This window comes from Jongsikchunia kroppenstedtii DSM 45133 (assembly GCF_000380485.1).
Taxonomy (GTDB): domain Bacteria; phylum Actinomycetota; class Actinomycetes; order Mycobacteriales; family Mycobacteriaceae; genus Jongsikchunia; species Jongsikchunia kroppenstedtii.
Genome location: NZ_AQYG01000040.1, coordinates 57,672 through 112,487, shown reverse-complemented (window position 1 = coordinate 112,487; position 54,816 = coordinate 57,672). Strand labels below are relative to the sequence as shown.

The following is a 54,816-nucleotide window of genomic DNA, read 5'->3' as shown; positions in this document are numbered from 1 at the left end:
ATCGGCGATGTTGACCGGCAGACCGCCCGCGCCCGACGTGGCGTCGATGGCGATCAGGGCGTCACCGGCGGCCGCGGGACGCTGCACCGGCACCGCGACACCGGTCGAGGTCTCGTTGTGCGCCCAGCCGACCAGGTCGGCGCCGCCGAAATCGGTGATCGAGGCGACGTCCGGGGCCATGCCCGGATCGGTCGAGATGACGGTCGGGTCACCGATGAAGGGCGCCTTCTTGGCGACCGTGGCGAACTTCGACGAGAACTCGCCGTAGGTCAGGTGCGCCGAACGCTCCTTGATCAGGCCGAACGCCGCGGCATCCCAGAACGCCGTGGTGCCGCCGTTGGACAGGATCACCTCGTACCCGTCAGGCAGCGAGAAGAGCTGCCGCAGGCCGTCGCGGACGCGGCCGACCACGTTCTTGACCGGGGCCTGCCGGTGGCTGGTGCCGAAGACGGAGGCGCCCACGTCGACCAGCGACTGCAACTGCTCGGGTCGCACCTTGGACGGGCCGCAGCCGAAACGGCCGTCGGCGGGCAACAGGTCGGCGGGGATCGTGATGCTGCTGGGGTCTGCGCTCATGCCGCTTAGTCTAGGGTGCTGGCCGATGTGATCCAGCCCGCCCCTGAGCTGGCCCTTTCCTCCGCCGGGTCGCGTGTCGGGCCACCGCAAACGACTTCCCCTGGTTTACGGTGGATCCAATGCGCAGCTGAATACGGTACAGACAAGATCGATACAGGCGAGATCGGTACAAGCGGAACCAGCGGGTCGAAGGAGAACCAGATGCGAGAGCTTAGCGTCGTGGGGCTCGGACCCGACGGTAAGCACGTCATCTGCGCCGATCCGGAGTCCGGCGACCAGTTCCGGATCCCTGCCGACGACCGGCTGCGCGCGGCGGCCCGAGGTGATCTGACGCGGATGGGACAGATCGAGATCGAGATGGAAAGCAGCCTGCGGCCGAAGGAGATCCAGTCCCGCATCCGGGCCGGCGCCTCCGTCGAGGAAGTCGCGAGCCTGGCGGGAGTCTCCGCCGACCGCGTCGCACGCTTCGCCCACCCCGTACTGCTGGAGCGGTCCCGCGCGGCGGAGATGGCCTCCCAGGCGCATCCGATCCGGCAGGACGGTCCGGCGAATTCGACGTTGAGCGAGATCGTCGCGGCGGCACTGGGCGCCCGCGGGGTCTCACCGGACGACACCAGCTGGGACGCGTTCAAATCCGACGCCGACGGCTGGGTCGTCGAGGTCACCTGGATCGGCGAGGCCGGCGACGGCCGCGCCCGCTGGTCGTACTCGCCGGGTTCGCACGGCGGCACCGTCCACAGCCTCGACGAGCTAGCCTTCGATCTGGTCGACCCGGACCTGTCCCGGCCGCTGTCGTTGCCGACGCCGCCCCGCACGCTCAAGGCCGTCCCGGCGATGCCGCCGGTCCCCGCTCCGGCACCCACCCGTGAGCATCATCCGCAGCTCGATTACGACTCCCCACTGCCGCATCGGCACGAGCGGGTCGAGGAGATCACCGTTCCGGCCGACCGCATCACCGCGGCCCAGACGGCGCGGCGGCGGGAGGAGCGCGACGAGGCGGTCGCCCGCGAGCAGGAGCAGCGCCCCACCGCGACGCCTGCGCCCGAGAAACCGGCCGCGCCGCCGCAGCAACCGGCCGCCCATGACGACAAGTCCGACCAGCCCGACCAGCCCGCCGAGAAGCGGCCGAAGCGGCGCGGTAAGGCGAAGCCGGCCGTCCCGGCCTGGGAAGACGTCCTGCTCGGGGTCCGCAGCAGCGGGGAGCAGTAATCATGGCCCAATCTGTCGGCCCGGTGACCGCGCCGGTGCCGGTGGCTGCCCGGACCGCCTGGTATGTCACCTCACCCGACCTGTTCGCCGAACTGCGTACCGGACCGCAGCTGGACCGGGCCGTGTCGACCGCCGTGGCCGCACGCCTGTTCCCGAACAATACGCTTGTGCCCCTTGCGGATTCGACGCTGGCCAAGGCATCGGCACCCGAGCCCGACCACATCTATGTCGGCGCCTTCTCCGGCGGCACGGTGGTGACCTGCACGGAGCTGAGCAACCCACTGGTGCTCGGCACCGAGAGCTGGCAGCCACCGGGATCGGCACCGCTGGTGATGGCCTTTGCTCTCGATACCGCTTCCGGCACAGGCGGTTTCGCCCGCTGGGAGTCGGCCGAACTGGTCCGCGGCTTCAATGCCGCACCCACCGCGATCCTCGATGACCAGGGCCTGCCATATCCGTTCGAGGGCCCGTTCTGGGGCGGCGAACATCCGCGCGTCCTGCCGCCCGGCGTGGCGCCCGACCCTTTCACCCTGCCGTTCGATGCCGCCCTGTTCGCCGACCGCGCGGTGGTCGAATGGCTGGGCTTCAGCTATCTCGACGGCGATCCCGATCGCCCGCAGCCGTCGTCGATTCCCGTGTGCGGCTTCGCTCTTCGTCCACCGGGCTATGAACCGACCGCCGCCGAGCTGCGGCAGGCGGCCAACTATTCCGGCGGCCGGGTGGCTCGCTGGTTCGGCTTCGCCAAGCCGCACGAGACCTGATCCGAACCGGATTCGGCATAGGTCGATTCGGCGATCAGATTGCCGAGATCCCGGCGATGATGACCCCGATCCCGCCGACCGCGGCGCCGATTGCCACGCCCGCGCACGCCCATCGCCAAACCGGCCTGCTGCGCAGCACCCAGACCGTCGGCGCGACGCCGGCGACTGCGACGAGCACGACGACGACGCCGACGCCGGCGTTGAACGACGCGATCACCGAGTAGAACGACAGCATCACCAGGATGGTGAAGATCCCGGACAGCACTGAAAGCACCACGCCGGTCATCCACGGCGTGGGCCCAGCCTGGTTCGACGGCGCAGCATGGCCCGACGGCGCCGAGTGGTTCGGCATGGTCGGATGCGGGCTGCTCACGCTCCCGACCGTACCCGTTCATAGAAGGCGACCGCGGCCGCCGTCGCGACGTTCAACGAGTCGGTGCCGCCCGACATCGGGATGCGCGCCCGCACATCGCCGGCTCGCATCGCAGACTCGGACAGACCCGGCCCCTCGGCGCCGACCATGAACGCGACCCGGGCCGCGCCCTCGATCGCCTCCGCCAGAATCGGGACGTCCGGGTCGGGCGTCAGCGAGACCACTCGAAAACCCTTGCCGTGCAGCAGATTCAGGTCGGACGGCCACTCGTCGAAATGGGCGAACGGCACCAGCAGGACGTGCCCCATGGAGACCCGGACGGCCCGGCGATACAGCGGATCGGCGGTCGCGGCACCGAAGAGGACGGCGTCCACGCCGAGGCCGGCGGCATTGCGGAAGATGCTGCCGATGTTCTCGTGGTCATTCACGCCCTCGAGGATCGCGACGGTACGGGCCGACTCCAACAGGTCCCGCGGGTCGAGGGGGTCGGGACGCCGCGCCACCGCCAGCACTCCTCGGTTCAGATGGAACCCGACGACCTGCGCCATGACCTCGGCGGTCGTGCGGTAGTACGGCACCGCGGCCAGCTCGGCGCCGGTCGGGGTCGCGGGATCGGCGCGCAGCTGTTCCAGCCGGCGATCCGTTCCGAACAAGGCATGCGCCCGAAACCGGGAGGCGAGCATCCGTTGGGCCACGATCACGCCCTCGGCGATGACCAATGCCTTACCCGGCCGATCGGCCGTCCCCACGCGATCCGGCCGACGATCGATGGAATTGAGATCCCGGAAATCGTCGACACGCGAATCTGACGGGTCATCGATGTCGATGACCTCGAACGGTGTGGTCAATCCGGTCCAGCCTGCAGATGCCGTCGACTAGTCAGTCGCTGTTGGCCACCATCTTGTCAAACGCATCGATCGCGGTCCGCACCGCGGCGACCGACGCCTCGTCGAGCTGTGACAGCTGGTTGCGCAGCCATGCCTCGCGCGCGTGCGTCTCGTCTTCGAGAATCGCCTCGCCCGCCGGTGATAGCGACACGACGACCTGACGGCCGTCGGTCGGATGCGGATCTCGGTTGATATAGCCCAGATCCACCAGCGAAGCGATCACGCGCGTCATCGACGGCGGCTGCACCCGCTCCTGTGCGGCCATCTGGCCCGGTGACATCGGGCCTTCCGAACGCAGAATCGACATCGCCGACAACTGTGTCAGCGAAACCGGTGCCCCCTGCCGACGCCCGCGAAGGTGTCGTGCCAACCGCACCACCGAGACCGCAAGGTCGCTGGCGAGTTGATCCCCTAGTTGTTCCACGTAGCTAAGAATAGGCCTGCACGGTACCCCCATCAGATACTCGCAGCCCGACTAAATCCCCCTATATACCGGCGAATCGGACATCGGATGAATGGATGACCGATCTTCGATGCAGGTCATCGGACCAAGTCAGACCGTAGACTCAGCGCCATGTCCGAGAGTCCGAGCCCCGAGGTACCCGATCTTCCGCGTGCATTGACCGCGCCCGAACCGGTGATCATCGCCGGCATGCTGGCGTTCCTCGTGGTCACCATCGTCACCGCGATCTGGGGTCGCGACTGGGGTCACGCCCTGCAGATCTCGCTGGTCGGATTGGGTGTCGGTGTCTTCGGCTGCGTCCTGGTCTACGTGCAGAAATGGGCGGTCCGCAAGGGGCGCAAGGGCGCGCAGCAGGGGCTCCGCGGATAGTCTTCGTCGCCACCGGAGAAATTCGCTATCGCGCCTGGTCCGGTCGTGAGACGGTTCGACGATGACAGTCGAACGGTGCATTGACAGTTCGCCCGCGGACTGGTTGGTCAATCAGGAGCGCGACTGGCGTTCGCTCGCCGGAAGCGGGCCGCTGGGCTATACCCGCTACGCGCGGCTGCGCTTCATTCCCGACCCGGAATTCCCGGGACAGCGAGAGGGCGACGTCCCGAGCGTCGACGGGCCGTCCGAATCGTGGCAGCTGGCCGTCGCCGTGTCCCGCCTCGCCGGACACACCGCCACCCCGAACGATTGCTACTACCTGTTCTGGGACGGCTGGCCCCAGTCGGCCTACAAGAGAGCCGGCGCTGCGACCGTCGATATCCGCGACGAACGCGGCTACGCGGTGCGCGGCTACTACCTGTTCCGCGGAACGACGGACATGTCGTCACTAATGCCGCTGGATCGGCCGACCACGCGCGCCGCACTGGATGCGGAGTGGCCCATTCCGGCGTTCATCTGGCCCGCCGACGGCGCCTGGTGCGTAACCAACGACGTCGACCCGCATTTCGCCACGATCGGCGGATCGTCCGAGGCGATCGCAGACCTGTTGCGGGAGAAACGGATTGATGTCGTCCCGGACGATCCGGCCGTCGATCCGCCGTTCTACAGTTAGGTTCGCGTCGCGGTCGTTCCGAGGTTGACCTCGATCACCGTCCCGGTGGTCAGCCCGGGGTCGTCGACGAGATACATCACCGCCCGCGTGACGTCTTCGGGTTCCAGCCACGGCACCCCGAGCGGGCCCAGTCCGGCGAAGATCGGGGCGGCGTCGTCGGGAGTGGGATCGTCGAGGTCGGGGCGGAAGCGTTGCAGGGTGGTCGGGTTCATGACCATCGGGGTCGCGACCGATGTCGGGCACACGACATTCGCGGTGATGCCGTCGACGCCGACCTCCAGGGCCACCGTCTTGATGAAGCCGATGATTCCCCACTTGCTGGCGGCGTAATGCCCGAGATTCGTCATCCCGCCGCGGCCGGCGCCGGACGACACCCCGACGATGCGGCCGAAGCGCCCCGCCCGCATCGCGGGGATCGCCGCGCGCACGCAGTTGAAGGTGCCGGTCAGGTTTGTATCGATGACATCGGACCATTGCGTGTCGGTCATGTCCTCGACTGCCGTGAACGCGCAGATACCCGCGTTCGCGATCAGGATGTCCAGCCGACCATGCGTGGAAACGATCTGCGTGACAAGCTCATCGACCACCTCCACATCCCGCACGTCGACGCGGGCGGCACTCGCCGCGCCGCCGTCCGCCTCGATCTGCGCGACCGTGTCCGCCAATTCCGCGGGCGTGGCCAGCGGATAGGTCGCGGTATCGATCTGCTCCGCGATATCACTCACGACGACGAAGGCGCCCGCCGCCGCCAGTGCGCGGGCATGCGCGCGCCCCTGTCCGCGGGCACCGCCGGTCACCCAGGCGACCTTGCCGGTCAAATCATTCATGTCGTCCCACCACCTTCGTCGCGACATCGTCGAAACACCCTTGCCATCAACATCACCCAGGCGATCCCGATCACCCAGCCCGCCAGCACGTCGCTGAGCCAGTGCGCCGCGAGATAGATGCGACTCAGCCCGATCAGCACGCTGGCCAGCGCGGCGATCCACAGCGCCCAGTGCCAGCCGGTGTTCCAGAACACCGTCACGGCGACGAGTCCCAGCACGATCGCCGACATCATGGCGTGCCCCGACGGGAACGACCACGACGATTCGTGCACCAGCGCGTCGGCGGCGGGCGGGCGCGCCCGCGCGGTGATGTCCTTGAGACCCACCATGATCCAGTAGCCGGCCAGCGAGCCGATGCCGACCATCGCCGCCTGGCCGGGCCTCCGAAACACGAGTAGCGGCACCACGACGATCAGCACGATCACCGCGAGCGGAATGGTGCGCCCGCAGTCGGTCACGGCCCGCATGATCGATGTCAGCGTCGATTCCCGATGGTCGACGACCCAGTCCAGCACGGACTGATCGGGGCTCATCGGGGCACCCGCCACCTGTCGGTGAGGTGCGAGATCCCGGCCTCGTCGACCCACCAGTCGACCTCGACGACCTGCGCGGAGTCGTTGTCCGCCCCCGACCGGCGAACCCGAACCGCCAACGAATCATGCAGCCGCAGTTCGCCGTCCGGCAGCGGTATTTGCAGCAGCACGGTGGCGGCCAACGCCCGCGGGTGATCGGACCACCGCGTCGGCGTCCCCGGGTCGACCGGCTCGGCATCGATGGCCTCGCTCGCCAGGTCGATATCCAGCAGACCGGCCAGCGCCATCGCATCGGCCGGCTCGTACGGCGGCGCCAGCAGCACCGCCCGCTCCGCCTCGACGACCGGCAGATACCACGGCTGGTCAATCACCACCGCGCGGTCGGCATCGCCGAGGCCGGCGAGCGTCCGGACGACGGCGGGCGGATCGATGTCCTCCGGCCCGATCACGCCGCGCCCCACCGCGGCCGCCAGCGCCGCATGCACCCCTGCCACCACCACCGCGCTCGGCGCGCGGTCACTGTCGACCAAGTGCGCCAACAGCATTCGAGCAGCGTCCGCATCGTCGACCTCCCGGGCCGCCAGTACGCCGGTGAGCTGCGGTGCCTGCGGATGGTCGAGCGGGTCGAGCACCCCGGCCAGCGACATATCGTCCCCGCGCCGGTAGTGACCCAGCGGCCGTCCGCCCACCGCGGCGAAATGCCGCAGCCACCAGGCCGTATAGCCCCGCCGATCGCCGAGCAACGGGGCGATCACCGGGTCTTCCGCCAGCAGGGTCAATGCCTGCCCCCAGCGAGCCGGGTCCACCAGATCCAGATCGCGGACGACTACCAGCTCCGCCGGATCATCGGCGAGTGTCGCCCACCAGGATTCCTCGTCGGGCAGATCGTGGTCGGGACCCGTCGGGTACTGCTCGCGGACGACGGTGAACCCCCAGCCGACGCCGATCGCCCGCATGGCATCGACGCCGAATCCGCGCACCCAGTCGGCGCTCGGCGCGGCGAACGGCGAATCGTCCACGAGCACACGGCCCAGCGGACCATCGGCGAGCAGCAGCTCGTCGGCGGGGACGAGCTCGCCGTCCGCATCGGGAATGAGCAGTCCGCCAAGCCATTCCGGCAGTTCGAGCGGACCGTCCGCCTGCGCGAGATACGACGCGATCACGTCCAGCACTTGTTCGGCGAGTTCGCTCGAATCCGAATCGGCGATCGCGGTGCGCAGCGCCGGATCCGACAGCGCCTCGACGACCGACATCGAGACGGCGCCGATGCGCAGAACCAGCGGATGCACGGCGGCCGGCTCGACGGTCTGCACCCACGGCACCGGCACGTCGATGCCATCGATGACGGCCAGTCCGCGGGCGCCCGGCATCACCCGGCCGTCGGCCCGCGGCACCGGCAGCGCACCCAGCTCGGCGAAGTCCTCCGGGGTCGTGGCGACCGCCGTCAGCGCCTCGTAGAGCCCGCGCCACCACGTCGGATCGCGGTCGATACCGGTGAGCCGTTCGGCGATGTCCGCCAGGCCTATTCGCTGCACGCCCAGTCGGGTCAGCGTCTGGATCGATTGACGGCCCGAGAAGTCCGGCGTCACCAGCTGGCCGATGACCGGCCCGATCACCGCCGCGAGATCGGGCGTCAGATCCGCGAGCACCACCGATCGCGACGGAACAAGCAGCAGCACTTCCGATTCCGGTCCTGCAGCACTGGGCAGCCAGGTACCGTCCGCCAGTTCGGCGATCAACGCATCGCGCAACTGCACGTCGTACGGATTCGCCCCGAAGCCGGCGTCGGGCACCGCGGCCAGCCGGTCCGTCTCCGGCAATGCCTCCACGAATTGCGCGTAACCCGCTGCCGCCGTGGCGATGTCGGCGTCCGGATCGAGCCCGCGACGGTCCGGGGTGGTCGGCAGATCGGTGATGCACCGGACCGGGATCGTCAGCTCGATGTCGGTCTCGGTCGGCGCCCGCAGTCGGTCACCGGTCGATCGAATGACACGGCCATCAGAATCGATCTCGGCCAGCCACCGGGCGTGCGGCGCGGCATAGCGCAACCATTGTCGATCGCCGATCTCGACCAGGGTCATTGCGCCGTGAGGGGTTTCGGTGCGCGTGAACCGCTGTCCGGTGACGGTGATAGTGCCCAGCGCGGGCAGTTCCAGTAGCAGGTCGACGGCTGCGTCGACGAACCCGGCGATCACCCGTTCCGGATCGGTATCCGCCTGCAGATGCAGAACCACCTCGGTGTCGAATCCGACCGCGGGCTCGGTGTCCGCCGGCCACGGCAAGCGCAACAACGGCGGATTCGCCGGCCGATCGATGCCGTCGTCGACGATCGCCTGCTCGGTCGCCCGACGGTCGAATGTTATTCCGCCACAACGCGACCGGATGTCCACCCGGTCCGCAACCGTCGCCGCGACGGTGAATCCGACCCCGAATCGGCCGACCGAGCCGCCGCCGGAACCGGCCTTCGCCGAGGCCCGCAACGATGACAGCGCCGCCACGCCGGCGGCGTCGAGCGGCGCGCCGGTATTGGCGACATGGATTTCGGCGCTCCCGGGCGCTGTTGCCGTCGTGAGCCACACCGCGACCTCGCCCACCGACCCGCCCGCGACGGCCGCATCGGCCGCGTTCGCCACCAGTTCGGTCGCCAGCCGGTCGCGATAGCCGATATGTACGAGGTCCTGTTCGGCGGCGGCATCCTCGATGTACCGCGACGGCGAACTCCGCCACGAATCCAGCGTGGACCGCCGAATGGCTTGCGTATCAAAAGGATCGGCGGAACGCTGATCGACTGACATGGTCGGCGCGTGACTAGCGCGGGTCGACGATCTCCACGGCGCCGTCGTCATAGGCGGGGTAGGCCGGCGACCCCTCGCCGGACGGTGCCTTCATATCCGAGTGCGCACCGCAGCCGTAGTCGATGTGCACCACGCGGCCGTCGGCCGAGTACTCGTTGGCGCACACGCCGAACAGGTCGCGCAGAGAACCGGTCAGCGGAATGAAGAAGCCACAGCTGGCGCAGTGCTGCCGAGTCGACTGCGCCATCTCGGCGTACGGGCCGTGGTCGCCGGCGGTCCAGCGTTCGGCGGCCTCGGCCCGGCCGAACCAGCTCATCAGGCGCTTGCGGCCCAGCCCGATCTCCTGCGCGGCGTCGATGAAGTCGACATCTCGCCGGAGTCCGTCCCAGTCCCCGCTCGAGACATATCCCGGAACCAGCCGGACGTCGTCCTCGGTCGCGGCCAGCGTGTCGCCGGGCGAGAGGTCTCCCGGCCGGATGCGCTCGGCCCACGGCACCCACTGCGGTGCCGTCAAGGCGTCGACGCCGGGGAGCAGCGCGACCTCGCTGACCGTGATGTGGTCGTCGCCCGGGCTGCTGGCGAGCACGGCGCACCAGTTCCAGCCGCTGTATCCGGGCTGGTCAGCGACGAAGTAGTGAGTGACCGAGCATTCGTCCTCGGCGACCGCCCGCAGGTGTTCGCCCACGTGGTCACCGGCCTCCGCGACGATGGCCTCGCGCGCGAGATCGACGGCGTCGACCAACCGGGCCCGGGCGGCGTCGACCGTCGGGTTCGGGCTGGCCTCGAGCATGTCTCCAGCAGGGTTCACGCATCCAGTGTGCCGCATCGATGGACCGGTTCGCAGCGGCGGGTGCCACCGGAGCGCGGGGCTCCGGGCAGTCGTCGGTGCGATAGGGAACAATCGAGATTGTGAATCGGCCGAACACCCCTCCTGGCGGCAGCTCCGGGCACCGTCCGCCGCGGCCGGATCAGCATCCGGGTGCGGCGAACTACCCGGTCACCCCGCCGAGCGCCGGTGGCCGCCGACCGCCTCGCCGCCCCGCGCCGCAGCACATTCCGCCGCATGACCGCAACGATCCCCATGGTCGCCCCGATCCCCGCGCCCGCGGAGAGGCACCGACGGAACGGCATCCACGCCGCGAACCGCCGCCTCCCGGCAGCGGCCCGCGCACGCGCGCCTACTCGCAGCCGGACCTGGGACCATCGCAGAATCCGCATCTGCATCCCCTCGACGAGGACGCCGAATACCGCCGCGCGGCCCAGGACCGGCCCAAGCGGATGCCGCGCAAGCTCACGGTCACCCGGGTGGCCGCGCTGCGCGGACGCGAACTGGCCGGCAAGGGCCTGAACAAGATCCACGCCGCGACCACCGCCGACGGCGCCGATCGGTCGGGCCTGACGGCGCTGACGTATCCGGCGGTGATGAACTACGCGCTCGACGCCGCGATGTCGGTGTCGCTGGCCAACACGTTCTTCCTCGCCGCGACCAGCGGCGAGTCGAAGAGCAAGGTGGCGCTCTACCTGCTGGTCAACATCGCGCCGTTCGCGGTGATCGCGCCGCTGATCGGACCGCTGCTGGACCGGCTGCAGCGCGGACGTCGCATCGCGATGGCCGCCACCTTCGCCGGCCGCGCGGTGCTGGCGGTGCTGGTCATCATGAACAGCGGTTGGGACTCGAGCAGCCATCAACTGACCTACGACCCCTGGGTGCTGTATCCGGCGGCACTCGGAATGATGGTGCTCTCCAAATCATTCGGGGTGCTCAAATCGGCGGTCACCCCACGCGTCCTGCCACCGACGATCGACCTGGTGCGCGTCAACGCGCGCCTGACCACCTTCGGTCTGGTCGGCGGCATGTTCCTCGGCGGCGCCATCGCGGTGGTCTTCGAGGCGCTGCTCGGCAAACTGCTGCCGTTCCACTCTCCGGGCGCATTGATCGCGCTGGCCATCGGCGCCATCGTCGGCACCTGGCTGTGCATGCGCATCCCGTCCTGGGTCGAGGTGACCGAGGGCGAGGTCCCGACCACGCTCAGCTACCACGGCGAGCCCGCGCGAGTGCGCGGCGAGCCGAATCCGGCGCCGCAGGAGGAATCCGCCGGACGCAAGGGCGCCGCCTCGGCCGCCGCCATGATCCGCGACAGCATGCGTCAGCCATTGGGCCGCAACGTGTTGATCGGCCTGTGGGGCAACGGGACCATCCGGATCCTCACCGGCTTCATGCTGATGTTCATCCCCTTCTATACGAAAGCCAATCACAGCGGTGCCAGCGGCATGGGACAGCTGCTGATCGTCGCCGCGGCGGGCGGCGCGGCCGGCGCCGGCAACTTCATCGGCAACGCGCTCGGCACCCGTCTGGAGCTGAAGAATCCCCGCAAGATCGTGATCATGGTGACCGCCGGCGCACTTGCGGCCGTGATCGTCGCCGCTGTGTTCGGCAACATGCTGTTCGTCGCCATCGCGGCCTTCGTCGGCGCCTTCACCAGCGCCATCGGCAAGGCCTGCCTGGACGCATCGATCCAGGACGACCTGCCCGACGAATCCCGGGCGTCCGCGTTCGGCCGCTCCGAGGCCCTGCTGCAGCTGGCCAGTGTCTTCGGCTCGGCGATCGGCGTGCTGCTGCCGTCGGAGATCTGGTTGTGCTTCATGGTCGTCGGCGTGATCATGGCGGCCGGAACGCTGCAGACGTTCATGACCAGCCGCGGCTCGACACTCGTCCCCGGCTTCGGGGGCCAACGGCCCGACATGTCGATGCCGACCGGCGCGATCCGGATAGATCCCAATCTGCGACGCCGCCCCGAGTAGGCGGCCGGGCCAGTCGGCCCACAACCCTCGTTCCATCGATCAGCAAGGAAATACCGGTGCCAGCTCTGTCCAGTGGTGAGAAGAAGTTCGCGATCATCGCGACGGCGATTGCGGTGCTGTTCGTCGCCGTCGTCGGCGGCTCGGTCGCGGCGCTGACCGTCGGACACCACAAGCCGATCCCGGTCGTCCAGGTGGCACACCAGGATTCGCTCACGCGCGTCTACCCCAAGATGTACTGCCGCAAGATCAACGGCCCGTCATGCGAGGGCATGGTGCAGGGCGAGATGACGACGATCTCGTTGCCGCCGGGTGAGTCCATGATGGTCACGGTCCCCAAGGAAGTGGCCGACCAGCCATGGATCCTGATCGTGGTGCGCCGGAACGACACCCCGGAGACCAACAACCAGAAGGTGTACGGACCCGGAAGTCGCTACACCGTGACGCTCACGTCCGAGCCCGCCGATCCGATCCTCGGCATCGAGATCCAGCGCGTGCCGTTCCGCACCGACGACGGCTACTTCTCCAGCGGAATCTGGAGCCTGAAGACGACACCCTGACCCACAGGTCCTACGGACCCGGTCGATGCGGCCGCGATCAGCGGCTGCCCAGGATCAGTAGTGCTCGAGCTCCCGGGCGACGGCGCGCACGACCTCGGAGATCCGTTGCGCGGTCTTGCGGTCGGGGTACTTGCCCTTCCGCAGGTCCGGCTGCACCTTGCCCTCGAGCAGAGTGATCAGGTCGGCGACCATGCCATGCAGCTCGTCCGGCGAATGCCGTTTGGCGGCAGCCTCTTTGCGGGCGGCCTCGCGGTTGTTGCGGGTGATGCTCGGGGCCGGCTCCAGGACGCTGACCCGCAGCGCCTGCGGTCCGCGACGGCCGGCGGCCATGTCGAACTCGACGCGCTGGCCCTGCTTGAGCACCTCGACGCCCTCGGGCAGCGCGGAGCTTCGGACGTACACGTCCTCACCCGAGTCCTGCGACAGGAACCCGAATCCCTTGTCCGCGTCGTACCACTTCACCTTGCCGGACGGCACCGTCTTCACCTACACCTTCAGTCACTGCCCCGAGGCGCTGCACGGGGGCCGATTTTTTCGGATTCGCTACGCGCGGGGCGCCAATATAGTAGCCAGTCCGGCAGGCGGGCCGATACCGGCTTTATGGTGGGGACATGGGAACTCCTGACGGAACGGAGACCGGGACGGTCACGGCCTCGGTGTCCGACTCGCCGCAACCGCATTCCAACCGGTTGCTGCATGCCTCCATCGCGCTGTTCGTGCTCGGTCTGATCGCGCTCCTGGTCCTGATGACCTATCCGGCGATGGCCGACGGGCATCGCGCCCCGGGCGTGATCGGCGGCCTGACGCTCTGCGCGCCGATCGGGCTGCTCCTGGCACTCGTCTTCGCCCTGCTGTCCGGACGCCGGGTGCGCAAGGCCGCGGAGCCACGGCCATGACCGCCGTCGATGCCGGCGGGCAGCTACGCCCGGTCGGCGACGGATCCGAGCTCAAGCGCGCTTACAGCTGCTTCCCCACCGGCGTCGTGGCCGTCTGCTGCGAGATCGACGGTCAGCCGGTCGGGCTCGCCGCCAGTTCATTCGCGACGGTCTCGCTCGACCCGCCACTGGTCTCCTTCTGCGTCGACAACGGCTCGACCACCTGGCCCCGGCTGCGCGGTGCGCCGGCGCTCGGCGTCAGCGTGTTCGCCAGCGGCCAGGCCGCGCACTGTCGCCAGCTGGCCGGCCCGGCCGAACGCCGCTTCGAGGGCCTGAGCATGCAGAGCGGGCCCGAAGGAGCACTGCTCCTGCCGGGCGCGACGGCCGCCATGGCGTGCACGATCGCCGACGAGATCGCCGCCGGCGATCACACGCTGATCATGCTGCGCATCCTGCATCTGCACTCCGATCCGTCGATGGAACCGTTGGTGTTCCACGCCAGCACTTTTCGTGCCCTGGAGAATCGTTGACACCAGCCGAGCCGAATGCCGATCGCGGCGCACCCACCTCGGGTCCGCTGACCGATCGGTATGGCCGCGTCGCGCACGATCTCCGCATCTCGGTGACCGACCGATGCAATCTGCGCTGCACCTACTGCCTGCCTGAGTCCGGAATCGATTGGCTGCCAAAGGATTCCACGCTGACCCTCGACGAGACCGTGCGGCTGGCGACGATCGCGGTGCAGCGCCTCGATATCACCGCGATCCGCTTCACCGGCGGAGAGCCGCTGCTGCGCAGAGATATCGGAGAGTTGGTCGAACGGATCGCCCGCCTGCAACCGCGCCCGGAACTCGCCTTGACGACCAACGGCATCGGGCTCGCGGCCCGGGCCGGCGAGCTGGCCGCGGCCGGGCTCGACCGCGTCAACGTCTCGCTCGACACCACCGATCCGGCGCACTTCACCGCGATCACCCGCCGCGACCGCATCGACGATGTGCTGGCCGGGCTCGAGGCCGCCGCGAGCGCCGGCCTGCGGCCGGTGAAGGTCAACGCCGTGCTCGATCCGCAGACCGGTCTCGACGACCTGCCGGCCCTGCTGCGACTGTGCCTGCGCAGCGACTACGAGCTGCGGGTCATCGAGCAGATGCCGCTGGATGCCGGCCATCACTGGCAGCGCTCCGCGATGGTGACGGCCGCACAGGTGCTCGACCGGCTGCGCAGCGACGGCGTCGACCTGGTCGCCGACGAGCGCCCCCGCGGATCGGCGCCCGCCCAGCGCTGGCGGGTACGGACCGCCGAAGGCGACGCGGGCACGATCGGCGTGATCGCGGCCGTCACGAGCCCGTTCTGCGCCGACTGCGACCGCACCCGGCTCACGGCCGACGGTCAGCTCCGCAGTTGCCTGTTCGCCCGGACGGAGACCGACCTGCGGACGCTGCTGCGTGGCGATGCCGGCGACGACCAGATCGAGCAGGCCTGGCGCGCGACGATGTGGGCCAAAGCCGCCGGACACGGCATCGACGACGTGTCCTTCCAGCAGCCCGATCGACCGATGTCCGCGATCGGCGGCTGAACATACTTGTGAGTATTCGATGGATGTGACCGTTCGATTCTTCGCTGCCGCCCGAGCGGCATCCGGTATCGAAAACCTGACGATCACGTTGCCGGACGGCGCCACTCTCGATGATCTCGAAAACGTCCTGACCAGTAATGATGGGCCAGGCAATCATTCCGAAATGGAACGAGTTCTCGCCCGCTCGTCGTATCTCTGCAACGAGATCGCCACAACCGAACGAACACGACAGTTACCCCAAGGCTCAACCATTGATGTACTCCCGCCATTCGCCGGCGGTTAGCCCCATCACAGTCCCCGTGTGAGGTTCCTCACATAACGGAATAGTCACAGCCGGGTCACGGCCCGGCTATCAGCCCACGACCAGCGCGGATGCCCGAATCGTTACCGACAGCCCAACTTGCGGCCTCCGACTCACCGGGATGGAAAGTGGGACATCGGCGGCCCTTTCCAATACCGTCTGTGACGGCCAGTTCGCTGGCCTCACCAACTGAAGACAACTCGGCACGCCGCGCCAAACCCTGCTCCGCGGGCCGAGGCCGTATGAACAACTTCTAGGAGCAGGGACGGGGGACCCAATTCTCCCGCGGGGACTACCTCCTCGCTCGAGCACGGGCGCGTCCATCGGACACGTCCTTGGGGTGAAGCCTGCTGCCAAATAGCGGCGGCAGACCGGGCACTCTCTCGCCCGAACCCGACAGCTGACTTCGTAGGCGCGTGGAGAGAGGGAAACACGGACATGTCCGGACGTCATAGCAAGCCCACCACCAGCGGCCGCACCGTGGCCAAGATCGCCCTCGGCTCGGCCGTGCTGGGCGGCGGCGCCGCACTCATTGCGGGTGCCGGCAACGCCAGCGCAGCCACCGACAGCCAGTGGGACCAGGTCGCCCAGTGCGAGTCGGGTGGCAACTGGGGCATCAACACCGGTAACGGCTACCAGGGCGGCTTGCAGTTCAGCCCGAGCACGTGGACCGCGAACGGCGGCGGCAAGTACGCCCCGTCGGCCAACCAGGCCACCAAGGAGCAGCAGATCGCCGTCGCCGAGAACGTTCTCGCGAACCAGGGCAAGGGCGCATGGCCGGTGTGTGGCACCGGGCTCGGCGCCGCGACCCCGCGCGCGGCCGCGAACGAGGCTCCGAACCTGGGCCAGCAGGACGCCCCGGCACTGCCGCACAACAAGCAGACCACCCTGCAGCAGGCTCCGTCCGCAGCCAACACCGGCGACGTGACCAAACAGGTCGATTCGGCATTCGACGCCGCCAAGCAGGACGGCAAGCCGGTCGACCCCGCCATCCAGTCGCTGTGGGAGCAGGCGAAGCAGCAGGCCTCGCAGCACGGCTACCAGCTCGATCCGCAGCTGCTCAGCCTCTACAACCAGAACAAGGGCCTCATCCCGCTGCCCTGATCTGTACAGACAACGAAGGAAGCCCCGCACAGTGTGCGGGGCTTCCTTCGTTTCGTGCGCGGTGCGCGGCGTCAGTAGTCTTCGGGCCCGTACATCACGACCCCGCGCAGGTTCTTGCCGTCGGCCATGTCCCGATAGCCCTGATTGATGTCCTCGAGCTTGTAGGTCGTCGTCACCAGCTCGTCGAGCTTGAGGTCGCCCGAGCGATACAGGTTCAGCAGATTCGGGATCTGGGTGCGCGGGCTGACTCCGCCGAAGATCGCGCCCTGCACGCGCTTCTGCAGCAGGGTCAGCTCGAACATGTTGAGATCGACCGCCGAGTCGGTGAAGTTGCCCATGCCGGTGACGATCACCTGTCCGGCCTTGCCGACCGACGACAGCGCCTGCTGGATGTGCTCACCCTTGATGTGCCCGACCGTGATGATGGCGGTGTTCGCCATCTTGCCCCAGGTGATCTCACCAACCACGGGGGTCGCCTCCTCCATCGAGGCGAATGCGTGCGTCGCGCCGAGTTCGAGCGCCTTGGTCCGCTTGAACTCCACCGGATCGACTGCGACGACGTAGCGCGCACCGGCGAAGGCCGCACCCTGGATCGAGTTGATTCCGACGCCGCCGACGCCCATCACGACGACGGTGTCGCCCGGACGGGTGTTGCCGATCGAGGTGGCCGATCCCCAGCCGGTCGACACACCGCAGCCGAGCAGCGCGGCCTTGTCGAGCGGGATGTCGTCCTCGATCTTGATCACCGATGCCTGATGCACGGTCACATACGGCGCGAACGTGCCGAGCAGGCACATCTGGATCACCGGCTCACCACCCCGGGTGACCCGGTTGGTCTTGTCTGAGATCGACAGTCCGGTCAGCAGGCCGGCGCCCTCGTCGCACAGGTTCTGTAGACCGGTCGAACAGGGGCCGCAGGTGCCGCAGGCGGGGATGAACGCGAGTACGACGTGATCGCCTTCGGCCAGGTTCTTGACGCCCGGACCGACCTTGGTGATGACGCCCGCCCCCTCGTGGCCGCCGAGGACGGGGAACGACGGCACGGGGCTGGATCCGTTCTGCAAGTGCGCATCCGAATGACACAGGCCGGACGCCGTCAGTCGGACTTGAACCTCGCCTTCGACCGGATCGCCCAGTTCGACCTCATCGATCTTCCAGTCGGTGTTGAGTTCGGTGAGTATTGCCGCTTTGACTTTCATCGGGGCCCCTTTGGTTATGAGATGACATTCTCGACGCTAGTCAACCGCATTCGCGGCCGGGCTGAAATCGCCGCGAATGTCAGCGGGGCGCCGAAACCGACTGTGATTCAGTGCCTTTCTCGGAGTCCGCGGACTGTTCATCAGTACCGTCGAGCAGCCGATTCAACAGTCCCGCACCGAACGCATACGTGCGCGGGGCCAGCCGCTTCATCACCCAGATCGCCTTGGCATCAAGCTGCGGCAGCACATACAGCCTCCCGCGATCGTTGGCATCGAGCGTCATCCGGGCCACCCGGTCGGGGTGAAAACCCGTGCGCCGCATCAATTCCGACGCCAGCTTGGTGCCCGCCGCGGTGATGCGGCCGTCGACGGCCACGTTCGTCTTCACGAATGTCGGGCACAGCACGGTGACCGCGATCGGGCTCCCCGACAGTTCGGCCGCGATCGTCTCCGACAGCGCGAGTACACCGGCCTTGCCGACGTTGTAGGCGGCCATCTGCGGTGCCGCCGAGAACGCCGCGGTCGACGCGACGTTGATCAGTCCGCCGGCACCGTTCTCCTGGAGCTGCGGAAGGAAGATCTCCGATCCGTAGACCATGCCCCACAGGTTGATGCCGAGCGCCCAGCGCCAGTCGTCCTCGCCGATCTCGCCGACCGGCCGCCCGCCGATCCCGACGCCGGCGTTGTTGATCATCAGCGACACCGGTCCCTCGAACAGCTCGCGGGCGCGGCGCCCGAGCTCGCGCATGTCGTCGGACTTGGCGACATCGCACTCGATGGCCCAGGCCTGGCGGCCGTTCTGCTCGATCATCCGCACGGTCTCTTCGGCACGGTCGATATCGATGTCCGCACACAGCACGCTGCCCCCGCGGCGCGCGAGTTCGATGGCGAATGATCGACCGATTCCGCTGCCGGCTCCGGTCACGACGGCCCTGGCGTTATAGCTTCGCTTGCTCACAGCGGCTAACTCCACCCATCATTGCGCCATTTGTCAATGGCATCGAGGCACCAGGCCCCCGCACGTCGCGATACGATGACCTCTGCCATGGCCGAATATCGAATCGACGACCTTGCCCGCGAGGCGGGGACGACCACGCGCAACGTCCGCGGATACCAGGAGCGCGGGCTGCTGCCGAAGCCGCAGCGCCGCGGCCGCGTCGCGATCTACACCGACAACCACCTGGCGATCCTGCGTGCGATCAACAAGCTGCTGAGCCGTGGATTCACCGCCAAGCACATCACCGAGTTCTTCTCCGGGCTGCAGCGCGGCGACGATCTGGCCCAGGTCCTGGACATCCCGGAGATCATCGCGATGCCGTGGGCCAACACCCGCACCGCAAGCCTGAGCACGAGTGAGCTGGCGCGCCTGCTGGGCACCGACGATCCCGAGCTGTTCGACCGGCTGGCCGCGCTGGGCACGCTGCGCCCGATTGCACCCGGCCAGTTCGAGCTGCTGGACGCCGACCTGCTCAAGACCTACGGGCGGCTGATCCGTCGCGGCGTCCGATGGCAGCTGCTGATCGAGGCCTACGACGATTTCCAGACGCGGCTGGACGACGCCGCGCGGGTGCTCACCGGCGCGGCACGCAGCCATTTCGCGGCAGAGCACGGCGACGGCTGGGCGCCGAAGACCGCCGAGGACAAGGCCGCGGCCGCCGAGCTGCTCACCTTGATGCGCAAGGCCGGCGGTCAGGCCGCGCACCACGGCGTCGACCGCGCGATGGACCGGGCAACCGAATCCGAGGTCGCCTCCTACCTCGAGGCCCGCCATGACGTCGAGGATCAGGGCGCGTCGGCATCCTGACTGGCGATCAGAGACGGCTTGCGACGAAGTTCGCGCCGTCGGCCGGGAATCCGCTGACCGAGTACAGGACGTGCAAGGCGTTCGGGCCGCCGAGCGGCGCCCCGTCACAGATCGTGTCGCCGGGGAAGCAGTAGCGCGTGGTGCGGCCGGCAAGGACCCGCGCCAGGTCGACGGGCGGGGCTCCGGCCTGGCTGATCCACAGCGGCGACGGCTCCGCAAAGAGCACCACGGCCGCAACGTGATTCATGACGGCGGCAGGGAGCGGCGGCGGCGCATGGTCCTGGTAGCGCTGGTATGCCTCCGAGAAACGAATGGTGCCGCCGTTGGCCGCATAGCCTGCCACCACTGATCCCTGCGAATAGCCACCGAGAACCACCCGGGTACGAGGACATGTCGACGCCATGAACTTCACCCGGTTCTGCGCGTCGACCACGCCGTTGATGACCGTCTGGGCAAACGCCACGCGGTTATTGAAGTCGCTGCTGGCGGGGTAATTGACCGCGTAACCGACGACGGATCTACCGGGCAGTCGGTTCTGCAGCGCCTGCAGGAACGAGAGTCCGGTGAGACCCATCGGGGCACCGGCCTCGGCGGTGCCGCGGGCGAACACCATCTCGACGTCGGGACATCCGGCGGGGGCGGCGGTCGCCGGCGCCTGGCCGACGACGAAAGCGGCGGCCGCAGCGAACAGCGTGACGAACAGAGCGGCAATGGGGCGTTGGCGCATGCGGACACCCTATCGCGGATTCGCTTACGCCAATCGTCAGTTAGCGAAGTGAAAATCCCCGGCCACTAGGCCATCCCCACCCATTCATCCCGGCCGTCGCCGAATACCTGGCGCTTCCAGACCGGCAACCGCGCCTTCACCTCTTCGACCAGATCCGAGCAGGTGGCGAAAGCCGCGCGGCGATGATCGGCCGACACGGCCACGACGAATGCGGTGTCGCCGACCACGAGGTCGCCGATCCGGTGCGAGACCGCCACCGCCCGCACCCCGTCGGCCCGACCCACGACTTCGCCGACAACCGCGCCGAGCACATCGGCCGCGCTGGGGTGCGCCGAATAGTGCAGCGATACCACCGACTCGCCGTGGTCGTGGTCGCGTACGACCCCGACGAAGACGACGACCGCGCCGGCCGCGGCGTCGCGCACCAGCGCCTCATGCTCGGTACCGGATATCTCGACGCCGACGAGCTGCGTCCGCAGCACCTGCGCGCTCAATGGTCACCGCCTCCGGAAATCTGTTGCAGCGCGTGCGCAAGCACCGGCTCCAGAATCGCGAGACCGTCGCGGACACCGCCGAGGCTGCCCGGCAGGTTCACGATCAGCGTCCGACCCGCGACGCCGGCCACCCCGCGCGAGAGCACCGCGGTCGGCACGTTCGGCAACCCTGCGACCCGGATCGCGTCGGCGAGCCCCGGGACCTCACGGTCCAACAGCGGCAGCGTCTCTTCCGGGGTGCGGTCGGTCGGTGCCAAACCGGTGCCGCCGGTGGTCACGATCAGCGCCGGATCCGCCGCGAGCGCAGCGCGCAGGGCCAGTCCGACCGGCGCTCCGTCGGCGACCACGACCCTGTCGATCCCGGTGAAGCCCTGACGCTCCAGCCATTCGGCGATGTGCGGTCCGGTGCGATCGGCGTACTCGCCCGCCGCGGCGCGCGTCGAGGCCACGATGACGCGGGCAGTCCCCGGTCGGGACGAAGAGGTCATCGCCGCCAATGTCCGGAGCGGCCGCCAGTCTTCTCGAGCAGCCGGATGTCGCCGATCGTCGCGCGTGGATCGACCGCCTTCACCATGTCGTGCAGCGTGAGGCCGGCGACGGACACCGCGGTCAGTGCCTCCATCTCCACGCCGGTGCGATCGGCCGACCGGGCGGTGGCGATCATCTCGACGTCGCCGCCCTGGATCCGGAACTCGACGTCGACAGCCGTGAGAGCGATCTGATGACAGAGCGGGATCAGATCGGGGGTGCGCTTGGCGGCCATGATCCCGGCGATTCGCGCGGCCGCGAGTGCATCGCCCTTGGGCAGCCCGCCGCTGTGCAGCAATGCCGTGACTTCGGCCGTGGTGTGGAAGGTTCCGGCGGCGACCGCCGTCCGCGCGGTCACGGCCTTCTCGCCGACATCGACCATGCGCGCCGCGCCCGACTCGTCCAGGTGCGTCAATTTGGGAATGTTCTGGGTGATCTCGTTCGAGGCGGGCTCGACCGGAACAGGCTTGGGCTCGAGCGGAAAGGGCTTGGGAGCGACGTCGACCGGCCCGACCGGCACCGCGATCTCCGCGAGCGACGGCCATTGGTCGAGTGACCCATTCAGGCCCTTGACCCAGGCGGCATCCGCGTCATCATCGCCTGCGAACGCGTGCCGGCCCACGGATCAGCTGTTGATCTCGGTCTTCGCGTGCAGATACGGCAGCGACTCTGCCGGCAGCGGGAACTCGACGTCGCCGAACGGCGACAGGGCGCCCGACAGGTGCGCGGCGAACTCGGAAACCGCATGGTCGCCGGACTCGGCGATCTCGCGCGGCCAACCGTTGTCGATGTACTGGCCCGGCTTCATCTCACTCACGGGCCACATTCTGCCATGCACTTACACTGGATGGGATGAGCAGCCTGGCCGACGACCTCTCGACAAGGTCCGACGACCAACTGTTCGACCTTTTGCACCGTCGCCCCGACCTCGCGACCCCGCCCCCGGGTGGCACCGATGTCCTGGCCCGCCGGGCCACCTCGCCCCCGTCGCTGCAGCTGATCGGCGAACGGCTCGACCTGTTGTCGGTGGCCGCGCTCGAGGTGCTGATCGGTGCGGATGCCCCGCTGTCCGCCGACGCGATCGTCGCCGCGTTGCGCGAGCGCGCGGCCGCCGAGTCGGTTCGGGCGCATGTCGCCGAACTGCATGCCCTCGCCCTGATCTGGACCGACGGCGACGGATTCACCACCACGCAGGCGGCGCTCGCCGCCCTGCCGACCGGCGGTCTGGTCTACACGGCGCCGGTCGCCACTCGCACCCTTGCCGACATCAACGCCCAGCTGCGGGATCTGCCGACCGGTCACCGCGATCTGCTGACCACCCTGTCGACCGGTTCCGCGGTGGGCCGCACTCGCGACGCCGCGCCGGACGCGGATCCCGAACGCCCGGTGCCGCAATTGCTCGCCGCCGGCCTGCTGGTCCGCATCGACGATCAGACGGTGCAGCTGCCGCCGGTGGTCGGCGCACTGCTGCGCGACGAGTCCCCCGCCGAACCGGCACCCCTGGACGAGCCGCAGATCGACACCGCGACAAGCCGATTCACCGCCAAGGACATCGACGCGGCCGGCGGCGGCGAGGCGCTCGAACTGCTCCGGCACGCTGCCGCGGTCCTCGATGCGCTCGGCAGCGCGCCGGCCGCGTTGTTGCGCTCGGGCGGCCTCGGCGTGCGCGAACTGCGCCGGATCGGCAAGGTCGCCGATCTGACCGATCGCCGCACCGGCCTGATCGTCGAACTTCTCGGCAGTGCACGGCTCATCGATCACGGATTCGCCGAGCCCCCACCCCCGAACGACACCGGCGAACCTGTGTGGGCGCCGACTCCCGCGGCCGATTCCTGGCGTCATCTGGCCCCCGAAAAGCGCTGGCAGGCACTCGTATCCGCATGGCTCGAGATGCCGCGGCTGTCCTGGCTGATCGGCCAGAAGGCGCCGGAGTCCGGGCCGATCGGCGCGCTGTCCGGTGACGTGATCCATCAGACGGCGGCCGCCGAACGCGCGATGATCCTCGGCGCCCTCGCTGCGGCGCCGGCCGGCCGTACGGTCGACCGCACCGCCCTGCGCCACGCGTTGGCCTGGCGACATCCGCGCCGGACTCGACGATTCACCGACTCGGTCATCGCCGAGAACCTCAGCGAGGCACAGGATCTGGGCCTGGTCGCGCACGATGCGCTGACGTCGGTCGGCCGGGCCGCTGTCGCGGCGCCCGATGATCAGGACGCACTCGTCGCTGCGATGAGCATGGCCCTGCCCGAGCCGATCGACCACTTCCTGCTGCAGGCCGATCTGACCATCACCGCTCCGGGTCCGCTCAATTCCGAGCTGGCCGAGGAGGTATCGCTGGTCGCCGATCTCGAATCCGCCGGCGCGGCGACGGTGTTCCGGGTCAGCGACGCGTCGGTACGCCGAGCGCTCGACGCCGGCCGGAGCGGCACCGACCTGCTGACGATGTTCACGACGCATTCGCGCACCCCGGTCCCTCAGTCGCTGACCTACTTGATCGAAGACGTCGCCCGGCGGCACGGACAGTTGCGGGTCGGCATCGCCAGCGCCTTCCTGCGCTGCGACGATCCGACGACACTGGCGGCCGTAATGAGTTCGACTGCGGCCGAAGCACTCTCCCTGCGGCTGCTGGCCCCGACGGTCGCCGTGTCCGCCGCCGACCTCGCCGACGTGCTCGACGAGCTCCGCGCGGCCGGATTCGCCCCGGCTGCCGAGGATTCCACCGGCGCGCTCGTCGAGATCCGCTACCGCGGCAGCCGAGTGCCCGCACGCCGGGTGCAGCGCGAACGCAGTGGCGTTCCGCGCCCGCGCACCCCGAACGCCGACCAGCTGGCAATGGTGGTGGCGCACATCCGTTCCCAGGATGTGGCGCACCGTGCCGGGCCCGTGGGCGAGGGCCGCGTCGGCGGCGGCGAGGCCGCCACGCTGCTGCTCAGCAAGGCCGTCAACGCCGGCCGCGAGGTGCGGATCGGCTATGTCGACGCGCAGGGCACCGCGTCGCGGCATGTGCTGGCGCCCCGCGCCATCAGTGCGGGCATGGTGATCGGGGACGAAATCGATCCGTCGAACAAGATTCGGGGCGACGAGATCCGGCTGCGGCTGCACCGCATCACCAGTGTGGAGCTGCTGGCGTCCGGGTCCGCCGATTCCGAAGGCCGGGCAATCGCAAGGGAGACACCATGACCGATGGACCGCTGATCGTCCAATCCGACAAGACGCTGCTCCTCGAGGTCGATCACGAGCAGGCCGGGGCCGCGCGCGCGGCGATCGCGCCGTTCGCCGAGCTGGAGCGCGCGCCCGAGCATGTGCACACCTACCGGGTCACCCCGCTGGCCCTGTGGAATGCCCGGGCGGCCGGACACGACGCCGAGCAGGTCGTCGACGCGTTGGTGACGTACTCGCGCTACGCGGTTCCGCAGCCGCTGCTGATGGACATCGTCGAGACGATGAGCCGGTTCGGTCGACTGCAGCTGGTGAAGAGCCCGGCGCACGGGCTCACGCTGGTGAGCCTGGACCGCGCGGTGCTCGAGGAGATCCTGCGCAACAAGAAAGTGTCGCCGATGCTCGGCGCTCGCATCGACGACGACACCGTCATCGTGCACCCGTCCGAACGCGGGCGGCTCAAGCAGATGCTGCTCAAGATCGGTTGGCCCGCCGAGGATCTCGCCGGGTACGTCGACGGCGAGGCACACCCGATCGCGTTGGAGCCGGACGGCTGGGAGTTGCGCGACTACCAGCAGCTGGCCACCGATTCGTTCTGGGCCGGCGGGTCCGGCGTCGTGGTGCTGCCCTGCGGCGCCGGCAAGACGCTCGTCGGCGCGGCCGCGATGGCCAAGGCGCAGGCGACCACGCTGATCCTGGTGACGAACACCGTCGCGGGGCGCCAGTGGAAGCGCGAGCTGATCGCCCGCACGTCGCTCACCGAGGACGAGATCGGCGAATATTCGGGCGAGCGCAAGGAGATTCGGCCGGTTACGATCGCCACCTATCAGGTGATCACCCGCCGGTCGAAGGGCGAATACAAGAACCTGGAGCTGTTCGATTCCCGCGACTGGGGCCTGGTCATCTACGACGAGGTGCACCTGCTGCCCGCGCCGGTGTTCCGCATGACGGCCGACCTGCAGTCGCGCCGCCGCCTGGGCCTGACCGCAACCCTCGTGCGCGAGGACGGGCGCGAGGGTGACGTGTTCAGCCTGATCGGGCCGAAACGCTATGACGCGCCCTGGAAGGACATCGAGCAGCAGGGCTGGATCGCCCCCGCCGACTGCATCGAGGTTCGCGTGACGCTCACCGAGAACGAGCGTCTGCAGTACGCGGTGGCCGAGGCGGAAGAGAAGTACAAGCTCTGCTCCACGGCCCCGACCAAGATCGCCGTCGTCCAGTCGATCCTGGAGCGGCACAAGGGCTCTCCCACCCTGGTGATCGGCGCCTACCTCGATCAGCTCGACGAGTTGGGAGAGGTGCTCCGCGCACCGGTGATCAAGGGCTCGACCAAGAACAAGGAACGCGAGGCGCTGTTCGATCAGTTCCGCGCGGGCGAGGTCGGCACCCTGGTGGTGTCGAAGGTGGCCAACTTCTCCATCGATCTGCCGGAGGCGTCGGTGGCGGTGCAGGTGTCGGGCACCTTCGGCTCGCGACAGGAGGAGGCTCAGCGCCTGGGCCGGCTCCTGCGGCCGAAACGCGATGGCGGACAGGCGCATTTCTATTCGGTGGTGTCGCGCGACACCCTCGACGCCGACTACGCCGCGCATCGACAGCGATTCCTGGCCGAACAGGGCTACGCGTATCGGATCACCGATGCCGATGACCTGCTCGGACCGGCGATCGGCGACCCTGCCGAGTAGGCAACGCCCCGGGTAGCCTGAGGCCATGAGTACGCCCACGCTCACCGATGATTTCGAGGAACTGCGGCCGCGCATGCTGTCGGTCGGCTACCGACTGACCGGGAGCGTCGTCGACGCCGAGGACGCGGTGCAGGAAGCGTGGATCCGATTGTCCACCAACGACAACCGGCCCGACAACATGGCCGCCTGGCTGACGACCGTGGTGAGTCGGCTGTGTATCGACAAGCTGCGTTCGGCGGCGTCGCGGCGGGAAAGCTATATCGGCCAATGGTTGCCGGAGCCGATCGTCCAGGAACTGGACGCGCCGGACGATCCGCTGACCGCGGTGGTCGCCGACGAGGGCGCCCGCATGGCGATGATGGTCGTGCTCGACACCCTGCCGCCGCAACAACGCGTCTCGTTTGTCCTGCACGACGCGTTCGACGTGCCCTTCGCACAGATCGCCGAGATACTCGATGTCTCGGTCGATTCCGCGCGGCAACTCGCCAGTCGCGGGCGCCGGGCGGTCGCGGCGGCACCGGAACCGTCGTCCGCCGACGAGCACAACGAGGTCCTCGGCCTGGTGGTCGCGGCGATGGCCTCCGGCGACCTGGAATCACTGGTGCCGCTGCTGCACCCGGACGTGACGTTCACTGGCGACTCCAACGGCACCGCCCGCACCGCGGTCAACGTGCTGCACGGCGTCAAGAACGTCAGCGGCTTCCTGCTCGGACTCAGTCGCAAGTACGGCGAGGATTTCACGACCCGCAACCGAGTCGTGTACATCAACGGCCGGCTGGGGCTGCTCACCTACGCCCCCGATTCGCCGGTCGGCTGCCGCGTGACCGCGATGGCCGTCTCCGAGGGACGAATCATCGCGGCCTACGATGTGGCCAACATCGAGAAGCTCACCACCGTCACTTTCGCCGACTCGTAGCTACGCCTCGGTGGCCCACGGGACCCGGCAGGAATCCGTCGAGAATCCCTGGTCGGTGATGCCGAGCGCCGAGTACATCCGGGCGCGCTGGTTCTCCAGCGAGATGATGTAGGTGAGTTCAACGACCGCCTTGTCCCCGAAGCGAATTCGCAGATCCTCGACCTGCTCATCGGTGACGGCGGTGGGCGTCGCGGTCATCGCGTCGGCATACCGGATCGCGGCGCGTTCGTCGTCGTTGAAACTCGAGTCGGTCTCGAAATCCGCGATCCGCCGCATCTTCTCGACGTCCAGCCCGTCCAATCGGGTCAGCATCTGGCCGAAGTCCACGCACCACGAGCACCCGATCGTGGTGGCGACCCGAAACTCGGCGAGATGACTGATCTCCTTGCGCATTCCGCCGGGCCGGTCCATCGCCTTCTGCACCGACTGCTCGTGACGCGCGGCCGCCATGAAGAACTTCGGATGCTGTGCCAGCACCGCGAAGGGCTCGGGCACCTCACCGAACTGGTGACGGGCGAACTTGTAGCCGACCTTGATGAGCGTCGAGGCGTCGGCGGGTGCGACGGCGGGGACTCGGGTAGCGGACATGGCTTCCTCCCGGGGTGGGACGTGAACTGCTGACACCACTACGACGAGACGGGTGCCCGCAACGTGACACACGCCGGAAAGAGAAGCACGGGCCTGGTCAGGAGACGCAGAACTCGTTGCCCTCCGGGTCGGCCAGCGTGGTCCAGACACTCTGCCCGACCCGGCCGTCATGCAGCCAGGTGGCACCGGCCGCGACGAGCTCGTCGACCTTCGACTGTCGATCGTCACCGGCCCGCACGTCCAGGTGCAGCCGGTTCTTCGCCATCTTGTCCTCTGGCACCGACTGGAACAGCACCCGCGGCCGGTCGGGATGATCGGGGTCGACGATCGCCTGCCCGATGCGCCATACGAGCCGGCCGTTCCAGCGCAGCGTGTCCTCCTCGCGCGCATGGCCCGCCGCGACGAGGCCTTCGATCATCGCCTCATCGCTGGGCTCCACCTGCCAGCCGAGCGCGGCCGCCCACCAATCCGCCTGTGCATGCGGGTTTTTCGAGTCGATGGTCACCTGAAAAGCGAGCGCTGAGGAAGTCATGGCCCCACCGTAGCCATCATCACCGACAAATCGGGCAGCCGTCAGTCGGGTCGAGTGAAAGTGAGATCGCCCTGGATCGAGACGCAGTAGCCGATCGGACCGTCCGGCGCGTCGCCGAATACGCGGACCTGCTGGGTATCGGGGTCGCCGCACTCGGGAACGGTCGTCGCGGCAACACGCTGCGTCACCCGCAGCACCGGCGCCGCGCCGTTCGACGGGGTCGTGCACGAGACCTGACGCAGAGCCACCCGGTCACCATCCTGATAGCAGCTGCCCACTCGCATATTCGGCGTCAGGCACAACACCTGGTGGCTGCGGCTGTCCGACATCGTCGCGTAGAAGCCGTTCGCCGCCTTGCAATCCGCCACCGAGGCCTGCTTGTCGGTGACGTAATAATTCAGCGATTGGTTGTCGCAGTCGGTCTTGTGGCTGTGCACGTCGTCCGGAGCGCTCCCGGACACGGTGATGCACATGCCGATGTCCGTGCGGTTGACCGACTTGCCGTCCTTCCAGCCGAACAGCAGGGCCGCGAGGCCCAGGACCGCGAGCACCACGACCACGGCGACCGCGACCCCGCCGATCAGCGGCCACCAGTGCCGCCGACGGCCCGGCGATGCGGGCGGAGTCGCCGATGCGGTGGTCATGGGTCAGATCGTAGGCAGGCTTCCGGTGCCGGGGGTGGTCGGCGAGTCCGACTGTCCGGGATCGGGCGAATCCGGATCGGACCCATAGGGCGAATCCGGCCCGGACGGGGATCCCTGTCCATACGGATCGGTCAATTGCGGTTCGTCATCACGCACCAGCAGGCAGTATCCGATCGGCGACGGCTGCGGATAGCTCACCTTGATCTCGAGCCGACTGTCCTGACAATTCGGGACATCAGTGGACTCGACCCGGGCCACGACCTTGATCACATGCTGGCCATCGGATGTGGTTGCGTCGCAATCCGAATCGGTGATTTTCGTATACTTGCCGCGCTGATCAAGCAGGTAGCACTTGCCCTCGCGGTAGCTCGGCGTCAGGCAGAGCCGGCTGCCGTCCTCGGCGGCGACGTAGCCGTACGCCTTCGTCGGGCAGGACTGACCTTTGTCGACCTTCGCCGCGACGATGTAGTTGAAGCTCTGGTCGTCGCAGCTGACGTTCCGCAGCTTCGCCGGCGAGGTCTGGACTACCTGCAGACAGTTGCCGACCTCGGCCCGGCGGTCGTTGCCCGCCTTCGACACCGCGAACACCACGCCCACGGCGATGCCGATCATCGCGAGCACCGCGCCCACGACGAGGAGCGTGAACATCCGGTTGGACATGCCCGGTCGTCCGGGCGGGACCGGGGGCATCGACCCGAAAGGGACCGAACCGGGTGGAACCGAACCCGGCGGGACCGAACCGGGTGGCGGCGGGAACGACGGCGGCTGGCCATAGGGCGGGCGACCGTACGCCGGGCCGTACGGGCTCGGCGGGTAGCCCGGTCCGGGCTGCGCCGGTGGCGGCGTCGGAACCGCGGGCCCGCTACCCTGCCCGGATGGACCCGGGCCGGCCGGTCCTTGCGGCGGATTCGGCGGGAAAGAGGTCACCGATCAACCGTACGTGCCTCGACACGAGGCGGCGAATCCGAGTTAGCTGATCGCATGACAGTGGTATCCCGGCATCCCGTCCAGCGTCTGCAGCCGTTCACCGAGACGATCTTCGCCGAAATGTCGCGCCTCGCGACGGAACACGGGGCGATCAACCTCGGCCAAGGCTTTCCCGACTCCGACGGTCCCGCGTCCATGTTGGCCGCGGCGCAACAGGCGATCGCGGACGGGCACAACCAGTACCCGCCCGGCCCCGGCGTCCCCGAGTTGCGCCAGGCCGTCGCCCGGCATCAATCGACGGAGTACGGCCTCGACTACGACCCGGACCGGGAGGTGCTCATCACGGTCGGCGCGACCGAGGGCATCGCGGGCACCATCGTCGGCCTGGTCGAGCCGGGGGCCGAGGTGATCCTGATCGAGCCGTACTACGACGCCTATGCCGCGGCGGTCGCCATGGCCGGCGCGGTCCGGCGGGTGGTGCCACTCGTCCCCGACGGCGACGGGTTCGCGCTCGACCGCGATGCGCTCACCGCCGCGTTCGGCCCGCGGACCGCCGCCATCATCATCAATTCGCCTCACAACCCGACCGGAACGGTGCTCAGCGACGACGACCTGACACTGATCGCGCAGCTGTGCCAGGAGCATGACGTCATCGCGGTTGCCGACGAGGTGTACGAGCACCTGATCTTCGACGGTCGCAAGCACCATCCTCTGGCAACCTGGCCCGGAATGCGCGAGCGCACCATCCGTATTTCCAGTGCGGCAAAGACTTTCAATGTCACCGGTTGGAAGGTCGGTTGGCTGTCGGGCCCGGCCGATCTGGTCGGCGCGGCGCGGACCGCGAAGCAGTTCATGAGCTATGTCGGCAGCGGACCGTTCCAGCCGGCCGTGGCTCACGCCCTCGACCACGAGATGGATTGGGTCGCCGAATCCGCCGCCGCACTCGAACGCAAACGCACGCTGGTCTCAGATGCCCTGCGGGAAGCGGGATTCGGTGTGCACCGAAGCGAGGGAACGTATTTCGTCTGCGCCGACCCGCGACCGCTGGGATTTCACGATGGCGACGAGTTCTGCCGAACGCTGCCGGAGCGGGCCGGTGTAGCCGCCGTCCCGGTCAGCGCCTTCGTCGACGACGCCGCGACCTGGCAGCACATGGTGCGCTTCGCATTCGCGAAGGACGACAAGGTGATCGTCGAGGCGGCGGCCCGCCTCGCTCGCCTGCGCTGACTCCGGCAAGGAATTGCCGAACCGCTAGTACGGTACCGCTGGTACCGGTATTCTCGGCGCATGACTCGAGCCCCCGCGAGCCGGCCTACCGCGGTCAACCGCCGAGGTCACGGCCGCGATGCCACCGTCAGCGGCATCCCCGCCATCAAGGACCTGCCATTCACCACCCGGCTGGTCACGGAGACTACCGCGGCAGCCGATATCGCCTTCCGCACCGGCGGCTGCATCACCCTGCTGGCGTCCATCGCGCCGGTGGTGATCGGCCACACCGTGCCCGCGCGCGAACGCGACAATCTGCCGTTCTACGCCGAACTCGCCGAGCTCGGCGACGTCGATCAGTCGTTTCCCCGCCCGACCGAGCGCGTCCTGGTGCGCTCTCGCCCGGCCAATCCATTCGCCCGGGCGATGGCCTCGGGCGGCACGGTGGAGAACATCAGCTTCGAAAGCCCTTACCAGACAGTCAACCCCGCGCTGAACGAATGGTGGTCCGGCTTTCAGACGAACACCTTCGCGCATGCTCAGCACTGGCGTCACCTCGACGGGCCCCGTCCCACACTCTGTGTCGTGCACGGGTTCATGGGCTCGGCGTACCTGCTCAATGCGGCGTTCTTCTCGCTGTCGTGGTTCTTTCAGCAGGGATACGACGTTCTGTTGTACACCCTGCCGTTTCACGGCCAGCGCGCCGCGCAGTTCTCACCGTTCAGCGGTCATGGCTTCTTCTCGCACGGCATCTGCGGCCTCAATGAGGCTATGGCACAGTCGATTCACGACTTCCGGTTGTTCGCCGACTATCTGGAGTCCACTGGCGTACAACAGATCGGCGTGACCGGCATCTCGCTGGGCGGGTACACGACCGCGCTGCTGGCCGCGACCGACGATCGCTGGCAGGTCGCAATTCCCAACGTCCCGGTCGCCAGCATCGGCGATCTACTTCCCGGCTGGCTGCCGATCCAGCCGGTCCTGGATCAGGGTCTGCGCTGGGGATCGATCGACAAGGAACTGACGGTGCGCGCCCTGCGCTATTCGTCGCCGCTGACCTACCCGGCTCGCGTCCCGCACGACCGCCGGTTCATCGTCGTCGGACTCGGCGATCGGCTCGCTCCGCCGGCGCAGTCTGAAATGCTCTGGCAGCACTGGGATCACAGCCAGCTGCACTGGTTCCCCGGAAACCATATCCTGCATCTGGGGCAACCTCAGTACTTGCGCGCGATGGCTCGATTCATGTCCGGCAACGGATTCGCTCCGGTCGAATGGACCCGAGCCTGACTAGGCCGCCGGCCGATCCGTAGCCGGCTGGCTGCGGTATCGCGATACCTCGCCGTCGATCTTCAGCGCGCGCCAGACCCGCCGGGCACCCGGCGTCATCAGATCCAGGTCTTCCGCCAGCATGCGCACATCGGCGAAGTAGTCGCTCAGGATCTTTCGCGATTCCGGTCGTTCCCAATAGACCTCGCGCATCACCGACGCCGGAATCCCGAACTCGCGGCGCATCGACATGGGCGGCTTGATGATCAGGTCGCAGGCGACCCGCATGGTGATCGGCAGCGTCCACGCGAACCAGCGTCGCTGCCGCCGGGTCATCCGCGGAATCCGTTGCGCCAGATACTCATGCGCGAACGAGATGTGCCGCGCCTCCTCGGCGACGTGGATCGCCATGATCTGTGCGAACAACGGATGCCCGTGCATCTCCGCGGCCCGCAGCATCGTCTTCTGCTGATGATCGATCGGCTCCTCACCGGCCAGCACACCGGCGAAGAAGTACGGCGGCCAATGCGCGAGGACGACCGGGATCAGTGGCAGCGCCATCCGCGCCCAGCGCGGCATGCCGGGCGTATCGACACCCGTGCGGTTGACGAACTCCTGAAACATCAACGTGTGCTGGCATTCCTCGGCCGCCTCGTGCACCGCGTACCGGAATTCCGGGGCCCCGTTGGGCAGCTTCTGCACGTACTGATGGATGCCGCGGATCAGCGCCGACTCGAACTGCAGACCGACCTTCGCGACATTCGCCATTCGCCAGATGCCCATCTCGATCTGACGCTCACGCGACTGCGACCGATACCAGGGATGGGCGGCGAACGGGTCCTCGTCGCCGAGAATCCAGCGTTCGTCGTCGCGAGACACCTGCATCTCGGGCGCGTCCCAATCGATGTCCCGATAGGCATCGAAGCTTCGACGTACCGACCCCTCGGACAGGATCTGCACCTTTTCGCGATAGGCCTCGGACCGATCATCCGACCGCATTGCCAACGTCATACTTCGACAGTACCAAAAGTGCCATTCATCAATGGCGTAATTGCGATGGGCGCCCGAAATGGGCGAAACACCGTCGTTGGTCGTCGGCCTCCGACTACTGCGAGTACCGGACCAGACGAGCACTGTTCGCCACCACTGCCAGCGACGACGTGTTGTGCAGAATCGCGGCGAGCACCGGCGTCAGCAGCCCGAGCGCACTGGCCACCATCCCGAGCGCGTTGACCGAGATGGACATGCCGTAGTTCTGCCGGATGACCTGCACGGCCTCCCCGCCCAGATCGCGGACCACCAGGACGCTTCGCAGATCGTCGCCGGCCAGCGCCACATCGGCGGATTCGACGGCGACATCGGTGCCGGCGAGCCCCATCGCGATGCCGAGATCGGCAAGCGCCAGTGCGGGAGCATCGTTGGTGCCGTCGCCCACCATGGCGACGATGTGGCCGGCCGCCTTGAGTTCGGCGACCGCGGCGAGTTTGTCGTCGGGCAGCACCTCCGCACGCCACTCGGTGATCCCCAACGCTTCGGCGACGGCGGCCGCGGTCGTGGGGTGATCGCCGGTGAGCATCACCACGCGGCTGACCCCGCTCGCCCGGATGTCGGCCAGCGCCTGTGCGGCCTCCGGCCGTATCGCATCGCGCAGGCTGATCAGTCCGACGAGAATCCCATCGGAGGCCAGTAGCAGTGGGGTGTCTCCGGTCGCCTGCAGCGTCGCGACCCAGTCGTCGGCTTCCGGCACCACGTCGACGCCCTCATTGACCAGCAGCGCGCGATTGCCGAGGAGCAGGGTTCGGCCATCGGCCCGGGTACGCATACCCAGACCAAGCAGCACCTCGCACTCCTCGTGCTGCGGAATCTCGATATGCCGCTCTTCTGTCGACTGGATGACCGCCTTCGCCAGCGGGTGCCGTGAGTGGATCTCGGAGCTCGCGGCGTAGGCGAGCACCTGCTCCGGAGTCCAGTCGTCGGAGAAGGAGACGACGTTCGTGACGATGTGCCGGCCGCGGGTCAGGGTGCCCGTCTTGTCGATCACCAGCGCATCGACCCGCCCGGCGAGCTCCAGATGCGACCCGCCCTTGATGAGGATTCCGCGCCGGGCACCGTTTCCGATCGCGGCGCTGATCGCCGTCGGTGTCGACAAGCCGACCGCGCAGGGGCAGGCGATCAGCAGCATCGTCATCGCGCGCCGCAGGTCTCCGGTCGCCAGGAACGTGACCACCGACAACCCGAACGACATCGGCACGAACCGCTTGGAGAAGTTCTCCCCCACCGTCTGGATGGGGGCCCTGTCCTCGTTCGCGTGCTCGACCCGCTCGATGATGCGCGCCACCGTGGTGTCGGCGCCGACCGCAGTGGCGCGCACGACGATTCGGCCCTGGATGACCACGGTGCCCGCGAAGACATCGGCGCCGGTCTCGAGCGAGACCGGCAGGGTCTCCCCGGTGATCATCGACTGGTCGACTATCGCCTGCCCGGCGACAACCACGCCGTCGATCGGAAGGGCGGTGTGGTCGTAGATCACCACCTGATCCCCGACCTGGACCGTGGCGATATCCACCTGGACCTCGGCACCATCAGCGCCGACGATCCACACCTGATCAGCGGTTCCCGACAACAGCTCGGAGATCGCCCGCCGAGTCCGCCGCAGCGTGAGGTCCTGGAGATACTCCCCGATGTTGAGCAGCCACAGGACGGTGAGCGCGACGACGTTCTCGCGCAGGATCAGGCTGGCGATCGTTGCGGCAGAGACCAATACATCGGTGCCGGGCCCCTTACCCCGCATCAACGTGCGCGACGCTCCGCGCAGGAACGGATAGCCGGTGAAGATCGTGACGCCCGTCGCGAAAGTGCGACTCGTCGGACCGAGCAGCGGTGGGCGGCGCGCGACGTACCGGCGCGCTCCGAGGAGCACCAGCGCCCCACCGCCGACGACCATGCGCAGAATGGCCGCGTTCGCGACGTCCGCGGAATAGGGCTGCCGGGCGGGGCCTGAGAGCGGCGTGGTCGACGCCGACCGTTCGATCTCGGCGACGATGGCGTCCGCCTCGGTTCGTCTGGCCGAATACCACACCACCACTGAGGCGGATCGGGGATACGCGTGCACGGCGCGCACGCCGGGCAGCGTCTTGACCGCGTCCTCGATCACCACGGCGCGGGCGACACTCCCCCGCAGCGGATCGATCGTGACGCGCAGCCTCCCGGCGGCATCAGATCTGGTGATCATCGACTAGTGATCGTGATCGTGGTCGGCGCTGCCGGCGGCGGCCGGCGGGGGAGTCTCTTCGCCCACGCGCTCGCGCGCTTCCGCCACGATGTCGCCGGCGGCGAGCCGGAGCTCCTCCGCGCGGGTCTCGAGGTGTCGGGTCCCGACTATCGTCAGCTCCGTCGCGCGGACGGCTGCTGAACGCCAATCGAGCTTTCGCGACAACGCCTTGACTCCGTCGTAGGCGACAGCCCCGGTGAGCCCAGTGGCGACCACGGCGACCGTTCGATGTACCAGTCCTGTCATCAGTTCACTACCCTCTCATTTCTTTCGATCTCTCGGCCCCGCAGTCGGGACAGACCCCGTAGATGTCGATGCAATGCCGTATCTGTGAATACCGGTGTCTGCGTGCAAGATTCTCGGTGAGATGCTCGACCTCCTCGCTCGCCCAGGGTTCGGCTCGCCCGCACTGCCGGCAGACCAGGTTGTGATGATGCCCTGTCGAATCGTTGCGGCGGAACAGTTCTTCACCTTGCTCCGATCGCTGACCTTCGGCAATCCCAGAGCTCGCGAAGCGATGAAGTATCCGATAGATGGTCGCCAGTCCGATAGCCGTCGACTGGCGCTGGATCTCGGCCCGCAATTGCTGCGCGCTGCGGAAGCGGTCGTCCTGGTCGAGTACGGCCAGGACCGCGCGTTCCTTTGTCGTGTACCCACGCCTCGTCAGGCGCCGGCACCCCGCGGAGCGCGGCGGAATGCCGCAGCCGACCGTCCGGCGACAAGAGTGACCACGTATATGGATACGGCCACCGTCATGATGGTGAAACTCACCGGCGCCTTGGGGAACTGGTAAGCGGCGATGACGCCGCCCCACACGGACACGACCGCCAGAGCCGCCGACAATGCGATTGCGCGCCAGGGATGCGCCGTGATCCGGGCCGCCGACGCCGCCGGGGCGGACAGCAGGCCGAGTACGACGATCGACCCGACGAGTTGCGATCCCTCCGCCACGGCGATGCCCGTCAAAGCAAGGAACACGACGGCGAGGACGACGACCGGCACACCGCGTGCGCGCGCCACGGCCGGATCGATCGTGGAGAACAGCAACGGTCGGGCGATCACGAGAACGGCAGCGACGGCGATCCCGGATATCACCACCGCGTACAGCACCGCGGTCGCGCTGATCCCGAAGATGCTGCCGAACAACACGCTGACGTTCGCATTGCCGTGCGCCGCGCTACGGTGCGTCGTGTACACGGTGAGGAGAAGCGCGCCGAGACCCATCATCCAGGCGAAGAATGCGCCGATCACGGTGTCGGCGTCGTCGCTCTGTCCCCCGGTCGTCGCGCCGGGCCGAAAGGTGGTGAGCGCCAGTATCGCCCCGGCGACGACCACCGCAACATACAGGCCGAGCTGGGCGGCGACACCCAACGCCAGCGCCGCCATCGCGCCGGTGTACGCCACGTGACCCAGCGCGTCGCCGGCGAAGATCTCGCCGCGCTGCAGGAGCAGGTAGCCGACGAGACCGCACAACACGGCGATCACGCTGCCGGCGACCAGCGCGTGGACTACGAAGGCATGATCGAACATGTCCATCAGCCGGCCACCGGCTCCGGGGTGCGGACGGGCTGCCTGCTCCGGCGTTCCAGGTAGGAACCGGCCCCGATACCGCACAGGTACGCGCCGTAACCGAAGCTCGCCACCCAGAACCCGATCGGGTAGGTGGTATAGAAGGCGAATGTCATCCCCAGCCAGGTGACCGCGAGCGCGATCACCACCGACAGCACCAGACTCCGTACGGGGTTGGCCGTAAGACGTTGTGCCGCTGCGGGTGGAGCGACAAGAAGGGCGAACACGAGGAGACTGCCGGTCACCTGACTCGTGCCTGCCGACGCGACTCCGAGCAGCACCAGAAAGGCGATCCCCACCGCCACGGCCGGAACTCCGCGGGCGGCCGCGGTCAGCGGATCGAATGACGTCCACAGCAGCGGCCGGCCCAGGGCGACCAGGCCCACCAGACATACGACGGCGGCAACGGCCAGCGTCTCGACCTGTGAACGGCTCACTCCTGCAATGGTTCCGAAGAGCATGCTTGTGAGGCCGGACGAAAAGCCCTTGTACAGACCGATGAACAGCATCCCGGCAGCGAGCGCGTAGGCCTGCACGATTCCGATGACGGCAGACTTCTCCGTCGAATTCCCACCCTTGCCGACGGTGAGCCACCCGATGACGACCGCCGCGGCGATACATGCCCCGAAGTAGCCGAAGTTCACCGGGATCGCCAGCCACGTGGCAGCGGCCGCTCCCGAGAAGCCGATCAGCGCGAGGGTGTGGCCGGCGAAACTCTCGCGGCGCAGGACCATGAACCAGCCGACGGCGCCGGCGACCACGGCCACGATCGTTCCCGCCTGCAGCGCGTTGACCATGAATTGATACTCCAGCATCTGCCGGACATCGGTCACGAGGTTCCAGGTGAGATGGGGATCCATCAGAGCGCCCGCTGGTGATGAGGCGTCATTTCGTGTCCCACAACGAATTTGCCCCCGCGTCCGTCGTCGACCACGGATATGGGTACCCCGTAGATCGCGGTCAGTCGCTCGGATGTGAGCAGTTCGTCGGGACTGCCCGAGAACACCTTGCCGCTGGAGACGCAGATGATCTGATCCAGGTTCGCGAGCACGGGGTTGATGTCGTGGACGACGATCATGACGGTGATGTCGTGTCGCTTGCAGATGTCCCGGAGCAGTGCGCTGATAGCCGCCTGACTGGGCATGTCGAGGCTGTCCAGCGGTTCGTCCAGGAGCAGCAGCCGCGGGCTGCGAACAAGCGCCTGCGCGATGAGCAGTCGCTGCTGCTCGCCGCCCGAACAATGCCCGATCGGCCTATGCGCATAGTCCTGCGCCCCCACCTCGGCCACGATGTCCGCGACGCGACGATCCGGATCAGCCGTGCCGGAGCGCAACCGGCGCGGCAACGGCAGCGGGACGCCCCAGCGGTGCCCGTCGAGCCCCAGGCGCACGATGTCGACGCCCCGGATCCTTACTCCCCCAGCGAAATTACGTCGTTGCGGCAAGTAGCCGATCTGGTCGGCGGCCGACCGCGGACTGCCGCCGAGAACTTCCACAACACCCCGGTGACGGACCTGGCCGAGGACGGCCGAGAGCAGTGTCGATTTCCCTGCCCCGTTCGGGCCCGCGATGGCGACGAACTGTCCGGGTAGCACCGCAAGGTCTGCGTCGGCCCAGATCACTCGATCCCCACGGGAGACCGTCACCTGCCTGAAACTGACGGCTGGTTCGTGAGCCTCGGGTGGGGCGCTGGCCGCGCGCGCCCCACCGTCGACGGCGGTCATCGTTGTCCCGACGCCGTACTCAACGCATTCTCGAGCGACTGCAGCTGGTTGCTCTGCCAATCCTGGAACGTCGCACCCTCCGGCGCGAGGGTCTCGGTCACGGTCGCCACCGGGATGTTGTGTGCCTTCGCTGCATCCACCTGCGCCTGAACGTCGGGGGTGCTGTTCTGCGAGTTGTACACGTAGACCTTGATCTTTCGATCGGCGATCTGCTGGTCGATGGTCGACTTGTCGGCGGGCGAGGGGTCGGTGCCCTCGCTGATCGCCTTCAGGAATGTCGGCGGAGTCACCAGATCGAGGCCGAGCGCCTGCGCCAAGGGGGCGAAGATCGACTCGCTGGCGCCCACCGGGGTCTGGCTGAATTTCGCCTTGATGTCGGCGATGAGTGCGTTGTACTTCGCCAGCGCGGTTCCCACGAAGTTGTCGCGCTGGGTATCGAAATATGCCGCGTCCGCGGGGTCGGCCTTCTTGTAGCTGTCGGTGATGTTGTTGACCGTCTTGAGCACCGAGTCCGGCGAATACCACTGGTGCGGATTGCCGTCGTCCGGGATGCCCAGCGTGTTGCCGACGTTGAGTTCGGTGCGTCCGCTGGCGGGATTTGCGGCCAGGAGCTTCTGCGCCCACGAGTCGTATCCGATGCCGTTGGCGATCACCACCTGAGCCTTGGCCACCGCACGCCCGTCGGCAGGTGTGGGTTCGTAGTCGTGCGGATCCGTGTCGGGGTTGGTGATGATGGACGTCTCGTGGATCTTGTCGCCGCCGAGCTGACTGGCGATGCTGCCCCAGGCATTGATGGTCGCGACGACGTTCAGCTTGCCCCCGGAATCGGCGGAGTCGTTGCTCGAGCTACTGCATGCCGTGCTGGTCGCGCACGCGACGCCCGCCACCAGCACCGCGGCTGCGATGGATTTGCCGAGTTTCATTGCTAACCTTCATCTTTCGGATCTTGACGGTCGCGCACAGGGTCGCGACCGCCAGGTTTAATGGAAATGGTTGTCATTAACGATTGGACTTACCGTAGCCCATCGCCACGCCCTTGTCGACAATGATTGTCGTTTGCATCACGGCTGCGCGACCAGTACCTCGGCCGACTCTCCGGAACGACGTCATGGCCGAGCAGATACCGGTCAGGTCGCGAAGTCAGACGCAGCAGAAGGCTGTATAGTCGAATATATGTTCGATGCGATCGATTGGCAGAGCCACCAGGCGAGGATGATGACCGTCGACCTCCTGCCCGGACTGCCGGCAGGCTGCGCCGATCCGCCGCCACTCCGCTGATCATGGACGCCCGATCATCCTGGCAGGCAACCCTCTTCGAGGAAGTGGGCGGCGAAGCCTGTGTCAACCCGCTCGGCGGAAACGCGATGCGGCGGCGAGGGCTGACCAACGGCGCGTGGGTGGATCTACGCCCCGGCTGGATCGGCGGCGCCGACGAACTCCTGGCGACGCTCATCGACGACGTTCCCTGGCGCGCTGAGAAGCGTCAGATGTACGACCGCATGCTGCCCGTCCCCCGCCTCGTCTGCACCTACGACGAGACTGCGGCGCTGCCACATCCCTTGCTGGACACTGCCCGAGACGGTCTCACCGCGCACTACCGCGCCGAGCTCCCCGAGGGTTTCGCCACCGCCGGCTGCTGCTACTACCGCGACGGCGCCGACAGCGTCGCGTGGCATGGCGACACCATCGGTCGCGGCAGGACCCAGGACACAATGGTCGCGATCCTGTCCCTGGGCGCTCCCCGGCCACTGCTGCTGCGTCCCCGCGGCGGCGGATCGTCGCTGAAATTCGTTCTGGGACATGGCGATCTGCTGGTGATGGGCGGCAGCTGCCAACGCACCTGGGAGCACGCGGTGCCGAAGACCTCCGGCGTCGGCCCACGGGTGAGCGTCCAGTTCCGGCCGCTCGGGGTGTGGTGAAGCCGGGAACTCAGGGAACGAAGTTGACGCCCGTCATCCGCTCCGACTCGTCCCACAGCCGCTCCCACAGCGCCTGATTCTGCGACAGCTTGTTGGACGCGGACGCCCCGACCGGTCCGCGCATCTGGCCGATTCCCGTTGGGCCCCAGTAGGTATGCGGATCAGCGTCCGGCACCGTCGCCGCATACAGCGTCGACCTGGCGGCGTACTTCGGCGCATGCCCGACCAGCTTGGCGCCCTGCTTGCCGACCCGGTCGACCAACGACAGCTCGGTACCGGCGAACAGGTCGGTACCCGAGACCCCGGGATGCACCGCGAACGACTTCTTCGTCGAGCCGGACTCATCGAGGCGACGCTGCAGCTCCCGAGCGAACATCAGGTTGGACAGCTTCGACTGCGCGTAGGCGAGATTCCGCTGATAGCGGCGGCTTTCGTAGTTCAGGTCGCCGACCCAGAGCTTCGGGGTCTGCTTGTGGGCGATGCTCGCCAGCGTCACCACGCGATCCTGCAGTTTGCTCCACAGCTGCGCGGTCAGCACGAAATGCCCGAGGTGGTTGACACCGAACTGCATCTCGAAGCCGTCGACGGTCCGTCGCATCGGCAGGTTCATCAGGCCGGCATTGTTGATCAGCACGTCGAATTCGTCCTGCTCCGAGGTGAATTCACGCACCGACCGTAGATCGGCGAGATCGAGGCGGGCGACACTAACATCCCCGGCAGTGCCCGCACCGTTGATCTCGTCAGCGATCCGCTGCGCCTTCTCGACGTTGCGGCAGGCCATCACGACCGACGCGCCATGCGCCGCCAGCTCGCGGGTGCTGATCTCGCCGAGGCCGCCGTTGGCCCCGGTGACAATGAATCTCCGGCCCGTCAGATCCGGAATGTCCTTCGGGCTCCACGCCATGTCCATACTCCCGTTCGAAGGTCTCGTGCTCAGAATGCCGACCGTCACAAGGACGATGTCAGAAGGCGTATTGCACGCCGGTGAGCTGTTCGGACAGCGCCCACAGGCCCGCCGCCGTGCGCTCATCGTGTGAGCGTCGATTCGACTTCGCCGGCCCCGGCGCGCCGCGCATTCCGCCGAACTTGGTGGGGCCGTAGAACTTTCCGCTCCGCGCCTCGGACGACGTAGCGGCATACAACCCGGGCAAGGCCCCGTCCGCGGCGCTCTGCGCCATCAGATCACCGATGACCATCAGCCTGTCCCACACCGATTCGGTATGCGACTGCAGGCCGGTGTCGGCGTAACCCGGGTGGGCGACGATCGATTTGACCGACGATCCGGACGACTCCAAACGCCGGGCGAGCTCGTAGCCGAACAGCAGATTCGCCAGCTTCGACTGCCCGTACGCCGGCCACCGCTGATACTTGCGCGAGTTGTAGTCCGGATCCTCCAGATCGATCTTGCCCAGCTGATGCAGCCCCGACGACATCGTCACGACGCGATCGGAGATCTTCGGCAGGAGCAGTCCGGTCAGCGCGAAATGACCGAGATGGTTTGTGCCGAACTGCATTTCGAATCCGTCGACGGTCCGGCGCAGCGGCAGCGCCATCACGCCGGCATTGTTGATCAGCACGTCGGCAGAATCTACGGTGTCAGCGAAGGCCCGGACCGACGACAGGTCGGCGAGATCCAGCGCACCGATCCGCACGCGGTCACTGTCGGCTCCCAGGCCGTCGGCGACCTGCTGCGCCTTCGCGAGGTCACGACACGCCATCACCACCGTTGCGCCGGCCCCGACCAACGCGCGCGTCGCCTCAGCTCCGAGGCCGCTGTTGGCGCCGGTGATGACGAACGTCCGCCCGGCCTGATCAGGGATATCTGCGCAGGACCATGCACTCATGGCTCGACCTTACTGATCTTCGGAGACCGGCGCGCGGGCACCCGCGGCGTCGCCGGCGTCGGCGTGCGGCCGCCGGAACGGCCATTTGACCAGGCTGCCGACGAATGTCGCGATGTCCCCCATCGCCGGGTCGAGGGCCCCGGCGGGATAGAAGAGCTTGGTCGGCGAACTGTGGCCGCGCAGCACCATCGACCCCATCGATCGCCAGTACTCGGCCTCGTCGGGAGCCGCCTTGACAGCAGCACCCGAGGCAACGACGTTGGCGCGCACGGACTTCGCGACCTCGGACAACCGTGCGCACTCATTGACCGGCCGGCCGATCACCGTGTACTCGTAGCGCCGCTCGGCGCCGATATTGCCGGCGAACGCCGTTCCGGCCGACACCCCGATGCCGAACTTCAGCGGCTCGAGATCGGCCAGCGCGGTGCGCAGATGGCGCGCCGCGGCCAGCGCCGACGCGGCCGGATTGTCCAGTTCGCGGGGAGCACCAAAGACGACCAGCGCAGCGTCGCCTTCGAACTTGTTGATGAAGCCGTCATATCGATCGACCACATCGGCCACCGTGGAGAAGAAGGCGTTGAGCGTCTGCGCCACCGCCTCCGGCGCCGCCGATTCCGCCAGCCGCGTCGACCCCTGAATGTCGACGAACAGCACCGCGACGAAGCAGTTGCGGCCCTCGAGAGCGGTGCCATGCGTCAGCGCCTGCTCGGCGACGCCCCCGCCGACATGGCGCTCGAACAGATCGCGCACCTGGGCCCCCTGCGCCAAGCCGGCCACCATGTCGTTGAAACCCTTTTGCAGGACGCCGAGCTCGGAGGAGTCGTACACCTCGAGGTGAGCGTCGGTATTGCCGCGGCGCACCTGCGTCATCGCACGCTGCATGCCGTGTAGGGGGTCGGTGATCGACCGGGACACCAGCACGGTGGCGCGGATACCGGCGGCCACGCAGATCACGCTGAGAACGACGATCGGAACGTCGATCACGGTGCTGGACTTCGGCACCCAGTTGAGCAGGCGACCGATGTTGATCGTGATGATTCCGGCGACCGGCACCGCGCAGCTGACCAGCCAGATGGCGGTCATCCGCTCCCGCACACCCAGAATCGGGCGGACCACGACCGCGCCCTCGAGGGCAGCCGACGCAAGTGGGCGCGCCACCCGCTCGACGACCAGGTAGTTGATACAGGATGCCGAGGCCGCTGCCATCACGAACGCCGACGTGATGACGGCCAACGAGACACCCGTCGACATCGCCGTGACCTCGTAGACGATCACGCCGGCGCACCAAGCGCCAAGCGTGGCGTAGACCTGGTACATCGGCATCATCACGATCGCCCGCCGCCGAGCCGGACCGGCAGGCCTGCCGCTGACGAACCAGTCGAGCTGCTGCACGATCATTCGCCGGCCCAGAATAAGTCCGACCGCAATCCCGACGATCAACGCGACCAGCGTGGGAATGGTGTCGTTGCTGTATGCCGTCAGGAAATCGATGCGACCACCCGACATGGCCAGCTTGATCATCACCAGGGTTTCGATGGCCGCGACGGCGTTACCGCCGGCGATGCCGATCGTGATCATGATGAGGATCCGCTTGGCGAGCCGGCGCCGCGTCTCGATGGTGACCTGCGACCAGTCCCGAGCCGGGTAGCCGTCGTCTCCTCCGATGAACGCGAACAGGTCAGCCCCCGGGATCCTGTTCAGCCACTCCCACCGCACCCGCGGCCCCGCTTTCCTGGGCAGGCGTCGCTCTAGTGCGACACGCATCTGCCCTGAAGTATAGGAAACCGGCCCGTCGGCAGGGTGCTGCCAACGGGCCGGTTCCGGGTCACCCCTGTTGTCGTGGGGTGCGGCTCACTGCGTGCTGGCTACTGCTTCACAGCCTCGATCTCGAAGGTCAGCACGACCTTGTCGCTGACCACGGCGCTGCCGTCGGCGAGCGCGCCGTCGAAGCTCACACCGAAGTCCTTGCGGTTCAGGTTGACCGACGCCTCGAACGCGGCGACCTCGCCGGCGCCCATTCCGGCGCTGACGCCGAGGAACTCCAGCTCCAGCGTGGCGGCCTTCTTGACGCCGCGGATGGTGAACTCGCCGTCGACCAGGTACTCGTTCTCACCCTTGCCCGCGCGGACACCGGTCGATACGAAGGTGGCGGTCGGGTTGTGCTCGGCGTCGAAGAAGTCGCCGGACTTGAGGTGGCCGTCGCGCTGCTCGTTGCGCGAATCGATCGAGGTCACGTCGACCTGCGAGGTCACGGACGGGGTGCCGTCCTCGGCGATCGTGATGGTGCCGCCGAAGGTGAGGAAGTTGACGCGCACCTTGGACAGACCGAGGTGCCGGACGGTCGCGGTGACCGTGGTGTGGGCGGGGTCGACCTCCCAGGTGCTGCCGGCGGGAAGCGGATGCGAGATGGCGGGTGCGGTCATGATGACTCCTCGGTGTGATCGATTGATGTTGTTCGGGCTTCGTTGAAGAGTAACCGGACCACGGTCCGATACCTTCCAGAAGTGATGTAGATCACTGCCAAGCGAACACCGGCTGCTCGTAGTGATCCACCCTCGTCGACCGGCCGCGCAGCACGACTTCGATGAACTGATAGATGATCGCCGCCGTCGGGGCATGCACGCGTCGACCCAGCAGCGGCAACTGCAGCACCGGCCGATCGGACTCCGGAATGGTCAGCAGCCGCGGCTCGACGTCGAGGTCGTCATAGGTCAGATGGAACACCTCGGCCACCTCGCCGGGGTTCGGCGCGAGCACCTGATCCTCGCCCGCCCAGCAGACGATCGGCGTCATCACGTAGCCAGACCGCGTCGGGTAGTCATCGAGCCGGCCCAGTATCTGGTCCTGGGCAACCTCGACCCCCAGCTCCTCCTCCAGTTCGCGCAGCGCCGCCTGCTCGTGCGTCTCACCGGGTTCGAGCCTGCCGCCCGGCAACGCGAATTGGGCGGCATGCTCACGCATTCCGTCGGGCCGCAGGGTGAGCCAGATGCCCGGTCGACCGGCGACCGTGCTCACCGCCAGCGCGACCGCCGCGCTCCGGCGACCGTCCAGGGCATGACTGCGCGGGACGAACGTAGACAGGCGCCGCCTGGCGATCTCCCGGATCTCGTCCACCGATCCGACGCTACTCGCCCGGCCGAACGCCGTGCTGAGGCTACTGAGCCAGTGCGGCCACCTGCGCGGCGGCGTACTCCTCCTCGGTCACCGGCTCCAGCCAGTCGGTGCCGTCATGGTCGGCGCTCGCCTCGACGATGGCGATGTGCACCGCGAGATTCGACGCGGTGGCGCCGTGCCAGTGCTCGACATTCGGATCGCACGACACCGTCTCACCGCCATGCGCGGCGATGACGGCACCGTCGCGGGTGCCGACCAGGGCCACGCCAGCCAACACATGCAGGATCTGCCCCTTCGGGTGGACATGCCAATTGGTGCGCGCGCCCGGCATGAAATGCACGGTGCCCGCCGCCAAGTACATCGGCTCGAGCGCCGGCGATATCGGCGTGACGTAGACATCGCCGGTGAAGCGCTCGACAGGGCCTTTGGCGGTGGCGGAGACGGGGATGAGTTCCATGACTTTTTCCTTACGTGGATCGATCATCACGGGTGCCAGACTTCTGCCCGGGCCCCTGCGGGGCGTCACGTGCCCGACACGGCGGTACCCGGGACGAACCTATCGAGAAACGGGCATCGCAACTGGAGAACGGACGTTAGTGTATTGAGGGTAACGAATAACGCCTCGGCAAAAAGGAATCAATCATGAAGCTGCACAAGATGTTTCGTCGCACTGCAGTATCGTTGCTGATCGCCGGCGCCGTGCTCGCGCCGGCCGCCACCGAAGCCGGCGCCGCGCCCGTACAACCACCGATCGCGGTGAATACGCCGTTCCAGGTGCCGGTCACGTTCTTCATGGGCGACCCGGTTCCCGTCGCCACCCAGACCGTGTCGGCGAGCGGGCTCGGGGGCGGCCGCGTCGAATTCGGTACCGCCGCGACCGGCCCGATGGCCACCGGACCCATGCGCTATTCCATCGGCGTCGAGGTGCGCTGGATCAACCTGAACACCGGCGCCAGTGGGGTCGCCGACATCCCCGACAGCGTCTATCCGGCGATTTCGGCCAGCGCGATGGCGACGACCGGCGCCGGACAGATCGCGGCGATCGCGTACGCGCATTCCGGCAGCCGCAGCACGATGGTCCCGGGCCTGGGCACCTTCCACGCCCCCTGAGGCCCACGGTTCCTGAAGCAGCGAGTCTCGGAGCGGGCAAGTCCCGCTCAATGGAAGCCGTGACCCGCAACCGGCCGATCCACGTCAAGACTCGTCGCGGGACGAGAGGATCAGAAATGACCAGTGCGGAACAGGTATTCGGCGGCGGGGTTCTCGCGATCACCGGCGGCGGCGCCGGCGTCGGCGAGGGATTGGCTCGGTACGCGGCATCGATCGGGATGGCCGTCGCGATCTGCGACGTCGACCTGGAGGCGGCGCAGCGGGTGGCCTGCGAGCTCAGCGCCTCCTGCGCCCGCGCCATCGCCCACCGCGTGGACGTCCGCGACCTGGCGCAGGTGCAGGAGTGGGCCGACGCGGTCTACGCCGAACTCGGACCGGTCACCCTGCTGATCAACAACGCCGGCATCGAGCAGTTCGGTTATCTGTGGGACACCCCCGTCGACAACTGGCATCGACTGCTCGACATCAACGTCACCGGCGTCTTCAACGGGGTCAAGGCGTTCGTGCCGCGGATGGCCGAGGCCGGCGCGCCGGCGCACATCTGGAACCTCTCCTCGATCGGCGGCGTGGTGACGGTGGCGCGGCAGGCGCCGTACATCATCAGCAAGCACGCGGTGCTCGCGCTCACCGAGAACCTCTTGGTCGACGTGCAGGACGCGGGGCTGGACATCACCGTGGCTGCGGTGCTGCCGGCCTCGGTGGCCAGCAACATCTTCCAGTCGGCCGGCGGCGCCGAGAGCACCGGCGACACCTCGGCATCCGAAGCCGCCCGCGAGGCGATGCTGCAGCTCCGCGAGACCGCGATGTCGCCCGTCGACGCCGCCGAGCAGGTCTTCGCACAGGCCGCCGCCGGCGACTTCTATCTGCTCACTCACCCCGACCTGGTCGCGCAGGCGATGGCCGGTCGCGGCGAGCAGCTGCGTACCCGCAGCGCGCCCAAGTCGCGCAGATAGCTCACACGGCTAGAGACCGTCAGCGGCGATTGCCGTTGCGCTCTTCCCACCAGCGCGGCACATCGTCGAAGTAGTTGTCGTAGTCGCGTTGCGCCGCTTCGATATCGGCCGGTTCGACCTCGCCGAGTGCGAGGCGCTCCAGGAATCGGAAGTAGCCGTGTCGTTCGACGCCCGGCATGAGAGCGATGAAAAGCCGCGCGGAGCTGCCGGGTGCGGCTCCGAACGCGTGCGGCATGAACTTGGGAACGACCAGCGCGCCGCCGGCCGCGACGGTCACGATCTCGTCCCCGGCCAGCACCTGCAACTCCCCATCGGCTACGTAGAACACCTCATCCGACAGCGTGTGATGGTGCGGAGTCGCTCCGTCGGCGCCTTCGGCCAAGGTCACCTCGACCGTGCTGACCGAGCCGCCGGCCTCGTTCGAATCGATGAGCAGGCGCACCGACGCGGGCTGGCCTGCCCCGATGATCTCTGACTCCTCGGGACGCAGGATAGCGGCGGGGCGGGTTGGTGCGTTCATGGCAGACTCCAAACTGATTCGATGGCATATAGTTCGTTATCGAACTATATGCCATCGAATAGAGTCTGTCTGGTGGTCGAACAGAAGAAAGATGCGGTCGACGTGATCGAGGACCAGTGGCGACGGGAACGACCGGACCTCGACGTCGAGGCGATGGCGATCCTGGGGCGCCTGGGCCGCCTCCTGACGGTCGGCACCGAGAAGATCGAGTCGGTGTTCGCCGCACACGGACTGCAGCGGGGCGAGTTCGATGTTCTTGCGGCACTCCGACGTTCGGGGGAACCCTATGAACTCAGCCCGTCGGCACTCGCGGACGCCCTCATGATGTCCCGAGCCGGCATGACGAGCCGCCTCGATCGCCTCGAACGCGCCGGCCTGGTACGGCGGACGGCCGACCCCGAAGACCGTCGATCGATCCGGATCGCGTTCACCGGTGAGGGTCGCCGGCTCATCGACACCGTCGTCACCGAGCATGTCGAGAACGAGACGCGCATCCTCTCGGTGCTGTCGCCCGCGGATCGCCGGGCACTCGACCGGATCACGCGGCGACTACTCGCCCATCTCGATGACTGAGATTCCGAGCGACGACCGCGTCAAACAGAAAAAGCCTGCTGCGATCAGCAGGCTTTTGCGGTGGCCAGGGCCGGGATCGAACCGGCGACCTTCCGCTTTTCAGATGGTGGAGGGTCTGAGATCGGCGATCCACGGCCGATGACCTGCGACGCACAGAACGCATACGACGCGTCGTAGGGCTACCTCGCAACGGTTGGCCCCATTTTGGCCCCTTCGAACTTCGGTTCGGCTCCTGACATGAACCCCGACTCTGTGACCACCAGAGCCAGGGCCGGAGTCGAATCTCATGCACCAGAACCCGATCAACAAGCGCACCACCCGCCGGACGCAACCAGCGTTATCGGATGGCAAGGCACCGGGCGCCCTTCCCGGTGTCGCGGCAGCATTGCGTCTCCCGAACTCGTTTGATGAGTCGGCATTGGTCAACGCGGTCGTGGCGGCGGCGGACAAGGCCGGCCCGGACCCGCGGACGCGCGTGCGAAGCGAAAGCGCGGGAGCGGGCGCCGAAGGCGGGGCCGGACCCGCCGACGCCAGCGCCGAAGGCGCGGGCTTGTTATATGTGCCAGAACTCGCCGCGGACGTACGGGCTGCGGTAGACCTCCGCTTCCCTGACAGCTGCGGCATCGCTCGTGCGGCGGCAGCCTTCCCATCTGCGTCGCCGTGGGCGTCGGGATCGGACTTGCGTGGGTGCCAGCCGGATTCACGGCGCTTCACTGTCGAGATCTCTGGTGGCGCAGTGCAACTCCGTTCGTACGATCCGGTGCGTTCTGCCAAGACGTTGGAGCGTCTGACGCGGCGCCATCGGATTGATGTCGACATGCAGGCTGCCGACCTGCGCGCGCGCGGCGAGTTCGTCGACCCGGCGCCGCAACGGGAGATTGCGGAGTGGTCGCGAAAGAGTCGGGCGTCGATGTGCCGATCGCTCGCGCAGATTGACTACTCCCCCTTGATCGACGGATGCGGAATTCCGGCGATGGTCACGCTGACTTATCCTCGGTGCTGGCTGCCAGTCGCGTCATCCGGCAAGGAAGTAAAGCGGCATTTTGATCTGTGGCGCAAGCGTTTTGAACGGCAGTGGGGCGTCAAGCTCCGGTGCGTCTGGAAGCTCGAGTTTCAAGGGCGTCGACCTGGTCAACGATGCACCTGCACCAACTGCGCAGAAGTCGACGACGGTCGCGCGCCGCATCTGCATCTGTGGTTGGTTCCACCGACTGGTCGACGTCACGGCTTGACGTTTCGGGAATGGTTGTCGGCCAGCTGGGCCGGTGTGGTCGCGCATCCGAATCCGGTTCAACGTGCTGCACACGAGGCCGCCGGAACCGCAGTGAGCGTCGTGGAAGGATTGCGCGCACGCGACCCGAAGCGTCTCGCGGTGTACTTCACGAAGCACAACTCCCCGAACTCGCACGGCGACAAGGAATACCAGCATTTGGTGCCCGAGGCTTGGCAACAGAGAGGTCGCGGGCCGGGTCGATTCTGGGGCTATCTCGGCCTATCGAAATCTGTTGCGGTCGTTGAGGTCACGATGAAAGACTTCATTCAGGCGAAGCGAGTCCTGCGCCGATGGTCGCGCAGCAAAGCTACCTACGGTGCGATTGGCAGTGAAATGCCGACGTCAGTGTCGCCCTCGGTCCGCCGTGTGCGAGTCCAACGCGGCACGAGCTCGGGCGGTCAGCCCAGATACCGCTACGTAACCAGGCGGCGACAACTTTGTCGCCAGAGCAGTCTTGTCGGAGGATTCGCGCTGACGAACGACGGCGCGAATCTCAGTACGGACGTCGCCCGCGCAGTTGCGATGCTCACGGAAGCAAACGTTGAAGGAGGTTCTACTGATGGCCCGGTACGTGTCTGTCACTGAGGCGAAAGCGCGTTGGAGGCGACTAATTGAGGACGCGGACATGGAGGACATCATCATCACCCGACGTAGCAAGCCGGTCGCGAAATTGGTGTCCGCGCGGCGAGCCGGAGTAGACGTTGACCCGGCCCCAGCAACAAGCGACGCCAGCACCTCCATCGCGGCGCAAGCTGTTGTTTCGATTCTCCGCGAGCACCCGATGCTCGATTCAGTCGCGGTCAGGCGTGTTGTCGGAGGCGAGGAGACCACCAGCCTCTGGGGTCGCGGTGGGATTGTGGGATTGCCGGTTGGAAACGTCATCCTCTATCCCGCATTCCAGTTCGATACCGCCGATCACCGGGTACGTCCGATCGTCGCGAAGATCAACCAACTCCTGGGCGCACAGGATGACCCCTGGGGCGTCGCGTCCTGGTGGTTGAGCCCGACCGGCTTTAGCGACGACCCACGATCACCGGCCGAACTCGCTGTCTCGGGGGACTGTGACGACGAACTCCGCGCAATGGCGAGGGATCTGATCGCAGATTGACCAGAACCTTCCAATACCTGAGCACCTCACCCGGTCGTCCCCGAGTCAGATACGCCATTTGGACGCAGTCGTGACGCCGAACTTAGGTCGTCGGGCCCTGGCGTCGCGCCTTCCACATTGTATGTTCCCGACTAAACGCGGCCTCGGCATCATGAACCTGTTGCGCCCAGATCTCTTCCGTGCCAACCGATTCGAACGATGCCGCCACTAACTCAATCTCATGACTGGTGACTGCGTACGCCTCCGATAGCGCTACGTACTTTTTGGCCTGCATCCAGACAAGGATCGCTGACGCCGCGGTAGCGAACACACTCAATCCATCCGCATCCAGAGCGCCGCTGATGCGGACTATGCCGAAAACTGCAGCGACAACTGCGATCGCGATGAGCACACATCGGTATCGCCATGCCCGACGCTTATTCCAGATCGCCTTGGCGGAGTACCAAGTCAACTGATCAGCGATACGATGCCTTTGATACACGGCCATTCGTGTTTTCCGGTCAGCCGCGCGTAACTCTTCCATCTCAACGGTCGCAACCGCCTTGCCCACACCCGTGGCCGGCACGTCAAGGTGCGACAGCTGACCCAATACCTCAACAATGAGGTCGTGAAGCCGCCGCTTCGCATGCTCGTCGTTCTCTCTGAACGATTCGCCACCGACCGCGAATTGCCACGAGGCGGACTTGATTGATTCGCTCGCCGCCCGAGCGTCGTACCAGGAGCGTTCTGCTCGATCGGGTAGACCGGAGGCCTGGACAGCGATCGCGCCCGCGAAGGCGAGCAAAGCGACGATCGGTCCGGTACGGCCGATCTCATCGCTGGGAATCACGGAAGCCGTTGCGGCGAGGGCTAGTGCAAACAGCTGCCCAGCCGTGATCCAGAAGAACCGATGTTGCTGTTCCGCTGATTTTTGCTCAGTCGCTTCCAGTAGGCAGGGGAACGTCATGGACCATTGGTCATCGTCGTAAGGCTTCATGGGTACACTGTGACCTTCTGTGCAATCGGTTCATCACGCTTGTCAAATGCCTTGTCAATCCAGCTGTTCGGATCGGATCGGAAATCTTCCCAACCAACGAGTACGCAGTACCGCTCGTTCTCTGTCCACGCGCAGCGATCATGCGGTATGTAGTAGTTGTGACCAAATTCTTTGATCACAGTCGAGTCGTTCATGCGCACGAGGTTATGGCTACCTTGGCACGTGGAGCACGCGTACTTTCCGCCGTACACACTGTCCATCATCGATGGTAATACGACACCTAATATGCCGTTGCGCGTGTTCCCCGCGCCATTGTAAAGAGAACCTTGAAGCTCTCGCTTGATGTATTGCTGCTCATCCCAACCGAAAATCTCGGCGCTATTATCACCAATTAGGAAGATGGTAACGGTAGAACCACGCAGGTAGTCGGACCGAATTTTCTGCATGATGTAGTCCGCATTTTCAGAGTTTATCTTCTCGTTGAGTGACCGGTCAACATAGTCAAGGTGGTCCCACGACTGAACTTGATCTTTGTATGACTGGTCCTCGAATTTGAACGAGATATATACTGTGTGACCCATATGCGCTTCCTCCCCTGTTACGACGAGCTGGAGCTTCGCTCCAGACTGCGTCCTTTAGACGAGGAACACGTTAGCCGGTCCTACGGACATCGTCGGGGAGACGGGCGGCTTACGCGAGCAGCGGGCATCCCAACCGTCGGGACCATTCTCGCGACCGTGCCGACTGCGAAGTCGCAGGGCCAAACGTGGGCCTACCAGCAGGGTTAGTGAGAACGTAAACGGGTGGCAACCGATGAGATCGACCAAACCGAACTGTGGCGGATCGCCGAGCGTTGTCTCGCTGTGACGTTCGAGCATGTCCGCTGGCTCCAGGAACGTGGAGAGGTTCAAGCGAGCTCGCCCATAGACGAGGACGACCACGTGTTCTCGGTGATGTCGATGCGCGAGATGGCGCGAGGGTCGATCGCGGCAGCCCTTGATTGCCTGCTACTAGCATGTTGGTCGCTCGGTCAGGCGAAAGCTGTTCGCGGCCATGGCCATCCTGCGTTGGTACGGTCTTCATTGACCGCGGCGACCACCGCTCTATGGTTGCTCGACGACGATCGGGACGAGCGACGAAAGCGCGGCCTGCAGCTGGCCCGCGCCCAGTGCGATGCGGACCGTGAACACGCCGAAGACCTTGCTCCGGGGTTCCGGCCGCCCGGCGCCCCACCACTGGGCCCATTTATTGAGAGCCGGAAAGACCGAGTCACCCGAGTACTTGAAGATGGCCGCATACTGGGGTTCGACGAAAAGACGATCAAGGCGAAGCCACGCGATAAGTCGATCGTGAAGGCCGGCGGCGATCGCATTCCTGCGTCATATCTGCCTGGAGGCGATCCTGGGGCGCACGTGCTGTCTGAGTGGCGACTGCTTAGTGCACGCGCCCACGGATTTCAATGGCCGATTCGATACAGCTCCGAGGAACAGCCTCATCCGAATGATCCACGATTCGTAACGTTGGATGTCGCAGTGTCGCTTGACCGACTTCTGGGAAGTATCAGGGTTGCGCTGATCGCCGTGCGGATAGCTCTTGATCGCTATGCCTACCTCGCTCGCCTTGAACCGCTGGACGTACCGGCGCCATGGTCGGCCGACACCTGGGCGAAGTAGGCGAGGCAGCGCCCATCCAGCGTGCAAAGTTCGACGTGGACGGAGGTCGCCGCGATGATGAAAAACGCGAAGAAGGCAGTCATTGGCCACAGCGAGATCATCGCGGGTCGGAGACCAGGGCCCGGCGCGTCGAATTTAGGTCGGCTCCACCCCGACAAAGGCGGCCAGCTCGTCAACGTTCCGATGACGGTCGTAGGCGCGAAGCAGGTCGATGTACCGCCCCTTGTCGATATCCCAGTTGTACTGCGCCACTGTCGGTTCCTGAGCCGCGGCGAACACCAGGTCCGCCAAGAATCTCGTTGAGCGCCCGTTCCCATCGACAAAAGGGTGGATTCTGACAACCTCGGCGTGCACGGCAATGCCCAGCTGACGCGGCGTCCAATCGTCAGTGTGTGTCCACCGGAATGCAATGTCATCAAGACTGGTCCGAAGGGCAACTGCAATCTGCTCGGGTGCGACGCCGATATTCAGCTCCAGCCGACGAAGCTGCCCGCCCCAATTCCACAACTCCTCGTACATCCGCGCATGCAGGTCGCGAACGAAATGATCGCTGAGAAGCTCTTCCAGAGGCAGTGATCCGTCGGCCACTGCCGGTAAGAACTCGGCAGCCAGTGTGTCCTGAATGCCCTGTTCAAAGTCGTAAACGGCTGCCTTAGTGATCGGGTCGCCCAGCATGGCTGCCACGCCAGGGCGCAACGCGGACAACTCGTCGTGAAAAAGTGGAGTCTCTCCGTAGCCGGGCGTGAGCGCCATGTCAGCGCTTCGTGCGGGTGTTTTTCTTGATGTACTCCGCGACAGCTGCCGGCCGCTCGTAGCCCTCAGGCACGACGCGTCCCTCCA

The 54,816-nt window shown here is 67.0% G+C and carries 63 protein-coding genes and 1 riboswitch (2 of these 64 running past the window's edge); of the genes, 24 read left to right on the top strand and 39 right to left on the bottom strand.

All coding sequences use genetic code 11. The annotated features are described in order from the left end of the window. Positions 1–576, bottom strand: the 5' portion of a protein-coding gene (serC, locus tag G341_RS0105390) for a phosphoserine transaminase (RefSeq protein ID WP_018178090.1). 561 nt of this gene lie to the left of the window's left edge; the window shows 576 of its 1,137 coding nt (coding positions 1–576); the start codon lies at positions 574–576; its stop codon lies beyond the left edge, outside the window. 201 nt (positions 577–777) lie between these two features. On the opposite strand from serC, the gene sepH reads away from it, so the two are divergent. Beyond that, a complete protein-coding gene (gene sepH / locus G341_RS0105385) occupies positions 778–1,785 on the top strand; it encodes a septation protein SepH (protein WP_026303277.1) in 1,008 nt (335 codons plus the stop codon). Positions 1,786–1,787: 2 nt separating this feature from the next. Then, positions 1,788–2,546: a DUF6928 family protein gene (locus G341_RS21110; RefSeq protein ID WP_018178088.1), complete on the top strand. Its 759-nt coding sequence runs from the start codon at positions 1,788–1,790 to the stop codon at positions 2,544–2,546. A 34-nt stretch (positions 2,547–2,580) separates the two neighbouring features. Here G341_RS21110 and G341_RS21105 read toward each other — a convergent pair whose 3' ends face one another. From G341_RS21105 to G341_RS0105365, 3 genes are read right to left on the bottom strand one after another with little or no spacing between them, the layout of a single operon-like run. Then, the gene (locus G341_RS21105; protein WP_081622435.1) at positions 2,581–2,919 is read right to left on the bottom strand and encodes a DUF2537 domain-containing protein; all 339 of its coding nucleotides are present in this window, start codon (positions 2,917–2,919) and stop codon (positions 2,581–2,583) included. Beyond that, positions 2,916–3,767, bottom strand: a complete 852-nt coding sequence (locus G341_RS0105370; protein ID WP_018178086.1) for a TrmH family RNA methyltransferase — start codon at positions 3,765–3,767, stop codon at positions 2,916–2,918. The genes G341_RS21105 and G341_RS0105370 overlap by 4 nt, the downstream gene beginning before the upstream one ends. A gap of 31 nt (positions 3,768–3,798) precedes the next feature. Then, positions 3,799–4,263 carry a MarR family winged helix-turn-helix transcriptional regulator gene (locus G341_RS0105365; RefSeq protein ID WP_051092656.1) on the bottom strand — a complete coding sequence of 155 codons (465 nt, stop codon included), beginning with the start codon at positions 4,261–4,263 and terminating at the stop codon, positions 3,799–3,801. Between the two features lie 117 nt (positions 4,264–4,380). Here G341_RS0105365 and G341_RS0105360 point away from each other — a divergent pair, with 117 nt between their 5' ends. Both G341_RS0105360 and G341_RS0105355 read left to right on the top strand, forming a co-directional pair. After that, positions 4,381–4,638 (top strand): DUF2530 domain-containing protein, encoded by a 258-nt coding sequence (locus G341_RS0105360; protein WP_018178084.1) that lies wholly within the window; start codon positions 4,381–4,383, stop codon positions 4,636–4,638. A gap of 61 nt (positions 4,639–4,699) precedes the next feature. Beyond that, the gene (locus G341_RS0105355) at positions 4,700–5,311 is read left to right on the top strand and encodes a hypothetical protein (RefSeq protein WP_018178083.1); all 612 of its coding nucleotides are present in this window, start codon (positions 4,700–4,702) and stop codon (positions 5,309–5,311) included. Here the strand turns inward: G341_RS0105355 and G341_RS0105350 are convergent. Genes G341_RS0105350 through G341_RS0105335 form a run of 4 tightly spaced genes read right to left on the bottom strand, consistent with a single transcriptional unit; the run spans position 5,308 to position 10,256 of the window. After that, a complete protein-coding gene (locus G341_RS0105350; protein WP_018178082.1) occupies positions 5,308–6,138 on the bottom strand; it encodes a mycofactocin-coupled SDR family oxidoreductase in 831 nt (276 codons plus the stop codon). The genes G341_RS0105355 and G341_RS0105350 overlap by 4 nt on opposite strands. Beyond that, on the bottom strand, positions 6,135–6,671 hold the full coding sequence (locus G341_RS21100; RefSeq protein WP_043450702.1) for a phosphatase PAP2 family protein: 537 nt from the start codon (positions 6,669–6,671) through the stop codon (positions 6,135–6,137). The genes G341_RS0105350 and G341_RS21100 overlap by 4 nt, the downstream gene beginning before the upstream one ends. Next, complete coding sequence (locus G341_RS0105340; protein WP_018178080.1) at positions 6,668–9,466, bottom strand: sacsin N-terminal ATP-binding-like domain-containing protein; 2,799 nt, start codon at positions 9,464–9,466, stop codon at positions 6,668–6,670. Before G341_RS0105340 ends, G341_RS21100 begins: the two co-directional genes overlap by 4 nt. A 13-nt stretch (positions 9,467–9,479) precedes the next feature. After that, positions 9,480–10,256, bottom strand: a complete 777-nt coding sequence (locus G341_RS0105335; protein ID WP_018178079.1) for a DUF3027 domain-containing protein — start codon at positions 10,254–10,256, stop codon at positions 9,480–9,482. A gap of 119 nt (positions 10,257–10,375) precedes the next feature. Here G341_RS0105335 and G341_RS0105330 point away from each other — a divergent pair, with 119 nt between their 5' ends. Together G341_RS0105330 and G341_RS0105325 are read left to right on the top strand one after the other, a co-directional pair. Then, positions 10,376–12,268 (top strand): MFS transporter, encoded by a 1,893-nt coding sequence (locus tag G341_RS0105330; protein ID WP_018178078.1) that lies wholly within the window; start codon positions 10,376–10,378, stop codon positions 12,266–12,268. Positions 12,269–12,324: 56 nt separating this feature from the next. Beyond that, a complete protein-coding gene (locus tag G341_RS0105325) occupies positions 12,325–12,825 on the top strand; it encodes a DUF2771 family protein (protein ID WP_018178077.1) in 501 nt (166 codons plus the stop codon). A 54-nt stretch (positions 12,826–12,879) separates the two neighbouring features. Here G341_RS0105325 and G341_RS0105320 read toward each other — a convergent pair whose 3' ends face one another. After that, on the bottom strand, positions 12,880–13,302 hold the full coding sequence (locus G341_RS0105320; protein ID WP_026303274.1) for a cold-shock protein: 423 nt from the start codon (positions 13,300–13,302) through the stop codon (positions 12,880–12,882). A 134-nt stretch (positions 13,303–13,436) separates the two neighbouring features. On the opposite strand from G341_RS0105320, the gene G341_RS0105315 reads away from it, so the two are divergent. The 5 genes from G341_RS0105315 (at position 13,437) to G341_RS0105300 (ending at position 16,678) form a co-directional block, all read left to right on the top strand. Beyond that, a complete protein-coding gene (locus tag G341_RS0105315) occupies positions 13,437–13,721 on the top strand; it encodes a hypothetical protein (RefSeq protein ID WP_018178075.1) in 285 nt (94 codons plus the stop codon). Beyond that, a complete protein-coding gene (locus tag G341_RS0105310; protein WP_018178074.1) occupies positions 13,718–14,230 on the top strand; it encodes a flavin reductase family protein in 513 nt (170 codons plus the stop codon). Before G341_RS0105315 ends, G341_RS0105310 begins: the two co-directional genes overlap by 4 nt. After that, the gene (gene moaA / locus G341_RS0105305) at positions 14,227–15,273 is read left to right on the top strand and encodes a GTP 3',8-cyclase MoaA (protein ID WP_018178073.1); all 1,047 of its coding nucleotides are present in this window, start codon (positions 14,227–14,229) and stop codon (positions 15,271–15,273) included. The genes G341_RS0105310 and moaA overlap by 4 nt, the downstream gene beginning before the upstream one ends. A gap of 19 nt (positions 15,274–15,292) precedes the next feature. Next, complete coding sequence (locus G341_RS23435) at positions 15,293–15,556, top strand: MoaD/ThiS family protein (RefSeq protein ID WP_081622433.1); 264 nt, start codon at positions 15,293–15,295, stop codon at positions 15,554–15,556. 238 nt (positions 15,557–15,794) lie between these two features. Then, positions 15,795–16,005, top strand: a riboswitch (cyclic di-AMP (ydaO/yuaA leader). Between the two features lie 7 nt (positions 16,006–16,012). After that, positions 16,013–16,678 carry a transglycosylase family protein gene (locus tag G341_RS0105300; protein WP_018178072.1) on the top strand — a complete coding sequence of 222 codons (666 nt, stop codon included), beginning with the start codon at positions 16,013–16,015 and terminating at the stop codon, positions 16,676–16,678. A 71-nt stretch (positions 16,679–16,749) separates the two neighbouring features. Here G341_RS0105300 and G341_RS0105295 read toward each other — a convergent pair whose 3' ends face one another. Together G341_RS0105295 and G341_RS21095 are read right to left on the bottom strand one after the other, a co-directional pair. Beyond that, on the bottom strand, positions 16,750–17,877 hold the full coding sequence (locus G341_RS0105295) for an NDMA-dependent alcohol dehydrogenase (protein ID WP_018178071.1): 1,128 nt from the start codon (positions 17,875–17,877) through the stop codon (positions 16,750–16,752). Between the two features lie 79 nt (positions 17,878–17,956). Continuing rightward, a complete protein-coding gene (locus G341_RS21095) occupies positions 17,957–18,835 on the bottom strand; it encodes an SDR family NAD(P)-dependent oxidoreductase (protein WP_043450664.1) in 879 nt (292 codons plus the stop codon). Between the two features lie 87 nt (positions 18,836–18,922). Between G341_RS21095 and G341_RS21090 the strand changes: the two genes are divergently transcribed. After that, positions 18,923–19,681 carry a MerR family transcriptional regulator gene (locus G341_RS21090; protein WP_018178069.1) on the top strand — a complete coding sequence of 253 codons (759 nt, stop codon included), beginning with the start codon at positions 18,923–18,925 and terminating at the stop codon, positions 19,679–19,681. A 7-nt stretch (positions 19,682–19,688) separates the two neighbouring features. Here G341_RS21090 and G341_RS0105280 read toward each other — a convergent pair whose 3' ends face one another. The 5 genes from G341_RS0105280 to G341_RS0105260 form a co-directional block, all read right to left on the bottom strand. Then, the gene (locus G341_RS0105280) at positions 19,689–20,408 is read right to left on the bottom strand and encodes a cutinase family protein (protein ID WP_018178068.1); all 720 of its coding nucleotides are present in this window, start codon (positions 20,406–20,408) and stop codon (positions 19,689–19,691) included. Between the two features lie 65 nt (positions 20,409–20,473). Next, the gene (locus tag G341_RS0105275) at positions 20,474–20,902 is read right to left on the bottom strand and encodes a molybdenum cofactor biosynthesis protein MoaE (protein ID WP_018178067.1); all 429 of its coding nucleotides are present in this window, start codon (positions 20,900–20,902) and stop codon (positions 20,474–20,476) included. Continuing rightward, positions 20,899–21,390: a MogA/MoaB family molybdenum cofactor biosynthesis protein gene (locus tag G341_RS0105270; protein WP_026303272.1), complete on the bottom strand. Its 492-nt coding sequence runs from the start codon at positions 21,388–21,390 to the stop codon at positions 20,899–20,901. Before G341_RS0105270 ends, G341_RS0105275 begins: the two co-directional genes overlap by 4 nt. Continuing rightward, entirely contained in the window at positions 21,387–21,866 is a 480-nt protein-coding gene (moaC, locus tag G341_RS0105265; protein WP_043450699.1) for a cyclic pyranopterin monophosphate synthase MoaC, read from the bottom strand. The genes G341_RS0105270 and moaC overlap by 4 nt, the downstream gene beginning before the upstream one ends. Positions 21,867–22,055: 189 nt before the next feature. Then, positions 22,056–22,256 (bottom strand): hypothetical protein, encoded by a 201-nt coding sequence (locus G341_RS0105260; RefSeq protein ID WP_026303270.1) that lies wholly within the window; start codon positions 22,254–22,256, stop codon positions 22,056–22,058. A 26-nt stretch (positions 22,257–22,282) separates the two neighbouring features. Here G341_RS0105260 and G341_RS0105255 point away from each other — a divergent pair, with 26 nt between their 5' ends. From G341_RS0105255 to G341_RS0105245, 3 genes are read left to right on the top strand one after another with little or no spacing between them, the layout of a single operon-like run. Beyond that, positions 22,283–24,610, top strand: a complete 2,328-nt coding sequence (locus G341_RS0105255; RefSeq protein ID WP_018178063.1) for a helicase-associated domain-containing protein — start codon at positions 22,283–22,285, stop codon at positions 24,608–24,610. Next, on the top strand, positions 24,607–26,271 hold the full coding sequence (locus tag G341_RS0105250; RefSeq protein WP_018178062.1) for a DNA repair helicase XPB: 1,665 nt from the start codon (positions 24,607–24,609) through the stop codon (positions 26,269–26,271). The genes G341_RS0105255 and G341_RS0105250 overlap by 4 nt, the downstream gene beginning before the upstream one ends. Positions 26,272–26,296: 25 nt before the next feature. Beyond that, positions 26,297–27,187: a sigma-70 family RNA polymerase sigma factor gene (locus G341_RS0105245; protein WP_018178061.1), complete on the top strand. Its 891-nt coding sequence runs from the start codon at positions 26,297–26,299 to the stop codon at positions 27,185–27,187. Here the strand turns inward: G341_RS0105245 and G341_RS0105240 are convergent, their stop codons facing one another. The 4 genes from G341_RS0105240 to G341_RS0105225 all read right to left on the bottom strand — a co-directional run bounded on the left by G341_RS0105240 (position 27,188) and on the right by G341_RS0105225 (position 29,611). Beyond that, positions 27,188–27,775 (bottom strand): carboxymuconolactone decarboxylase family protein, encoded by a 588-nt coding sequence (locus G341_RS0105240; protein ID WP_018178060.1) that lies wholly within the window; start codon positions 27,773–27,775, stop codon positions 27,188–27,190. 97 nt (positions 27,776–27,872) lie between these two features. Further along, positions 27,873–28,307, bottom strand: a complete 435-nt coding sequence (locus G341_RS0105235) for a VOC family protein (RefSeq protein ID WP_026303269.1) — start codon at positions 28,305–28,307, stop codon at positions 27,873–27,875. Positions 28,308–28,348: 41 nt separating this feature from the next. Then, positions 28,349–28,951, bottom strand: coding sequence for a hypothetical protein (locus G341_RS0105230; protein ID WP_018178058.1), 603 nt, complete (start codon positions 28,949–28,951; stop codon positions 28,349–28,351). A 3-nt stretch (positions 28,952–28,954) separates the two neighbouring features. After that, on the bottom strand, positions 28,955–29,611 hold the full coding sequence (locus G341_RS0105225) for an LppU/SCO3897 family protein (RefSeq protein ID WP_018178057.1): 657 nt from the start codon (positions 29,609–29,611) through the stop codon (positions 28,955–28,957). Positions 29,612–29,932: 321 nt separating this feature from the next. Here G341_RS0105225 and G341_RS0105220 point away from each other — a divergent pair, with 321 nt between their 5' ends. Both G341_RS0105220 and G341_RS0105215 read left to right on the top strand, forming a co-directional pair. Continuing rightward, positions 29,933–31,105, top strand: a complete 1,173-nt coding sequence (locus G341_RS0105220; protein ID WP_018178056.1) for a pyridoxal phosphate-dependent aminotransferase — start codon at positions 29,933–29,935, stop codon at positions 31,103–31,105. 60 nt (positions 31,106–31,165) lie between these two features. Continuing rightward, positions 31,166–32,371, top strand: coding sequence for an alpha/beta hydrolase family protein (locus tag G341_RS0105215; RefSeq protein WP_018178055.1), 1,206 nt, complete (start codon positions 31,166–31,168; stop codon positions 32,369–32,371). On the opposite strand, the gene G341_RS0105210 is transcribed toward G341_RS0105215, so the two are convergent. The 8 genes from G341_RS0105210 to G341_RS0105180 all read right to left on the bottom strand — a co-directional run bounded on the left by G341_RS0105210 (position 32,372) and on the right by G341_RS0105180 (position 39,836). Then, positions 32,372–33,361 (bottom strand): AurF N-oxygenase family protein, encoded by a 990-nt coding sequence (locus G341_RS0105210; RefSeq protein ID WP_187329163.1) that lies wholly within the window; start codon positions 33,359–33,361, stop codon positions 32,372–32,374. A 94-nt stretch (positions 33,362–33,455) separates the two neighbouring features. Then, a complete protein-coding gene (locus tag G341_RS0105205) occupies positions 33,456–35,582 on the bottom strand; it encodes a heavy metal translocating P-type ATPase (RefSeq protein ID WP_018178053.1) in 2,127 nt (708 codons plus the stop codon). Between the two features lie 3 nt (positions 35,583–35,585). Continuing rightward, the gene (locus G341_RS0105200) at positions 35,586–35,867 is read right to left on the bottom strand and encodes a DUF1490 family protein (protein WP_018178052.1); all 282 of its coding nucleotides are present in this window, start codon (positions 35,865–35,867) and stop codon (positions 35,586–35,588) included. A gap of 7 nt (positions 35,868–35,874) precedes the next feature. Continuing rightward, positions 35,875–36,288 (bottom strand): Fur family transcriptional regulator, encoded by a 414-nt coding sequence (locus G341_RS23430; RefSeq protein ID WP_081622439.1) that lies wholly within the window; start codon positions 36,286–36,288, stop codon positions 35,875–35,877. Next, positions 36,285–37,157 carry a metal ABC transporter permease gene (locus G341_RS21085; protein ID WP_018178051.1) on the bottom strand — a complete coding sequence of 291 codons (873 nt, stop codon included), beginning with the start codon at positions 37,155–37,157 and terminating at the stop codon, positions 36,285–36,287. The genes G341_RS23430 and G341_RS21085 overlap by 4 nt, the downstream gene beginning before the upstream one ends. Next, positions 37,157–38,050, bottom strand: a complete 894-nt coding sequence (locus tag G341_RS21080; protein ID WP_018178050.1) for a metal ABC transporter permease — start codon at positions 38,048–38,050, stop codon at positions 37,157–37,159. The genes G341_RS21085 and G341_RS21080 overlap by 1 nt, the downstream gene beginning before the upstream one ends. After that, positions 38,050–38,835 carry a metal ABC transporter ATP-binding protein gene (locus G341_RS21075; RefSeq protein ID WP_245556918.1) on the bottom strand — a complete coding sequence of 262 codons (786 nt, stop codon included), beginning with the start codon at positions 38,833–38,835 and terminating at the stop codon, positions 38,050–38,052. The genes G341_RS21080 and G341_RS21075 overlap by 1 nt, the downstream gene beginning before the upstream one ends. Positions 38,836–38,909: 74 nt before the next feature. Then, a complete protein-coding gene (locus tag G341_RS0105180; protein WP_018178048.1) occupies positions 38,910–39,836 on the bottom strand; it encodes a metal ABC transporter solute-binding protein, Zn/Mn family in 927 nt (308 codons plus the stop codon). Positions 39,837–40,193: 357 nt separating this feature from the next. On the opposite strand from G341_RS0105180, the gene G341_RS0105170 reads away from it, so the two are divergent. Continuing rightward, a complete protein-coding gene (locus G341_RS0105170; RefSeq protein WP_018178046.1) occupies positions 40,194–40,832 on the top strand; it encodes an alpha-ketoglutarate-dependent dioxygenase AlkB in 639 nt (212 codons plus the stop codon). Between the two features lie 10 nt (positions 40,833–40,842). Here G341_RS0105170 and G341_RS0105165 read toward each other — a convergent pair whose 3' ends face one another. The 6 genes from G341_RS0105165 to G341_RS0105140 form a co-directional block, all read right to left on the bottom strand. Continuing rightward, the gene (locus G341_RS0105165) at positions 40,843–41,736 is read right to left on the bottom strand and encodes an oxidoreductase (RefSeq protein WP_026303266.1); all 894 of its coding nucleotides are present in this window, start codon (positions 41,734–41,736) and stop codon (positions 40,843–40,845) included. Positions 41,737–41,794: 58 nt separating this feature from the next. Further along, complete coding sequence (locus G341_RS0105160) at positions 41,795–42,676, bottom strand: oxidoreductase (protein ID WP_018178044.1); 882 nt, start codon at positions 42,674–42,676, stop codon at positions 41,795–41,797. 9 nt (positions 42,677–42,685) lie between these two features. Beyond that, complete coding sequence (locus G341_RS0105155; RefSeq protein ID WP_155826788.1) at positions 42,686–44,440, bottom strand: adenylate/guanylate cyclase domain-containing protein; 1,755 nt, start codon at positions 44,438–44,440, stop codon at positions 42,686–42,688. 101 nt (positions 44,441–44,541) lie between these two features. Then, positions 44,542–45,099 (bottom strand): YceI family protein, encoded by a 558-nt coding sequence (locus G341_RS0105150; RefSeq protein WP_018178042.1) that lies wholly within the window; start codon positions 45,097–45,099, stop codon positions 44,542–44,544. Between the two features lie 91 nt (positions 45,100–45,190). Next, positions 45,191–45,790: an NUDIX hydrolase gene (locus G341_RS0105145; protein WP_018178041.1), complete on the bottom strand. Its 600-nt coding sequence runs from the start codon at positions 45,788–45,790 to the stop codon at positions 45,191–45,193. A 40-nt stretch (positions 45,791–45,830) separates the two neighbouring features. Beyond that, the gene (locus tag G341_RS0105140) at positions 45,831–46,247 is read right to left on the bottom strand and encodes a (R)-mandelonitrile lyase (protein ID WP_018178040.1); all 417 of its coding nucleotides are present in this window, start codon (positions 46,245–46,247) and stop codon (positions 45,831–45,833) included. Positions 46,248–46,432: 185 nt separating this feature from the next. Between G341_RS0105140 and G341_RS22925 the strand changes: the two genes are divergently transcribed. Both G341_RS22925 and G341_RS0105130 read left to right on the top strand, forming a co-directional pair. Beyond that, complete coding sequence (locus G341_RS22925) at positions 46,433–46,900, top strand: hypothetical protein (protein ID WP_018178039.1); 468 nt, start codon at positions 46,433–46,435, stop codon at positions 46,898–46,900. A gap of 116 nt (positions 46,901–47,016) precedes the next feature. Further along, positions 47,017–47,853 (top strand): SDR family NAD(P)-dependent oxidoreductase, encoded by an 837-nt coding sequence (locus G341_RS0105130; RefSeq protein WP_018178038.1) that lies wholly within the window; start codon positions 47,017–47,019, stop codon positions 47,851–47,853. A gap of 19 nt (positions 47,854–47,872) precedes the next feature. On the opposite strand, the gene G341_RS0105125 is transcribed toward G341_RS0105130, so the two are convergent. Next, complete coding sequence (locus G341_RS0105125; RefSeq protein ID WP_018178037.1) at positions 47,873–48,373, bottom strand: cupin domain-containing protein; 501 nt, start codon at positions 48,371–48,373, stop codon at positions 47,873–47,875. Between the two features lie 72 nt (positions 48,374–48,445). Between G341_RS0105125 and G341_RS0105120 the strand changes: the two genes are divergently transcribed. From G341_RS0105120 to G341_RS21065, 3 genes are all read left to right on the top strand, one after another. After that, complete coding sequence (locus G341_RS0105120) at positions 48,446–48,946, top strand: MarR family winged helix-turn-helix transcriptional regulator (RefSeq protein WP_018178036.1); 501 nt, start codon at positions 48,446–48,448, stop codon at positions 48,944–48,946. A 286-nt stretch (positions 48,947–49,232) separates the two neighbouring features. Further along, a complete protein-coding gene (locus tag G341_RS23425; protein WP_187329162.1) occupies positions 49,233–50,804 on the top strand; it encodes a hypothetical protein in 1,572 nt (523 codons plus the stop codon). Between the two features lie 40 nt (positions 50,805–50,844). Continuing rightward, entirely contained in the window at positions 50,845–51,327 is a 483-nt protein-coding gene (locus G341_RS21065) for a hypothetical protein (RefSeq protein ID WP_342664828.1), read from the top strand. An 82-nt stretch (positions 51,328–51,409) separates the two neighbouring features. Here G341_RS21065 and G341_RS0105105 read toward each other — a convergent pair whose 3' ends face one another. Next, positions 51,410–52,303, bottom strand: coding sequence for a DUF4231 domain-containing protein (locus tag G341_RS0105105; protein ID WP_018178033.1), 894 nt, complete (start codon positions 52,301–52,303; stop codon positions 51,410–51,412). After that, entirely contained in the window at positions 52,300–52,884 is a 585-nt protein-coding gene (locus tag G341_RS0105100; RefSeq protein ID WP_018178032.1) for a TIR domain-containing protein, read from the bottom strand. Before G341_RS0105100 ends, G341_RS0105105 begins: the two co-directional genes overlap by 4 nt. A gap of 222 nt (positions 52,885–53,106) precedes the next feature. On the opposite strand from G341_RS0105100, the gene G341_RS23735 reads away from it, so the two are divergent. Beyond that, on the top strand, positions 53,107–53,976 hold the full coding sequence (locus G341_RS23735; protein WP_155826787.1) for a hypothetical protein: 870 nt from the start codon (positions 53,107–53,109) through the stop codon (positions 53,974–53,976). Between the two features lie 135 nt (positions 53,977–54,111). Here the strand turns inward: G341_RS23735 and G341_RS22920 are convergent, their stop codons facing one another. Together G341_RS22920 and G341_RS23945 are read right to left on the bottom strand one after the other, a co-directional pair. Next, positions 54,112–54,729: a Fic family protein gene (locus G341_RS22920; RefSeq protein ID WP_018178030.1), complete on the bottom strand. Its 618-nt coding sequence runs from the start codon at positions 54,727–54,729 to the stop codon at positions 54,112–54,114. Between the two features lies 1 nt (position 54,730). Beyond that, positions 54,731–54,816 carry the 3' portion of a hypothetical protein gene (locus G341_RS23945; protein ID WP_018178029.1) on the bottom strand. It continues 85 nt past the right edge of the window, so only the last 86 of its 171 coding nucleotides appear in the window; its start codon lies beyond the right edge, outside the window; its stop codon occupies positions 54,731–54,733.

Bases quoted from the DNA above. Each gene is read 5' to 3' on its own strand.
- sepH (WP_026303277.1), top strand. From the start codon at position 778: ATGCGAGAGCTTAGCGTCGTGGGGCTCGGACCCGACGGTAAGCACGTC.
- G341_RS21110 (WP_018178088.1), top strand. From the start codon at position 1,788: ATGGCCCAATCTGTCGGCCCGGTGACCGCGCCGGTGCCGGTGGCTGCC.
- G341_RS0105365 (WP_051092656.1), bottom strand. From the start codon at position 4,263: ATGGGGGTACCGTGCAGGCCTATTCTTAGCTACGTGGAACAACTAGGG.
- G341_RS0105360 (WP_018178084.1), top strand. From the start codon at position 4,381: ATGTCCGAGAGTCCGAGCCCCGAGGTACCCGATCTTCCGCGTGCATTG.
- G341_RS0105355 (WP_018178083.1), top strand. From the start codon at position 4,700: ATGACAGTCGAACGGTGCATTGACAGTTCGCCCGCGGACTGGTTGGTC.
- G341_RS0105350 (WP_018178082.1), bottom strand. From the start codon at position 6,138: ATGAATGATTTGACCGGCAAGGTCGCCTGGGTGACCGGCGGTGCCCGC.
- G341_RS21100 (WP_043450702.1), bottom strand. From the start codon at position 6,671: ATGAGCCCCGATCAGTCCGTGCTGGACTGGGTCGTCGACCATCGGGAA.
- G341_RS0105340 (WP_018178080.1), bottom strand. From the start codon at position 9,466: ATGTCAGTCGATCAGCGTTCCGCCGATCCTTTTGATACGCAAGCCATT.
- G341_RS0105335 (WP_018178079.1), bottom strand. From the start codon at position 10,256: ATGCTCGAGGCCAGCCCGAACCCGACGGTCGACGCCGCCCGGGCCCGG.
- G341_RS0105315 (WP_018178075.1), top strand. From the start codon at position 13,437: ATGGGAACTCCTGACGGAACGGAGACCGGGACGGTCACGGCCTCGGTG.
- G341_RS0105310 (WP_018178074.1), top strand. From the start codon at position 13,718: ATGACCGCCGTCGATGCCGGCGGGCAGCTACGCCCGGTCGGCGACGGA.
- G341_RS23435 (WP_081622433.1), top strand. From the start codon at position 15,293: ATGGATGTGACCGTTCGATTCTTCGCTGCCGCCCGAGCGGCATCCGGT.
- G341_RS0105300 (WP_018178072.1), top strand. From the start codon at position 16,013: ATGTCCGGACGTCATAGCAAGCCCACCACCAGCGGCCGCACCGTGGCC.
- G341_RS0105295 (WP_018178071.1), bottom strand. From the start codon at position 17,877: ATGAAAGTCAAAGCGGCAATACTCACCGAACTCAACACCGACTGGAAG.
- G341_RS21090 (WP_018178069.1), top strand. From the start codon at position 18,923: ATGGCCGAATATCGAATCGACGACCTTGCCCGCGAGGCGGGGACGACC.
- G341_RS0105280 (WP_018178068.1), bottom strand. From the start codon at position 20,408: ATGCGCCAACGCCCCATTGCCGCTCTGTTCGTCACGCTGTTCGCTGCG.
- G341_RS0105270 (WP_026303272.1), bottom strand. From the start codon at position 21,390: ATGACCTCTTCGTCCCGACCGGGGACTGCCCGCGTCATCGTGGCCTCG.
- G341_RS0105260 (WP_026303270.1), bottom strand. From the start codon at position 22,256: ATGTGGCCCGTGAGTGAGATGAAGCCGGGCCAGTACATCGACAACGGT.
- G341_RS0105255 (WP_018178063.1), top strand. From the start codon at position 22,283: ATGAGCAGCCTGGCCGACGACCTCTCGACAAGGTCCGACGACCAACTG.
- G341_RS0105250 (WP_018178062.1), top strand. From the start codon at position 24,607: ATGACCGATGGACCGCTGATCGTCCAATCCGACAAGACGCTGCTCCTC.
- G341_RS0105245 (WP_018178061.1), top strand. From the start codon at position 26,297: ATGAGTACGCCCACGCTCACCGATGATTTCGAGGAACTGCGGCCGCGC.
- G341_RS0105240 (WP_018178060.1), bottom strand. From the start codon at position 27,775: ATGTCCGCTACCCGAGTCCCCGCCGTCGCACCCGCCGACGCCTCGACG.
- G341_RS0105235 (WP_026303269.1), bottom strand. From the start codon at position 28,307: ATGACTTCCTCAGCGCTCGCTTTTCAGGTGACCATCGACTCGAAAAAC.
- G341_RS0105230 (WP_018178058.1), bottom strand. From the start codon at position 28,951: ATGACCACCGCATCGGCGACTCCGCCCGCATCGCCGGGCCGTCGGCGG.
- G341_RS0105225 (WP_018178057.1), bottom strand. From the start codon at position 29,611: ATGTCCAACCGGATGTTCACGCTCCTCGTCGTGGGCGCGGTGCTCGCG.
- G341_RS0105220 (WP_018178056.1), top strand. From the start codon at position 29,933: ATGACAGTGGTATCCCGGCATCCCGTCCAGCGTCTGCAGCCGTTCACC.
- G341_RS0105215 (WP_018178055.1), top strand. From the start codon at position 31,166: ATGACTCGAGCCCCCGCGAGCCGGCCTACCGCGGTCAACCGCCGAGGT.
- G341_RS0105210 (WP_187329163.1), bottom strand. From the start codon at position 33,361: ATGACGTTGGCAATGCGGTCGGATGATCGGTCCGAGGCCTATCGCGAA.
- G341_RS0105205 (WP_018178053.1), bottom strand. From the start codon at position 35,582: ATGATCACCAGATCTGATGCCGCCGGGAGGCTGCGCGTCACGATCGAT.
- G341_RS0105200 (WP_018178052.1), bottom strand. From the start codon at position 35,867: ATGACAGGACTGGTACATCGAACGGTCGCCGTGGTCGCCACTGGGCTC.
- G341_RS21085 (WP_018178051.1), bottom strand. From the start codon at position 37,157: ATGGACATGTTCGATCATGCCTTCGTAGTCCACGCGCTGGTCGCCGGC.
- G341_RS21080 (WP_018178050.1), bottom strand. From the start codon at position 38,050: ATGGATCCCCATCTCACCTGGAACCTCGTGACCGATGTCCGGCAGATG.
- G341_RS0105180 (WP_018178048.1), bottom strand. From the start codon at position 39,836: ATGAAACTCGGCAAATCCATCGCAGCCGCGGTGCTGGTGGCGGGCGTC.
- G341_RS0105170 (WP_018178046.1), top strand. From the start codon at position 40,194: ATGGACGCCCGATCATCCTGGCAGGCAACCCTCTTCGAGGAAGTGGGC.
- G341_RS0105165 (WP_026303266.1), bottom strand. From the start codon at position 41,736: ATGGCGTGGAGCCCGAAGGACATTCCGGATCTGACGGGCCGGAGATTC.
- G341_RS0105160 (WP_018178044.1), bottom strand. From the start codon at position 42,676: ATGAGTGCATGGTCCTGCGCAGATATCCCTGATCAGGCCGGGCGGACG.
- G341_RS0105155 (WP_155826788.1), bottom strand. From the start codon at position 44,440: ATGCGTGTCGCACTAGAGCGACGCCTGCCCAGGAAAGCGGGGCCGCGG.
- G341_RS0105150 (WP_018178042.1), bottom strand. From the start codon at position 45,099: ATGACCGCACCCGCCATCTCGCATCCGCTTCCCGCCGGCAGCACCTGG.
- G341_RS0105140 (WP_018178040.1), bottom strand. From the start codon at position 46,247: ATGGAACTCATCCCCGTCTCCGCCACCGCCAAAGGCCCTGTCGAGCGC.
- G341_RS22925 (WP_018178039.1), top strand. From the start codon at position 46,433: ATGAAGCTGCACAAGATGTTTCGTCGCACTGCAGTATCGTTGCTGATC.
- G341_RS0105130 (WP_018178038.1), top strand. From the start codon at position 47,017: ATGACCAGTGCGGAACAGGTATTCGGCGGCGGGGTTCTCGCGATCACC.
- G341_RS0105125 (WP_018178037.1), bottom strand. From the start codon at position 48,373: ATGAACGCACCAACCCGCCCCGCCGCTATCCTGCGTCCCGAGGAGTCA.
- G341_RS23425 (WP_187329162.1), top strand. From the start codon at position 49,233: ATGCACCAGAACCCGATCAACAAGCGCACCACCCGCCGGACGCAACCA.
- G341_RS21065 (WP_342664828.1), top strand. From the start codon at position 50,845: ATGGAGGACATCATCATCACCCGACGTAGCAAGCCGGTCGCGAAATTG.
- G341_RS0105105 (WP_018178033.1), bottom strand. From the start codon at position 52,303: ATGAAGCCTTACGACGATGACCAATGGTCCATGACGTTCCCCTGCCTA.
- G341_RS0105100 (WP_018178032.1), bottom strand. From the start codon at position 52,884: ATGGGTCACACAGTATATATCTCGTTCAAATTCGAGGACCAGTCATAC.
- G341_RS22920 (WP_018178030.1), bottom strand. From the start codon at position 54,729: ATGGCGCTCACGCCCGGCTACGGAGAGACTCCACTTTTTCACGACGAG.